The sequence below is a fragment of the Achromobacter mucicolens genome (assembly GCF_902859725.1).
GTDB classification, from domain to species: domain Bacteria; phylum Pseudomonadota; class Gammaproteobacteria; order Burkholderiales; family Burkholderiaceae_B; genus Achromobacter; species Achromobacter mucicolens.
This window is the reverse complement of record NZ_CADIJP010000008.1, coordinates 1-54,796: the sequence shown is the minus strand read 5'-3', so window position 1 is coordinate 54,796 and position 54,796 is coordinate 1. Positions and strand designations below refer to the sequence as shown.

The 54,796-nt window shown below is 64.6% G+C and carries 60 protein-coding genes (1 of these 60 cut by a window edge); 43 read left to right on the top strand and 17 right to left on the bottom strand.

Going from position 1 to position 54,796, the window contains the following annotated elements; translation table 11 throughout:
* The 17 genes from rplX to rplQ form a co-directional block, all read left to right on the top strand.
* Positions 1-162, top strand: the 3' portion of a protein-coding gene (rplX, locus tag HV786_RS11775; protein WP_008168975.1) for a 50S ribosomal protein L24. 159 nt of this gene lie to the left of the window's left edge; the window shows 162 of its 321 coding nt (coding positions 160-321); its start codon lies off the left edge, out of view; its stop codon occupies positions 160-162.
* Between the two features lie 12 nt (positions 163-174).
* Positions 175-714, top strand: a complete 540-nt coding sequence (rplE, locus tag HV786_RS11770) for a 50S ribosomal protein L5 (protein ID WP_006216529.1) — start codon at positions 175-177, stop codon at positions 712-714.
* 12 nt (positions 715-726) lie between these two features.
* Positions 727-1,032, top strand: coding sequence for a 30S ribosomal protein S14 (gene rpsN / locus HV786_RS11765; RefSeq protein ID WP_006216527.1), 306 nt, complete (start codon positions 727-729; stop codon positions 1,030-1,032).
* A gap of 10 nt (positions 1,033-1,042) precedes the next feature.
* Positions 1,043-1,438: a 30S ribosomal protein S8 gene (rpsH, locus tag HV786_RS11760; protein WP_006216525.1), complete on the top strand. Its 396-nt coding sequence runs from the start codon at positions 1,043-1,045 to the stop codon at positions 1,436-1,438.
* Between the two features lie 12 nt (positions 1,439-1,450).
* Positions 1,451-1,984: a 50S ribosomal protein L6 gene (rplF, locus tag HV786_RS11755; RefSeq protein ID WP_063953645.1), complete on the top strand. Its 534-nt coding sequence runs from the start codon at positions 1,451-1,453 to the stop codon at positions 1,982-1,984.
* A gap of 21 nt (positions 1,985-2,005) precedes the next feature.
* Positions 2,006-2,371, top strand: coding sequence for a 50S ribosomal protein L18 (gene rplR, locus HV786_RS11750; protein ID WP_008168985.1), 366 nt, complete (start codon positions 2,006-2,008; stop codon positions 2,369-2,371).
* A 15-nt stretch (positions 2,372-2,386) separates the two neighbouring features.
* Positions 2,387-2,908: a 30S ribosomal protein S5 gene (gene rpsE, locus HV786_RS11745; protein ID WP_008168987.1), complete on the top strand. Its 522-nt coding sequence runs from the start codon at positions 2,387-2,389 to the stop codon at positions 2,906-2,908.
* Positions 2,909-2,911: 3 nt separating this feature from the next.
* Positions 2,912-3,097, top strand: a complete 186-nt coding sequence (gene rpmD, locus HV786_RS11740) for a 50S ribosomal protein L30 (protein WP_006216520.1) — start codon at positions 2,912-2,914, stop codon at positions 3,095-3,097.
* A gap of 9 nt (positions 3,098-3,106) precedes the next feature.
* Positions 3,107-3,547 (top strand): 50S ribosomal protein L15, encoded by a 441-nt coding sequence (rplO, locus tag HV786_RS11735; RefSeq protein WP_056327061.1) that lies wholly within the window; start codon positions 3,107-3,109, stop codon positions 3,545-3,547.
* 13 nt (positions 3,548-3,560) lie between these two features.
* Positions 3,561-4,886 carry a preprotein translocase subunit SecY gene (secY, locus tag HV786_RS11730; RefSeq protein WP_056327063.1) on the top strand — a complete coding sequence of 442 codons (1,326 nt, stop codon included), beginning with the start codon at positions 3,561-3,563 and terminating at the stop codon, positions 4,884-4,886.
* Positions 4,887-4,894: 8 nt separating this feature from the next.
* Positions 4,895-5,113: a translation initiation factor IF-1 gene (infA, locus tag HV786_RS11725; protein WP_003806927.1), complete on the top strand. Its 219-nt coding sequence runs from the start codon at positions 4,895-4,897 to the stop codon at positions 5,111-5,113.
* A gap of 34 nt (positions 5,114-5,147) precedes the next feature.
* Positions 5,148-5,261 (top strand): 50S ribosomal protein L36, encoded by a 114-nt coding sequence (gene rpmJ / locus HV786_RS11720; RefSeq protein WP_003806928.1) that lies wholly within the window; start codon positions 5,148-5,150, stop codon positions 5,259-5,261.
* Between the two features lie 43 nt (positions 5,262-5,304).
* The gene (gene rpsM, locus HV786_RS11715; RefSeq protein WP_008168996.1) at positions 5,305-5,670 is read left to right on the top strand and encodes a 30S ribosomal protein S13; all 366 of its coding nucleotides are present in this window, start codon (positions 5,305-5,307) and stop codon (positions 5,668-5,670) included.
* A gap of 15 nt (positions 5,671-5,685) precedes the next feature.
* Positions 5,686-6,087, top strand: a complete 402-nt coding sequence (rpsK, locus tag HV786_RS11710; RefSeq protein ID WP_006216516.1) for a 30S ribosomal protein S11 — start codon at positions 5,686-5,688, stop codon at positions 6,085-6,087.
* Positions 6,088-6,098: 11 nt separating this feature from the next.
* The gene (gene rpsD, locus HV786_RS11705) at positions 6,099-6,722 is read left to right on the top strand and encodes a 30S ribosomal protein S4 (RefSeq protein WP_056327065.1); all 624 of its coding nucleotides are present in this window, start codon (positions 6,099-6,101) and stop codon (positions 6,720-6,722) included.
* Between the two features lie 229 nt (positions 6,723-6,951).
* Positions 6,952-7,938, top strand: coding sequence for a DNA-directed RNA polymerase subunit alpha (locus tag HV786_RS11700; RefSeq protein WP_008169002.1), 987 nt, complete (start codon positions 6,952-6,954; stop codon positions 7,936-7,938).
* Between the two features lie 187 nt (positions 7,939-8,125).
* Entirely contained in the window at positions 8,126-8,518 is a 393-nt protein-coding gene (gene rplQ / locus HV786_RS11695) for a 50S ribosomal protein L17 (protein WP_006389635.1), read from the top strand.
* A gap of 101 nt (positions 8,519-8,619) precedes the next feature.
* On the opposite strand, the gene HV786_RS11690 is transcribed toward rplQ, so the two are convergent.
* Positions 8,620-9,072 (bottom strand): HIT family protein, encoded by a 453-nt coding sequence (locus tag HV786_RS11690; protein ID WP_056327068.1) that lies wholly within the window; start codon positions 9,070-9,072, stop codon positions 8,620-8,622.
* Positions 9,073-9,194: 122 nt separating this feature from the next.
* Here HV786_RS11690 and cutA point away from each other — a divergent pair, with 122 nt between their 5' ends.
* The 3 genes from cutA (at position 9,195) to HV786_RS11675 (ending at position 12,527) form a co-directional block, all read left to right on the top strand.
* Positions 9,195-9,542: a divalent-cation tolerance protein CutA gene (gene cutA, locus HV786_RS11685; protein ID WP_056327070.1), complete on the top strand. Its 348-nt coding sequence runs from the start codon at positions 9,195-9,197 to the stop codon at positions 9,540-9,542.
* On the top strand, positions 9,542-11,440 hold the full coding sequence (dsbD, locus tag HV786_RS11680; protein ID WP_175210933.1) for a protein-disulfide reductase DsbD: 1,899 nt from the start codon (positions 9,542-9,544) through the stop codon (positions 11,438-11,440). The genes cutA and dsbD overlap by 1 nt, the downstream gene beginning before the upstream one ends.
* A 205-nt stretch (positions 11,441-11,645) precedes the next feature.
* Positions 11,646-12,527 carry a DMT family transporter gene (locus HV786_RS11675; protein ID WP_128829792.1) on the top strand — a complete coding sequence of 294 codons (882 nt, stop codon included), beginning with the start codon at positions 11,646-11,648 and terminating at the stop codon, positions 12,525-12,527.
* A 78-nt stretch (positions 12,528-12,605) separates the two neighbouring features.
* On the opposite strand, the gene hemB is transcribed toward HV786_RS11675, so the two are convergent.
* Together hemB and yihA are read right to left on the bottom strand one after the other, a co-directional pair.
* Positions 12,606-13,622, bottom strand: coding sequence for a porphobilinogen synthase (gene hemB / locus HV786_RS11670; protein WP_062838801.1), 1,017 nt, complete (start codon positions 13,620-13,622; stop codon positions 12,606-12,608).
* Positions 13,619-14,242: a ribosome biogenesis GTP-binding protein YihA/YsxC gene (yihA, locus tag HV786_RS11665; RefSeq protein ID WP_056327074.1), complete on the bottom strand. Its 624-nt coding sequence runs from the start codon at positions 14,240-14,242 to the stop codon at positions 13,619-13,621. The genes hemB and yihA overlap by 4 nt, the downstream gene beginning before the upstream one ends.
* Positions 14,243-14,506: 264 nt before the next feature.
* Here yihA and HV786_RS11660 point away from each other — a divergent pair, with 264 nt between their 5' ends.
* The 3 genes from HV786_RS11660 to ccsB all read left to right on the top strand — a co-directional run bounded on the left by HV786_RS11660 (position 14,507) and on the right by ccsB (position 18,764).
* Positions 14,507-15,208, top strand: a complete 702-nt coding sequence (locus HV786_RS11660) for a c-type cytochrome (RefSeq protein ID WP_108006863.1) — start codon at positions 14,507-14,509, stop codon at positions 15,206-15,208.
* A 119-nt stretch (positions 15,209-15,327) separates the two neighbouring features.
* A complete protein-coding gene (locus tag HV786_RS11655; protein ID WP_175210931.1) occupies positions 15,328-17,409 on the top strand; it encodes a cytochrome c biogenesis protein ResB in 2,082 nt (693 codons plus the stop codon).
* Between the two features lie 8 nt (positions 17,410-17,417).
* A complete protein-coding gene (gene ccsB, locus HV786_RS11650) occupies positions 17,418-18,764 on the top strand; it encodes a c-type cytochrome biogenesis protein CcsB (RefSeq protein ID WP_175210929.1) in 1,347 nt (448 codons plus the stop codon).
* Positions 18,765-18,835: 71 nt separating this feature from the next.
* On the opposite strand, the gene lysA is transcribed toward ccsB, so the two are convergent.
* Positions 18,836-20,128, bottom strand: a complete 1,293-nt coding sequence (lysA, locus tag HV786_RS11645) for a diaminopimelate decarboxylase (RefSeq protein WP_128829638.1) — start codon at positions 20,126-20,128, stop codon at positions 18,836-18,838.
* Positions 20,125-20,289, bottom strand: a complete 165-nt coding sequence (lptM, locus tag HV786_RS27315) for an LPS translocon maturation chaperone LptM (RefSeq protein WP_256387896.1) — start codon at positions 20,287-20,289, stop codon at positions 20,125-20,127. The genes lysA and lptM overlap by 4 nt, the downstream gene beginning before the upstream one ends.
* A gap of 55 nt (positions 20,290-20,344) precedes the next feature.
* On the opposite strand from lptM, the gene cyaY reads away from it, so the two are divergent.
* Entirely contained in the window at positions 20,345-20,674 is a 330-nt protein-coding gene (gene cyaY, locus HV786_RS11640) for an iron donor protein CyaY (RefSeq protein WP_056327082.1), read from the top strand.
* Positions 20,675-20,707: 33 nt separating this feature from the next.
* Here cyaY and HV786_RS11635 read toward each other — a convergent pair whose 3' ends face one another.
* Complete coding sequence (locus HV786_RS11635; protein ID WP_128829636.1) at positions 20,708-23,155, bottom strand: penicillin-binding protein 1A; 2,448 nt, start codon at positions 23,153-23,155, stop codon at positions 20,708-20,710.
* Positions 23,156-23,268: 113 nt separating this feature from the next.
* On the opposite strand from HV786_RS11635, the gene HV786_RS11630 reads away from it, so the two are divergent.
* The 3 genes from HV786_RS11630 to HV786_RS11620 are packed head-to-tail and all read left to right on the top strand — an operon-like array spanning position 23,269 to position 26,135.
* Positions 23,269-23,910, top strand: a complete 642-nt coding sequence (locus HV786_RS11630; protein WP_056327087.1) for a shikimate kinase — start codon at positions 23,269-23,271, stop codon at positions 23,908-23,910.
* Positions 23,907-24,983 (top strand): 3-dehydroquinate synthase, encoded by a 1,077-nt coding sequence (aroB, locus tag HV786_RS11625; RefSeq protein WP_128829635.1) that lies wholly within the window; start codon positions 23,907-23,909, stop codon positions 24,981-24,983. Before HV786_RS11630 ends, aroB begins: the two co-directional genes overlap by 4 nt.
* 24 nt (positions 24,984-25,007) lie before the next feature.
* Positions 25,008-26,135, top strand: coding sequence for a deoxyguanosinetriphosphate triphosphohydrolase (locus tag HV786_RS11620; RefSeq protein WP_128829634.1), 1,128 nt, complete (start codon positions 25,008-25,010; stop codon positions 26,133-26,135).
* Positions 26,136-26,158: 23 nt separating this feature from the next.
* Here HV786_RS11620 and HV786_RS11615 read toward each other — a convergent pair whose 3' ends face one another.
* On the bottom strand, positions 26,159-26,821 hold the full coding sequence (locus HV786_RS11615) for a glutathione S-transferase family protein (RefSeq protein ID WP_128829633.1): 663 nt from the start codon (positions 26,819-26,821) through the stop codon (positions 26,159-26,161).
* Positions 26,822-26,851: 30 nt separating this feature from the next.
* The gene (gene uvrA, locus HV786_RS11610; RefSeq protein WP_128829632.1) at positions 26,852-29,707 is read right to left on the bottom strand and encodes an excinuclease ABC subunit UvrA; all 2,856 of its coding nucleotides are present in this window, start codon (positions 29,705-29,707) and stop codon (positions 26,852-26,854) included.
* 237 nt (positions 29,708-29,944) lie between these two features.
* Here uvrA and HV786_RS11605 point away from each other — a divergent pair, with 237 nt between their 5' ends.
* Complete coding sequence (locus HV786_RS11605) at positions 29,945-31,129, top strand: MFS transporter (protein WP_128829631.1); 1,185 nt, start codon at positions 29,945-29,947, stop codon at positions 31,127-31,129.
* A gap of 295 nt (positions 31,130-31,424) precedes the next feature.
* A complete protein-coding gene (ssb, locus tag HV786_RS11600) occupies positions 31,425-31,943 on the top strand; it encodes a single-stranded DNA-binding protein (protein WP_062838810.1) in 519 nt (172 codons plus the stop codon).
* A gap of 94 nt (positions 31,944-32,037) precedes the next feature.
* Here ssb and HV786_RS11595 read toward each other — a convergent pair whose 3' ends face one another.
* Positions 32,038-32,967 (bottom strand): LysR substrate-binding domain-containing protein, encoded by a 930-nt coding sequence (locus HV786_RS11595; RefSeq protein WP_128829630.1) that lies wholly within the window; start codon positions 32,965-32,967, stop codon positions 32,038-32,040.
* Positions 32,968-33,061: 94 nt separating this feature from the next.
* Between HV786_RS11595 and HV786_RS11590 the strand changes: the two genes are divergently transcribed.
* From HV786_RS11590 to HV786_RS11570, 5 genes are all read left to right on the top strand, one after another.
* Complete coding sequence (locus HV786_RS11590; protein ID WP_128829629.1) at positions 33,062-34,228, top strand: mandelate racemase/muconate lactonizing enzyme family protein; 1,167 nt, start codon at positions 33,062-33,064, stop codon at positions 34,226-34,228.
* A 304-nt stretch (positions 34,229-34,532) separates the two neighbouring features.
* Positions 34,533-34,838, top strand: a complete 306-nt coding sequence (locus HV786_RS11585; protein WP_128829628.1) for a DUF4148 domain-containing protein — start codon at positions 34,533-34,535, stop codon at positions 34,836-34,838.
* Positions 34,839-34,921: 83 nt separating this feature from the next.
* A complete protein-coding gene (locus HV786_RS11580; protein WP_128829627.1) occupies positions 34,922-35,227 on the top strand; it encodes a DUF4148 domain-containing protein in 306 nt (101 codons plus the stop codon).
* An 84-nt stretch (positions 35,228-35,311) separates the two neighbouring features.
* Entirely contained in the window at positions 35,312-35,617 is a 306-nt protein-coding gene (locus HV786_RS11575) for a DUF4148 domain-containing protein (protein ID WP_128829626.1), read from the top strand.
* A gap of 150 nt (positions 35,618-35,767) precedes the next feature.
* A complete protein-coding gene (locus HV786_RS11570) occupies positions 35,768-36,367 on the top strand; it encodes a TetR/AcrR family transcriptional regulator (protein ID WP_128829625.1) in 600 nt (199 codons plus the stop codon).
* Positions 36,368-36,464: 97 nt separating this feature from the next.
* Here the strand turns inward: HV786_RS11570 and HV786_RS11565 are convergent, their stop codons facing one another.
* The 3 genes from HV786_RS11565 to HV786_RS11555 form a co-directional block, all read right to left on the bottom strand.
* Positions 36,465-37,319: a cysteine hydrolase family protein gene (locus HV786_RS11565; protein ID WP_128829624.1), complete on the bottom strand. Its 855-nt coding sequence runs from the start codon at positions 37,317-37,319 to the stop codon at positions 36,465-36,467.
* 242 nt (positions 37,320-37,561) lie between these two features.
* A complete protein-coding gene (locus HV786_RS11560) occupies positions 37,562-38,179 on the bottom strand; it encodes a TetR/AcrR family transcriptional regulator (protein ID WP_056327123.1) in 618 nt (205 codons plus the stop codon).
* Between the two features lie 161 nt (positions 38,180-38,340).
* The gene (locus HV786_RS11555) at positions 38,341-40,515 is read right to left on the bottom strand and encodes a malate synthase G (RefSeq protein ID WP_175210927.1); all 2,175 of its coding nucleotides are present in this window, start codon (positions 40,513-40,515) and stop codon (positions 38,341-38,343) included.
* Positions 40,516-40,752: 237 nt separating this feature from the next.
* Here HV786_RS11555 and glcC point away from each other — a divergent pair, with 237 nt between their 5' ends.
* A complete protein-coding gene (glcC, locus tag HV786_RS11550; protein WP_063953670.1) occupies positions 40,753-41,517 on the top strand; it encodes a transcriptional regulator GlcC in 765 nt (254 codons plus the stop codon).
* 45 nt (positions 41,518-41,562) lie between these two features.
* On the opposite strand, the gene HV786_RS11545 is transcribed toward glcC, so the two are convergent.
* The 5 genes from HV786_RS11545 to HV786_RS11525 form a co-directional block, all read right to left on the bottom strand.
* Positions 41,563-42,681, bottom strand: a complete 1,119-nt coding sequence (locus HV786_RS11545; protein WP_128829623.1) for a saccharopine dehydrogenase family protein — start codon at positions 42,679-42,681, stop codon at positions 41,563-41,565.
* Positions 42,682-42,885: 204 nt separating this feature from the next.
* A complete protein-coding gene (locus HV786_RS11540) occupies positions 42,886-43,281 on the bottom strand; it encodes a DUF4148 domain-containing protein (RefSeq protein WP_082586414.1) in 396 nt (131 codons plus the stop codon).
* Between the two features lie 318 nt (positions 43,282-43,599).
* Positions 43,600-44,004 (bottom strand): DUF1090 domain-containing protein, encoded by a 405-nt coding sequence (locus HV786_RS11535; protein WP_128829622.1) that lies wholly within the window; start codon positions 44,002-44,004, stop codon positions 43,600-43,602.
* Between the two features lie 116 nt (positions 44,005-44,120).
* The gene (ubiA, locus tag HV786_RS11530) at positions 44,121-45,047 is read right to left on the bottom strand and encodes a 4-hydroxybenzoate octaprenyltransferase (protein ID WP_128829621.1); all 927 of its coding nucleotides are present in this window, start codon (positions 45,045-45,047) and stop codon (positions 44,121-44,123) included.
* A 119-nt stretch (positions 45,048-45,166) separates the two neighbouring features.
* Positions 45,167-46,363: an aminotransferase-like domain-containing protein gene (locus HV786_RS11525; protein ID WP_128829620.1), complete on the bottom strand. Its 1,197-nt coding sequence runs from the start codon at positions 46,361-46,363 to the stop codon at positions 45,167-45,169.
* Between the two features lie 143 nt (positions 46,364-46,506).
* Between HV786_RS11525 and HV786_RS11520 the strand changes: the two genes are divergently transcribed.
* From HV786_RS11520 to HV786_RS11485, 8 genes are all read left to right on the top strand, one after another.
* Positions 46,507-46,992 carry a GAF domain-containing protein gene (locus HV786_RS11520; protein ID WP_128829619.1) on the top strand — a complete coding sequence of 162 codons (486 nt, stop codon included), beginning with the start codon at positions 46,507-46,509 and terminating at the stop codon, positions 46,990-46,992.
* A gap of 344 nt (positions 46,993-47,336) precedes the next feature.
* A complete protein-coding gene (gene dapA, locus HV786_RS11515) occupies positions 47,337-48,251 on the top strand; it encodes a 4-hydroxy-tetrahydrodipicolinate synthase (protein ID WP_128829618.1) in 915 nt (304 codons plus the stop codon).
* Between the two features lie 101 nt (positions 48,252-48,352).
* Positions 48,353-49,138, top strand: coding sequence for a sterol desaturase family protein (locus HV786_RS11510; RefSeq protein ID WP_056327145.1), 786 nt, complete (start codon positions 48,353-48,355; stop codon positions 49,136-49,138).
* A gap of 11 nt (positions 49,139-49,149) precedes the next feature.
* On the top strand, positions 49,150-50,046 hold the full coding sequence (locus tag HV786_RS11505) for a fatty acid desaturase (protein ID WP_252870364.1): 897 nt from the start codon (positions 49,150-49,152) through the stop codon (positions 50,044-50,046).
* A gap of 35 nt (positions 50,047-50,081) precedes the next feature.
* The gene (locus HV786_RS11500; RefSeq protein WP_128829616.1) at positions 50,082-52,007 is read left to right on the top strand and encodes an iron-containing redox enzyme family protein; all 1,926 of its coding nucleotides are present in this window, start codon (positions 50,082-50,084) and stop codon (positions 52,005-52,007) included.
* Positions 52,004-52,900 carry a DUF6999 family protein gene (locus HV786_RS11495; protein WP_128829615.1) on the top strand — a complete coding sequence of 299 codons (897 nt, stop codon included), beginning with the start codon at positions 52,004-52,006 and terminating at the stop codon, positions 52,898-52,900. The genes HV786_RS11500 and HV786_RS11495 overlap by 4 nt, the downstream gene beginning before the upstream one ends.
* A gap of 124 nt (positions 52,901-53,024) precedes the next feature.
* The gene (locus HV786_RS11490; RefSeq protein ID WP_128829614.1) at positions 53,025-54,308 is read left to right on the top strand and encodes a putative Na+/H+ antiporter; all 1,284 of its coding nucleotides are present in this window, start codon (positions 53,025-53,027) and stop codon (positions 54,306-54,308) included.
* A 206-nt stretch (positions 54,309-54,514) separates the two neighbouring features.
* A partial coding sequence (locus tag HV786_RS11485) for an FmdB family zinc ribbon protein (RefSeq protein ID WP_175210925.1) occupies positions 54,515-54,796 on the top strand: 282 nt, incomplete at its 3' end.

Genomic DNA, 54,796 nt, shown 5'->3' with positions numbered 1-54,796 from the left:
CCGGGCGGGATTGTCGAAAAGACCATGCCGATCCACATCTCGAATGTGGCGCTCTTCAACCCCGCAACCGGTCGTGGCGACCGCGTGGGCGTTCAAGAAGTCGAAGGTCGCAAGGTCCGCGTGTTCCGTTCCAATGGTGCCGTTGTCGGCGCCAAGGCGTAAGGGGCGATAGACATGTCTCGTTTGCAAGATTTCTACAAGAGCAAGGTCGCTGGCGACCTGCAGGCCAAGTTTGGCTACAAGAGCGTCATGGAAGTGCCGCGCATCACCAAGATCACCCTGAACATGGGTGTCTCGGAAGCGGTCTCCGACAAGAAAGTCATTGAACACGCTGTGTCGGATCTGACCAAGATCGCCGGCCAAAAGCCTGTCGTGACGAAGACCAAGAAGGCTATCGCCGGTTTCAAGATCCGCGAAAACTACCCGATTGGTTGCATGGTCACGCTGCGTGGTCAACGCATGTACGAATTCCTGGATCGCCTGGTGGCGGTTGCGCTGCCTCGCGTGCGCGACTTCCGCGGTATCTCGGGTCGTGCGTTCGACGGCCGTGGCAACTACAACATCGGGGTGAAAGAGCAGATCATTTTCCCCGAAATCGAGTACGACAAGATCGACGCGCTGCGTGGGCTGAACATCAGCATCACCACCTCCGCGAAGACCGACGAAGAAGCCAAGGCGCTGTTGACGGCCTTCAGCTTCCCGTTCCGTAACTAAGGGGCTGATGACGTGGCTAAACTTTCCCTCATCAATCGCGACATCAAGCGCGCCAAGCTGGCTGACAAGTTCGCTGCCAAGCGCGCTGAGTTGAAGGCGATCATCGACGACCAGTCGAAGACCGACGAAGAACGTTACCAAGCTCGGCTCAAGCTGCAACAGCTGCCGCGCAATGCCAACCCGACGCGTCAACGCAACCGTTGCGTGGTCACCGGTCGTCCTCGCGGTGTGTTCCGCAAGTTCGGTCTGACGCGCCACAAACTGCGTGAAATGGCGATGAAGGGTGAAATCCCCGGCATCACCAAGGCCAGCTGGTAGGAGAAACAATATGAGCATGAGCGATCCCATCGCCGATATGCTGACCCGCATTCGCAATGCGCAGCAAGTGGACAAAGTTACGGTGAGCATGCCCTCCTCGAAGCTGAAGGCGGCTATTGCCGCTGTGCTGAAGGACGAAGGCTACATCGACAGCTTTGAAATCAAGGGCACCCAGGCCAAGCCTGAGCTCGAGATCACCCTGAAGTACTACGCTGGCCGTCCGGTCATCGAGCGCATCGAACGCGTCTCGCGTCCTGGTCTGCGTATCTACAAGGGCCGTACCAGCATTCCTCAGGTCATGAACGGCCTGGGCGTGGCTATCGTTTCGACCTCGCGCGGCGTCATGACCGACCGTAAGGCTCGCGCCAACGGCGTCGGCGGCGAAGTGCTGTGCTACGTGGCCTAAGGAGAGATTCGAATGTCACGTATCGCTAAGTATCCGGTCGAACTGCCCAAGGGTGTCGAAGCTGACATCAAGCAGGATCAGATCACCGTCAAGGGCCCGCTGGGCTCCTTGACCCAACCCCTGACTGGCGACGTCACGATTTCGCTGGACGGTGGCAAGCTCACGTTTGTCGCTGCCAACGATTCCCGTCACGCCAATGCCATGTCGGGCACCGTGCGCGCGCTGGTGGCCAACATGGTCAACGGTGTGAGCAAGGGATTCGAGCGCAAGCTGAACCTGGTCGGCGTGGGTTACCGCGCCTCGGTTCAAGGCGACGCCGTTAAGCTGCAGCTCGGTTTCTCGCACGACGTTTTGCATCAGTTGCCGGCCGGCATCAAGGCCGAATGCCCCACCCAGACGGAAATCGTCATCAAGGGCTCCAACAAGCAAGTCGTCGGTCAGGTGGCCGCTGAAATCCGCGCGTACCGCGAACCCGAACCCTACAAGGGCAAGGGCGTGCGTTACTCGGACGAACGCGTCGTCATCAAAGAAACCAAGAAGAAATAACGGCGCACGCAAGGACGAATCATGGACAAAAAAGTTTCCCGTTTGCGTCGTGCGGTTCCGACTCGCCGGAAGATCAACGAGCTGCGCGTTCATCGCCTCTCGATTTTCCGCTCGAACCAGCACATCTACGCCAACATCATTTCGCCGGAAGGCGATCGCGTTCTGGTCAGCGCCTCGACGGTGGAAGCCGAAGTGCGTGCGCAACTGGCCGGCCAAACCGGTCAGGGTGGCAACAAAGCCGCTGCGACGCTGGTTGGCAAGCGCGTGGCTGAAAAGGCCAAGGCTGCCGGTATCGAACTGGTCGCTTTCGATCGCTCGGGCTTTCGTTACCATGGCCGCGTCAAGGCGCTGGCCGATGCCGCGCGTGAAGCCGGCCTGAAGTTCTAAGCGAGGATCTGTCAAATGGCTAAAGTACAAGGCAAGAACGCCGCGGAAAAAGAGAACGATGACGGCCTCCGCGAAAAGATGATCGCGGTCAACCGCGTGAGCAAAGTGGTCAAGGGTGGTCGCACCATGAGCTTTGCCGCGCTGACCGTGGTTGGCGATGGCGATGGCCGCATCGGCATGGGTAAGGGCAAGGCGCGTGAAGTGCCGGTGTCCGTTCAGAAGGCCATGGAACAAGCCCGTCGCGGCATGTTCAAGGTCGCTCTGAAGAACGGCACGCTGCACCACACCGTGGTTGGCAAGCATGGCGCCGCTACCGTGCTGATTTCGCCCGCTGCTGAAGGTACTGGCGTTATCGCCGGCGGCCCGATGCGCGCTATTTTCGAAGTGATGGGTGTGCGTAACGTGGTTGCCAAGAGCCTGGGCTCGAGCAACCCCTACAACATGGTTCGCGCCACGTTGAACGGCCTGCGCGCCTCCCTGACCCCGGCCGATGTTGCTGCCAAGCGCGGCAAGACGGTCGAAGAAATCCTGGGGTAAATCATGGCTCAGAAGCAGATCAAAGTGACCCTCGTGCGCTCGGTGATCGGTACCAAGCAATCGCACCGTGATACGGTTCGCGGTTTGGGCTTGGGTCGCATCAACAGCAGCCGCGTGCTGGTCGATACGCCCGAGGTGCGTGGGATGATCCGTAAGGTGGATTATCTCGTTTCCGTCTCGGAAGCCTAAGGAATCACCATGTCGGATATGCAACTTAATACGCTGAAGCCCGCCGAGGGCAGCAAGCACGCCAAGCGCCGCGTCGGCCGTGGCATCGGTTCGGGTCTGGGTAAGACCGCCGGCCGTGGCCACAAGGGTCAGAAGTCGCGCTCGGGCGGTTTCCACAAGGTTGGCTTCGAAGGCGGTCAAATGCCGCTGCAACGTCGCCTGCCCAAGCGTGGTTTCACCCCGCTGGGTCAACACCTGTATGCACAAGTTCTCTTGTCGGACCTCGAAGCCCTGCCCATCGACGAAATCGATGTGCAAGCGCTGAAGGCGGCCGGCGTGATTGGCCAGGCGGTTCGTTACGCCAAGGTCATCAAGTCTGGTGAACTCTCGCGCAAGGTCGTGCTCAAGGGCATTACCGCGACGGCCGGCGCTCGCGCCGCCATCGAAGCCGCGGGCGGCTCGCTTGCTTGATCAGAGGTGACGAGTGGCTAACGCGCAGGCATTGGGCAAATCCGGAGCACGATACGGCGATTTGAAGCGCCGTCTGGTGTTCCTGGTGCTCGCCCTGGTGGTTTACCGTTTGGGTACACACATCCCGGTTCCGGGTATCAACCCGGACGCGCTGGCGGACTTGTTCCGTCAGAACCAGGGCGGGATCCTGGGCCTGTTCAACATGTTCTCGGGCGGGGCGCTCTCGCGTTTCTCGATTTTTGCCCTGGGGATCATGCCGTACATTTCGGCATCCATCATCATGCAGTTGATGTCGGTGGTGGTGCCGTCGCTGGAAGCGCTCAAGAAAGAGGGCGAATCCGGTCGTCGGAAGATTACCCAATACACCCGCTACGGCACGGTCGTGCTGGCGCTGGTGCAAGCAGTGGGCATTTCGGTGGCGTTGGAGTCCCAACAGGGACTGGTGATCGATCCGGGCATGCTGTTCCGCTTCACGACCGTCGTGACCTTGGTCACCGGCACCATGTTCGTCATGTGGCTGGGTGAGCAGATCACGGAGCGCGGTCTGGGCAACGGGATCTCCATCCTGATCTTCGCAGGTATCGTTGCGGGTCTGCCCGCGGCGCTGGCTGCACTGCTGGACCTGGTCCGCACCAACGCGATGTCTGTGCTTTCGGCGCTGTTCATCGTGGCTCTGGTGGTGCTGGTTACCGCTTTTGTGGTGTTCGTGGAACGCGGACAGCGCAAGATCACGGTGAACTACGCCAAGCGTCAGGTCGGCAACAAGGTCTACGGTGGTCAGAGCTCGCATCTGCCGCTGAAGCTGAACATGGCAGGGGTGATTCCGCCGATCTTCGCGTCGTCGATCATTCTGTTCCCGGCCACGATCACGAGCTGGTTCTCCAGCAGCGAGAACATGCGCTGGCTTAGCGACCTGGCTGCGGCCCTGTCGCCTCGTCAACCGCTCTACATCACGCTGTACTCGGTCGCGATTATTTTCTTCTGCTTTTTCTACACGGCTCTGGTTTTCAACAGCCGCGAAACGGCGGACAACCTGAAGAAGAGTGGTGCGTTTGTTCCGGGCATCCGTCCGGGCGAGCAAACGGCGCGCTACATCGACAAGATCCTGATGCGTTTGACGCTCGCAGGTGCCATCTACATCACGTTGGTGTGCCTGTTGCCGGAATTCTTGGTGATGCGCTGGAACGTTCCCTTCTACTTCGGTGGTACGTCTCTGTTGATCATTGTGGTGGTGACGATGGATTTCATGGCGCAGGTTCAGGCCTACATGATGTCTCACCAGTACGACTCGTTGCTCAAGAAGGCCAACTTCAAGGGCGCGGGTTTGCCGATGCGGTAAGCAAAAGAATGTCCAAGGACGACGTCATTCAGATGCAAGGTGAGGTTCTTGAGAACCTCCCGAACGCGACATTTCGCGTCAAGCTCGAAAACGGCCACGTGGTGTTGGGCCATATTTCCGGCAAGATGCGTATGCATTACATCCGGATCCTGCCGGGTGACAAGGTCACAGTGGAGCTCACGCCCTATGATCTGACGCGAGCCAGGATTGTTTTCCGCTCCAAGTGAGCGAAACCGGATTACGGAAAATTAGGAGTCAACCATGAAAGTAATGGCATCGGTTAAGCGGATCTGCCGCAACTGCAAAGTTATCAAACGTCACGGCGTGGTGCGCGTTATCTGCACCGACCCGCGTCACAAGCAGCGTCAAGGCTAACTCGGGTTAGCGACTACGCAACGGATTTATTCAAGGAACAGTCATGGCCCGTATTGCTGGCATTAACATTCCGCCGCAACAGCACGCCGAGATCGGCCTGACCGCCATTTTTGGCATCGGTCGTACGCGCGCTCGCAAGATTTGCGAAGCGGCAAACGTACCCTTTGACAAAAAGGTCAAGGATCTGAGCGACGCTGAATTGGAACGCGTCCGCGAACATGTTGGTTTGTTCACGGTTGAAGGCGACCTGCGTCGTGAAGTACAGCTCTCGATCAAGCGTTTGATCGACCTGGGAACCTACCGCGGTATGCGTCACAAGCGCGGTTTGCCCGTGCGCGGCCAGCGCACTCGCACCAACGCCCGGACCCGCAAGGGCCCGCGTCGTGCTGCTGCGTCCCTGAAGAAATAATCGAGGAACAGGATTATGGCGAAAGCTTCCACCAGCGGCGCTTCGCGCGTGCGCAAAAAGGTCAAGAAGAACGTCTCGGACGGCATCGCGCACGTTCACGCTTCGTTCAACAACACCATCATCACCATCACCGATCGTCAGGGCAACGCGCTGTCGTGGGCCACGTCGGGCGGTGCTGGCTTCAAGGGTTCGCGTAAGTCGACCCCGTTTGCCGCGCAGGTTGCCGCTGAAACGGCCGGCCGCGTTGCGCTCGAGTACGGCATCAAGACGCTGGAAGTCCGCATCAAGGGCCCCGGTCCTGGCCGCGAGTCGTCGGTTCGCGCGCTGAACGCGCTGGGCATCAAGATCTCGTCCATCGCCGACATCACGCCCGTTCCGCACAACGGCTGCCGTCCGCCGAAGCGTCGTCGTATCTAAAGGGAATCCACATGGCACGTTATATTGGACCCAAATGCAAGCTCTCGCGCCGCGAGGGTACTGACCTGTTCCTGAAGAGCGCCCGTCGCTCGCTGGATTCCAAGTGCAAGCTGGATTCCAAGCCTGGCCAACACGGCCGCACTTCGGGTGCCCGCACTTCCGACTACGGCCTGCAGCTGCGCGAAAAGCAAAAGCTCAAGCGCATGTACGGCGTGCTGGAAAAGCAATTCCGCAAGTACTTCGCTGAAGCCGAGCGTCGCCGTGGCAACACCGGCGAAACGCTGATCCAGCTGCTGGAATCGCGCCTGGACAACGTCGTCTACCGCATGGGCTTCGGCTCGACGCGCGCCGAAGCTCGCCAGCTGGTGAGCCACCGCGCCATCGAACTGAACGGCCACACGGCTGACATCGCTTCGATGCTGGTCAAGGCTGGCGACGTCATCTCGGTTCGCGAAAAGGCCAAGAAGCAAGGCCGTATCAAGGAATCGCTCGACCTGGCCACCAGCATCGGCATCCCCCAGTGGGTGGAAGTCGACGCGGCCAAGCTGACCGGCACGTTCAAGTCGGCCCCCGATCGCGCTGACGTCGCTCGCGACATCAACGAATCGATGGTCGTCGAACTGTACTCGCGTTAATCACGCCTGCCGGCGCCTCCTTCGCAAGGTGCTGGCAAGCTGGTCCCGCGACCCGGTCGACCCGTTTGCACGTCCCGCAGCAGCCCGCTTTCGCCGTTTTGGTGGAGCGGGCTTTGCGGTAAGTATCGGGCGGCTTTTTCGCAGCCCGTGTTTCAAGCTTTACCGTCTCACCCTGTCCATCAGCCTTATCGGTGTAACGAGCCGAGGGTATTGAAAAGGAATTCAGTACATGTCCACTCAAGGTTTCCTGAAGCCGCGCTCCATTGAAGTCGAACCGGTCGGCACGCACCATGCCAAGATCGTGATGGAGCCGTTCGAGCGTGGCTACGGTCACACGCTGGGCAACGCCCTGCGCCGCATCCTCTTGTCTTCGATGACCGGCTACGCGCCGACCGAAGTCCAGATGACCGGTGTGGTGCACGAATACTCGACCATCCCGGGCGTTCGCGAAGATGTCGTCGACATCCTGCTGAACCTGAAGGGCGTGGTCTTCAAGCTGCACAACCGCGACGAAGTGACGCTGGTGCTGCGCAAGTCTGGCGCCGGCACCGTGCTGGCCAGCGACATCGAGCTGCCGCACGACGTCGAAATCATCAACCCCGGCCATGCCATCTGCAACCTGACGGAAGCGGGCAAGCTGGAAATGCAGATCAAGGTCGAGAAGGGCCGCGGCTATGTGCCCGGCAACGTGCGCGCGCTGTCGGAAGACCGCACGCACACCATCGGCCGCATCGTTCTGGACGCCTCGTTCAGCCCGGTTCGCCGCGTGAGCTACGCCGTTGAAAGCGCCCGCGTGGAACAACGCACCGACCTGGACAAGCTGGTTCTGGACATCGAAACCAACGGCGTGATCTCGCCCGAGGAAGCGGTGCGCCAATCGGCCCGCATCCTGATGGACCAGATCTCGGTGTTCGCCGCCCTGGAAGGCGCCGGCGATTCGTACGAAGCCCCGGTCCGCGGCACGCCGCAGATCGATCCGGTGCTGCTGCGCCCGGTCGACGACCTGGAACTGACGGTGCGTTCGGCCAACTGCCTGAAGGCCGAAAACATCTACTACATCGGCGACCTGATCCAGCGTACCGAAAACGAGCTGCTCAAGACCCCGAACCTGGGTCGCAAGTCGCTCAACGAGATCAAGGAAGTGCTGGCTGCACGTGGCCTGACCCTCGGCATGAAGCTCGAGAACTGGCCGCCCCTGGGCCTGGAGCGTCCCTAAGTCTTGAAAGGGTGCCGCCTCTGCGAAGGGGCGTCTCCCGCAACGCCCGGCCTTTGTTGCCGGGCGATTTGCGAAATCGTCGTAAAATGCCCCGTTTTCTACCGGACCGCAGCCTGATTGCAGGCTGATAGAAGAGCCGGCAACCCGATGGCGGAAACGCCGTCTTTAGATTCAAAGGAAACTTATCATGCGTCACGGTAATGGCTTGCGTAAGCTCAACCGCACCAGCAGTCACCGTCTTGCCATGTTCCGCAACATGGCTGTTTCGCTGATCACTCACGAAGCAATCAAGACCACGCTGCCGAAGGCGAAAGAATTGCGCCGCGTCATCGAACCCCTGATCACGCTGGGCAAGGAGCCCACCCTCGCGAACAAGCGTCTGGCCTTTGCCCGTCTGCGCGATCGCGATGCGGTTGTGAAGCTGTTTGCCGAAATCGGCCCGCGCTACGCGGCCCGTAACGGCGGCTACACCCGCGTGCTGAAGATGGGCTTCCGTCAAGGCGACAACGCTCCCATGGCTTTCATGGAACTGGTTGACCGTCCGGAAGTCGATGAAGCCGCTGAGGACAGCGCCGAGTAATTTCGGCAGCTAGATAAGCGACAAGGGCGGGTCTTCGGACCTGCCCTTGTTTTTTTTCGCCTACATTCGCCGCCTTCGCTTACTGCGCGCATTCGCCGCGCTCATTCTCCACGTTCGGGGCCGCCGCGCAGTTGCCCGCGCAATTGCGCCGCCGTGGCCGCGAGCGCTTCCGGCGGCGATTGGGGCGGCATCTTGAAAGTCAGATCCTGCTGCTCGATGTACTGCGTCGATGTCACGTCCTGCGGGTGGTGCATCGGGATGACGTGCGCATGCGCGTGCGCGACGTGGATCCCCGTGAAGGCAAAACCCACGCGCTCAACGCCGTACAGGCGCTTCATCTGGCGCCCCAGCCGCTGACCCAGGTTGACGATGCTGGCCGCCAGGTCGGCCGGCATGTCCTCGTAGTAGGGATAGTGCTGCTTGGGGATGATGAGCGTGTGGCCGGCGCGCACGGGGTGGATATCCAGGAAGGCCAGGAGGCGGTCGTCCTCGTGGACGACGTGCGCGGGGATCTCGTGACGGGCGATGCGGCAGAACAGGCAGTTGTCGGACATGCTTGCCTCGGCGTGAAAAGGGATGGCGCGGCGGCCGCGCGACCGGCAGCGCCGGGGAGTTGGCCGCAATATCGATAAAATACCTCGAGTTACATCCCACGCGGGTATCCCAAGGAGGTTCCATGTTGCGCGATGACGACGTCGTGCTGGTCATCAGCAATGCGCCGGATCTGCTTCTGGCCAAGCGTATCGCGCACGTGCTCGTCGAGGACGGGCTGGCAGCCTGCGTGAACCTTGGCGCGCCGGGGTTGTCCATCTACCTGTGGAACGGAGAGGTCGAAGGGACGGAGGAAATTCCCATCCACATCAAGACGACCTACGCGCGGCATGCCGCCGTCGTGCAGGCCCTGTCGCAGATGCACCCCTACGATGTTCCCGAGATCATCGTGCTGCCAGTCATCGGCGGCGCGGCGCCATACCTGGACTGGGTGCGCGAGCAGACGGCCATTACGCAGAACAAGAGAAACTGATGTTGCAACTTGCCGGTACGGTTGGCGCGCGCGGGCGCGCCCTCAGCGTGACCCCTTCGATCCTGAGGCACTGCCTCGCGTTGTTGGCAGTGATGCTTGTGCTGCTCGGATGGCAGTCCGCCGCGCGGGCGCAAGCCGAATTCCTCGAACCGGAAAAGGCCTTTGTGTTCAGCGCGCAGATGGCGTCGCCGGATACGCTTGAATTGCACTATCGCGTGGCGCCCGGCTATTACATGTACCGCGAGCGCTTCGGGATTGCGATCACCCCAGCAGACGCCACCACGCTCGGGCAAGCCGTTTATCCCAAGGGCGAAGTCAAATACGACCCGACCTTCGAAAAAGACATGGAGGTCTTTCACAAGGACGTGACGATCCGCGTTCCCGTCGGCGCGGGAGGACAGCCCTTCACGCTGACGTTGACGGGCCAAGGCTGCGCGGATGCCGGGCTGTGCTATCCGCCGATGGACAGCACCGTCAAACTTACGCCCGTGGCCGGCGGTTATGCGGTGGCGGGCACGGGAATTGGCGGGGCCGCGTCCGCGGCGCCGGCAACTTCCGGCGGATTGTCCGCGTTGGTGAACGCGGGCGACACGGGCCTGGCCGATGCCTTGGGCGGTCTGGGCTGGATCAAGACGGCGGGCGTCTTTTTGGTGCTGGGTCTGCTGCTGGCTTTCACGCCATGTGTGCTGCCCATGATTCCCATCCTGTCGTCGATCGTGCTGGGCGGGGCGCAGCACCAGCGGCCCAGCCGCAGTCGCGGTCTGGCGCTGGCCGCGACGTACGTGCTGGGCATGTCGGTCGTGTACACCGCGCTGGGCGTGGCGGCCGGGCTGAGTGGCGCGGGGCTCGCCGCCTGGCTGCAGACGCCGTGGATCCTGTCGCTCTTCGCCATCCTGCTGGCCGTGCTGGCGCTGGCCATGTTCGACGTGTTCACGTTCCAGATGCCTTCCGGCATCCAGGCCATGCTGTCGGACCGGTCCTCGCGCATGCCGGGCGGGCGATATACCGGGGCCCTGGTGATGGGCGCGCTGTCGGCCCTGATCGTGGGTCCCTGCGTTGCGGCTCCGCTTGCTGGCGCCTTGCTTTACATCTCGCAGACGGGCGACGTGGTCTTGGGCGGATCGGCGCTCTTTGCAATGGCGTGGGGCATGGGCGTGCCGCTGCTGATCGTCGGCGCGTCGTCTTCGGCGTTGCTGCCCAAGGCCGGTCCCTGGATGGACGGCGTCAAGCGGCTGTTCGGCATGCTGTTGCTGGCGACGGCGTGGTGGATGCTCATCCCCGTCGTGCCGACGTGGGTGCAGATGACGGGCTGGGCATTCCTGGCTGTCGTGTCGGCCGTGATGCTGCGCGCCTTTGATGCCCTGCCGCCGGGCGCAGGCGCCGGTCGCATGTTTGGCAAGGGGCTGGGCCTGCTGCTCGCCCTGGCGGCCGCGGCGTGGCTGGTGGGGGCCGCCAGCGGGGGCCGCGATGTCCTGCAGCCGCTCTCGCACCTGGCCGCGCGCGGTGAAGCAGCGGCAGCCGGCGGGGCCGCGGCGGGCGAGGTCCAGTTCACCCGGGTTCGCAGCAACGCCGAACTGGACGCGGTGCTGGCGCAGAGCACCCGGCCGGTGATGCTGGACTTCTATGCGGACTGGTGCGTGTCATGCCGCGAGATGGAGCGATTCACCTTTACCGATGCGGGGGTCGCGCAGCGCATGGCTGGAATGGTGCTGGTGCAGGCCGACGTCACGGCGAACAATGCCGACGACCGCGCGCTGCTCAAGCGATTCCGACTGTTCGGCCCGCCGGGCATCATGTTCTTCGAGCCCGGCGGCAAGGAGATCGCGGAAGCTCGCGTCGTGGGATTCCAGGACGCCAAGCGCTTCACCGAGTCGCTGGACCGCGTCCTGGTCCGCTGACGGCACGGCGGACGGGCAGAGCAGCGCGCGCCATCGTCTGATGCGCGCAACGCGGCCCGCCGCGCATTGAATCGAGGGAAGGGGCGATATACCATGATCGCTTCGCCGCCCGCGCGGCGCATCCATCTCCCTCCAGGCTGACGCCGTGACGTCCCCCACCGTTGATGCAAGTCAGGACCGGCATGGTCTGATCTATCTTCAATTGATGTTCGTCATGGCCACCTGGGGCCTGAACATCGTCTCCATCAAGTATCTGACGCAGCACATGGACATCCAGGCGCTGGCCGCCGTTCGGATCGTCATTGCGTTTGTCACCGTCACACTCATCATCAAGGCGCGCCGCGGCCGCATCCCGAAGCTGGGTGGCGCGCAGTTGGGCTGGGTGGCGCTGGCAGGGTTCCTGGTGGTGTACGCGCACCAGGTGGCACTGGTGTCGGGACTGCGCTTTTCATCGGCAGCCAACGGCACGCTGATCATGGCCACCAGCCCGTTGCTGTCCGCCTTCCTGGCCGCCATCTTCTATCGCGAAAAGCTCACGACCACCCGCATCGCCGGCGCGCTGCTGGGCCTCATGGGTGTGGGCATGGTGGTGGTGGGCAGCGGCGCGCAACTCGGACTGACGGGCTGGGGCGACGCGGTGGTGTTCGTGGCCGTGCTCGTCTTTGTGTTTGGCGGCCTGGTGATTCAGCGGATGTCGCGGATGATGGATCCGCTGGGCATGCTTTGGTACATGTATCTGGCCGGCGGATTGATGCTGGTCGGGCATGCCGCGCTGACGCCGTCTTCGTACGAGGCGGGCACGTGGCAGATGGCATGGTGGCCCTGGGCCGTGCTGATGTTTTCGGCGGTGATCGCCTCGGGTGTCAGCAACATCGTCTGGAACGCGGGCATCGCGCGGCTGGGGATCAGCCGCGCCGCGCTGTTCGTGAATTGGTTGCCGATTTTCGGGCTGCTGTTCGCGGCCCTGTTCCTTGATGAGCACGTCACCCTGACCCATGTCGTCGGCCTGGGTTGTGTGCTTGTCGGAACGTGGCTGGGCCTGCGCCGCGGCGCGCAGCCGGCACGCGCTGCCGCTGCAAAGGCCTGATTCAATGGAGGTTGCCGGCGCGCAGGCCGGCAAAGCAGGGGGAAGGGCGCAGACGGCAGTACGCCGCGCCCGCCGGCTTTAGCGCTGGCTTTTCAGCAGCTTTGCCGCTTCGATGGCGAAGTACGTCAGGATGCCGTCGGCGCCGGCGCGCTTGAAGGCCAGCAGCGCCTCCATCATGACTTTGTCGTGGTCGAGCCAGCCATTGGCGGCGGCGGCCTTGATCATGGCGTATTCGCCGCTCACCTGATAGGCGAAGGTCGGCACGCGGAACGTGTCCTTGACCCGGCGCAGCACGTCCAGGTACGGCATGCCCGGCTTGACCATGACCATGTCGGCGCCTTCCTGCAGGTCGCCGGCCACTTCGCGCAGCGCCTCGTCGATGTTGCCCGGATCCATCTGGTAGGCCATCTTGTTGGACTTGCCCAGGTTGGTGGCCGAGCCCACGGCGTCGCGGAACGGACCGTAGAACGCGCTGGCGTACTTGGCCGAATAGGCCATGATGCGCGTGTGGATGTGACCATTGGCTTCGAGCGCGCGGCGCACCGCGCCGATGCGGCCGTCCATCATGTCGCTGGGCGCGACCATGTCCACGCCGGCTTCGGCCTGCGTGAGCGCCTGCTTGACCAGGATCTCGACGGTGGGCTCGTTGACGACGTAGCCGTCCGCGTCGATGACGCCGTCCTGGCCGTGGCTGGTGTACGGGTCCAGCGCCACATCGCACAGCACGCCCAGTTCCGGGAAACGCGACTTCAGTTCGCGGACCACGCGCGGGATGAGGCCGTCGGGATTGGTGGCTTCGATGCCGTCCGGGGTCTTGAGCGCCGGGTCGATGGCGGGAAACAGCGACAGCACCGGAATGCCCAGCGCCACGCATTCCTCGGCCACGGGCAGCAGGGTGTCCAGCGAATAGCGGACCACGCCGGGCAGGGACGCCACCGGCTGGCGCAGGCCGGAGCCTTCGGCCACGAAGACCGGGTAGATCAGGTCATTGACCGTCAGGGCGTTCTCGCGCACCAGACGGCGGGTGAAGTCGTCGCGACGCAGGCGGCGGGGGCGGGAAACCGGAAACTCAGGGGTGATGATCTGCGGGTTCATGGTACGACCTTCGGGGAAATCCAATTTTCGATGTGAGCGCCGGCCTCTTCGAGCCCGATGCGCTCGGGCGCCGAGAAGGGGACCGTATGCAGCGCGCCGATGTCGGCGAGGTCCTTGCGGACCGAGAAGACGGTGCGCATGCGCTGGCCGTACGGCAGCTTGTCGGCCTTGGTCAGCAGGGCCAGCACCGGGCGGCCGGTGGGCGCGATGAAGTTGGCCAGGCGCCGGTCCAGTTCGGTCACGCCGCGGCGGATGTCGATGAGCAGGACGATGCCGACCAGCGATTCACGGTCGCGCAGATAGCCGCCCAGGATGTCTGCCCACTTTTCCTTTTCGTTGCGGGCCACGGACGCATAGCCGTAGCCGGGCAGGTCGACCAGATAGCCGATGTGGGCTTCCGGGTCCAGCGGGTCGGGCAGGCTGAACATGTTGATCAGGCGCGTGCGGCCCGGCGTCTTGCTGGAGAACGCAAGACGGCGCTGATTGCACAGCACGTTGATGGCCGTGGATTTGCCGGCGTTGGAGCGGCCAACGAAGCAGACCTCGGGAGCGCCGGCGGGCGGCAACTGGTCGAGGCGAGCCGCGGAGGTGAGGAAGGAGGCGCGATGTAGGAGGGACACGGATGGCTTTCGATACGGTTGGTTTCGAGCCCTATTGTATAATCCGGCGTTTGCTACAGTGGTCCGCGTGTGCGGAGCCGTCTTTTTTGCTTACTGTTTAGCTGCCATCCAGACGTTTTGTAGCCCTTCTTGTGCCGATGGATGCAGCACCGCAGCAAGATCGCAAAGCAGGACAAGCAAAACAGGTTCGATACGGTTTACTGCAAGTGCGGGCAGGCGTGGGCGCCTTTTTGCGCCTTGATCGATGTGATCGTCGAGGTCTTCATGAAGCGTGTGCTGTCCCGGATGTTGGTTGCGAGCGGGCTGTTGCTCGGCGCCTCCGCCTTCTCTGCTACGAGTTTCGCCGCCAATGGCGCTGCGGGCCCGGCCAAACCAGACGCCGCCAAGGGCGGTCAGCTGTTTGACCAAGGCGACGCGTCCCGCGGCATCATTGCCTGTGCTTCCTGTCACGGCGCGGCGGGTAACAGCACCATTCCGGTGAACCCGAACCTTGCCGCGCAGCCGCACGAGTACCTGGCCAAGCAGCTCGCCGACTTCAAAGTGAAGGAAGGCGCCAAGACCCCCGTGCGCAATGGCCCCGACGGCAATCCCAGCCCCATGACCGCCATGGTGCAGAACCTGACGCCGGCAGACATGCAGAACATTGCTCTGTATCTGGCGCAGCAGCCCCTGAAGGAACCCGCCACCGCCGGCCATGAGAACTTGGTTGAGCTAGGTCAAAAGATCTGGCGCGGCGGTTTGCCGGACCGCAACGTCCCGGCTTGCGCGGCGTGCCATTCTGCCAATGGCGCGGGCATCCCTGGCCAGTACCCCCGTTTGTCGGGGCAGTTCCCCGTGTATATCGAAGAGCAGCTGAAGCTTTTCCGCAGCGGCGACCGCAAGAACGACGTCATGCACGCCATCGCGGACCGCATGTCGGATGCTGACATCAAGGCGGTGTCGGATTACGCGGCTGGCCTTCGGTAAGCGATTGGCCGCAACGTGCGCGGCCGGTCCGCGTTGATGCAACTTGCGCGCGCCGGAACCTCGTTCCGACTCGCACTGTCTATGAGGGGGGTAGCCGATAGCGCGGCCCCCCTTTTTTCATGAATTCGACCCGAACCCACTCCCGCCCCTCTCTGCGCAGCCTGCCAGGCGATCTCTTTGAACTTCTGGGTTCGATGCGTTTTGCCGTCAGCCTGCTGATGTTCATCTGCGTGGCCAGCCTGGTGGGTACGGTGCTGCAGCAGAACCGATCGTCCAACAATTACATCGACCAGTTCGGTCCGTTCTGGTTCGAGGTCTTCGACAAATTCTCCATCTGGCACGTCTACAACAGCTGGTGGTTCCTGCTGATCATGGGCTTTCTGGTCGTATCGACCTCGGTGTGCCTGATCCGCAATGCCCCCAAGATGCTGCGCGACGCGCGATCGTTTCGCGAGCACGTGCGCGAAGGCAGCCTGCGCGCCTTTCCGCATCGCGTCGAGACCACCGAGCCCACCGGCGTGCCGCAGACGGTGACCGGCCTGAAGGCGCTGCTGGGCCGCATGGGTTACGCGGTGCGCGTGCGCGAGGCCCAGGATGGCGTTCTGCTGGCCGCCAAGAAGGGCAGCGCCAACCGGCTGGGCTATGTGTTCGCCCACGCCGCCATGGTCATCATCTGCATCGGCGGCCTGCTCGACAGCGAACTGCCGGTGCGCCTGCAGGTCATGTTCGGCGGCAAGCAGCCCATCGTCGAAAACATGCTGATTTCAGAGGTGCCTGAAAGCGGGCGCCTGTCGGTCAACAACCCGAGCTTTCGCGCAAGCGTCCTGGTGCCCGAGGGCGGCCAGGCCAGCACGGCGGTCGTGATGGTGGGCGATGGCGCGCTGGTGCAGCCCATGCCTTTCACGCTCAAGCTCAAGAAATTCATCGTCGACTACTACTCCACCGGCATGCCCAGCCGCTTTGCCAGCGAAGTCGAAGTCACGGATCCGGACACGGGCAAGACCTTCGATTCGACCATCGAAGTGAACGAGCCGCTGCGCTTCAAGGGCATGACGGTTTATCAGTCGAGCTTTGACGACGGCGGCAGCACAGTCGTGCTCAAGGGGTATCCGCTGGTGGGCGCCAACGACGCGACCTTCTCGGTCGACGGTACGGTGGGCAAGACCAGCGAACTGACGGCGCAAACGGCCAAGGGCCCGCGCAGCATGGGCATCGAGGTCACGGCCATGCGTCCGATCAACGTCGAAGACTTGACCCGCGGCGACCCCAAGGGCGCCGACCAGAGCTTTGCAGAGCACGTGGCCTCGGTCGCGGGCAGCGCGGCCGGCAAGAAGAACGAAAACCTGCGCAACGTGGGGCCCAGCGTCGAATACAAGCTGATCGACGATGCGGGTCAGGCGCATGAGTTCCAGAACTACATGCTGCCCGTCGAACTGGACGGCGCGGCCGTCTTCCTGGCCGGCGTGCGCAATAACGCCGGCGAGCCCTTCCGCTATCTGCGCATCCCGGCCGACGACGACAGCTCCATCGCCGAATTCATGCGTCTTCGCGCCACGCTGGCCGATCCGGCCGCGCGCAAGGAAGCGGCCCGCCGGTTCGCCGAGCGCAACAGCCCGTCGGGCGCCGATCGCCAGCCGTTGGAAACCGCGGCCGAACGTGCGCTGGACACCTTTGCCGCCGGCGGCCTGCAGGCCGTCGCGGCGTTCCTGCAAGCCAATACCCCCGCCGCCGATCTGGAGCGCGCCGCCGATGTCGTGATTCGCCTGATCGGCGCCAGCATGAACGAATTGCGCGCCATCGCGCGCGAACGCGCCGGTCAGCAACCGGTGGCCGTCGATGGCCCGGAAGGCGAGCGCGCGGCAGTGTGGTCGCGTCTGGCCGTGGCCGCGCTGTCCGACCTGACCGTCTATCCCGCACCCGTGTTCCTGTCGCTGGCCGACTTCAATCACGTGCAGGCCAGCGTCTTCCAGGTCAGCCGCACGCCGGGCAAGAACACCGTCTACCTGGGCAGCCTGTTGCTGGTCCTGGGCGTGTTTTCGATGTTCTACATCCGCGACCGTCGCGTCTGGATCTGGGTCAAACCGCAAGACGGCGGCAGCAGCGTCCTGGCGGCCATGACGTCACAGAAGCGTACACTTGACTTCAATCAAGAGTTCGAACGCTTCAAGCAGGCGCTGCTGCGCCAGAAAAAAGGGTCTTAAGGTTATTTATGTCCACCACGACCACCACGCCACCCCCGTCGCCTGAAACGCTTTGGCAGGACGCCTTGTCCGAAACCGGCGATAGCCGCGCGCAACGCGGAAAGCCCGACTGGACTGACATCGTCTTTTTCCTGCTGCTGGCGGTTGGGGCAGGTTTCGCGCTGACCCGCTACGGGCACGCGATGGACTATTACGAGAAGATCATCCTGTGCGGCACGGTGCCGGCGGTGGCCTGGCTGGGCTGGTTGTGGCGTCCGCTGCGTCGTTTGATGATCGCCTGTGCGATCTCCGCAGGCTTCGCACTGATGCTGTACGGCAACGATCTGGCTCGCGCCGAGCAGGTGTTCTTCCTGAAGTACCTGTTTTCCTCGCAGTCCGCCATCTTGTGGATGAGCGCGCTGTTTGCGCTGTCGATGGTGTGCTACTGGATCGGCCTGTTCAGCCCGACCGCCGCCTGGCTGGGCACGGCGCTGAGCTGGGGCGCGGTGTTCGCGGGTGTCACGGGCCTGCTCGTGCGCTGGCGCGAGGGCCATCTGATGGGTCCGGACCTGGGCCATATCCCGGTCAGCAACCTGTACGAAGTCTTCGTCCTGTTTTCGCTCATCACTGCGCTCTTCTACCTGTACTACGAACGTAAGTACGCCACGCGCGCGCTCGGCGGCTTCGTGATGCTGGTGGTGACCTCGGCCGTCGTGTTCCTGCTGTGGTATTCGTTCACGCGCGACGCCGGACAGATCCAGCCGCTGGTGCCTGCGCTCAAGAGCTGGTGGATGAAACTGCACGTGCCGGCCAACTTCATCGGCTACGGCACGTTCTCGCTGGCGGCGATGGTGGGCTTCGCATATCTGGTCAAGCAGCATGGCCACACGACCTCGTGGGCCAAGCTTGCGCCGCTGTTCATTCTGGGTGTGCTGCTGTGCGCCGAGCCCATGGTGTTTCGCACCGATGGCCTTTCCGCGACCTGGATGCTGTACTTCGGCGTGGGGGCCGTGATCGTGGGCGCCATCCTGCTGGGCCGCCGCCGTATTGCGGACGCGCTGCCGTCGCTGGAAGTGCTGGACGACATCATGTATCGCGCCATCGCGATCGGGTTTGCCTTCTTTACCGTCGCAACCATCCTGGGGGCGCTGTGGGCGGCCGATGCGTGGGGTGCGTATTGGCAGTGGGACCCCAAGGAAACCTGGGCGCTGATTGTCTGGCTGAACTACGCGGCATGGCTGCACATGCGCCTCATCAAGGGCCTGCGTGGCGCCATGGCGGCCTACTGGGCGCTGTTGGGCCTGCTGATCACGGGCTTTGCCTTCCTGGGCGTGAACATGTTCCTGTCGGGCCTGCACTCGTACGGCCAGCTCTAAGCCCGCGCCAGCGCGGTGTACAGAAAAGGCCCCTGCATGCAGGGGCCTTTGTGTTTTGCGGCGCGGGCGATTCAGGGAAGCAGCGATTCGCCGCGAAGCTGATCGGCCAGCGTTTCGCGCTGGCGCACGACATAGTATTTGTCGCCGTCGACCATGACCTCGGCCGGGCGGCCGCGCGAGTTGTAGTTGCTGGCCATGGTCATGCCGTAGGCGCCGGCCGATTCCACCGCAAGCACGTCGCCTTGGCGGATGGCCAGCAGGCGCTGCTTTGCCAGCCAGTCGGCGCTTTCGCAGACGGGGCCGACGATGTCGTATTCGGCGGTGTCGCCGGCACGCGGGTGCAGCGGCTGCACGCCGTGAAAGGCCTCGTAGAGCGCGGGGCGCAGCAAGTCGTTCATGGCCGCGTCGACGATGGCGAAATTGCGGGCTTCGGCGTGCTTGATGTATTGGACGGTGGTGAGCAGCATGCCGGCATTGCCGACGAGCGAGCGTCCCGGTTCCAGGACCAGATGCAGATGTCCCTGGCCGCGCGCGTTCAGCCGCTCGAAGACGCGGTCCAGCAGGGCGCGCGGCGATGGGGGCGTTTCGTCCTGGTAGCGGATGCCCAGTCCGCCGCCCAAGTCCAGGTGTTCGATGCGGATGCCCGCCTGTTCCAGGCTTTCGATCAGGTCCAGCAGCTTTTCCAGCGCATCGAAGTAGGGACTGATATCTGTCAGCTGCGAGCCGATATGGCAGTCGACGCCGACGATACGTAGGCCGGGCAGCGACTGCGCGGTGCGGTAGGCAGCCAGTGCCTGCCCGATGGCGATGCCGAATTTGTTTTCTTTCAGGCCGGTCGAGATATAAGGGTGTGTGCGGGCGTCCACGTCCGGATTCACGCGCAGCGACACCGGGGCGCGCAAGCCCATGTTTGCCGCGACGTCCGACAGGCGATGCAGTTCGTCCACCGATTCGACGTTGAAGCACTTCACGCCGGCGAGGAGGGCGTCGCGCATTTCCCAGGCCTGCTTGCCCACGCCCGAGAACACGATACGCGACGCGTCCGCGCCCGCGGCGAGCGCGCGATGCAGTTCGCCGCCCGACACGATGTCAAAGCCGGCGCCCAACCGGGCGAATTCGCCCAGCACCGCCAGGTTGGAATTGGCCTTCATGCCATAGCAGACAAGTACCGGACGTTGGCCGATGGCGCTGCAATAGGATTGCCACGCGGCTTTCAGCGCCGCGCGGGAGTAGACGTAAAGGGGCGTTCCCAACCGTTCGGCCAGATGGTCAAGCGGCACATCCTCGGCGTACAACACATTATTGCGGTACTGGAAGTAAGGATGGCCGGCCAATTCTGGCGGGGTGGGGAACGGGGGCGTCATGGGAGGGACGGGGCCGGAGGGATCTGCGCAGGCGGCGGCGTTTGTTGCGTGCGGGCCGGCGCCTTGCCGTCAGGGGGCGGCGGCATGAAGAGCGGCCCCTTGTACCCGCAGGCCGCCACCATGCCGGTCGCCAGGAGCGTGGCTACAATGCGAAGAGCCATGCGGCTGTATGCCAATTGGAACACTGGGAACTCCGTAATTCTTGCAGGCTCGATTATGACCGAAACCGAATTTCTTGCGTTGATCGACCAGGTGCTGGACAGCATCGAAAGCCAGGCCGATGACTGGGCGGCTTCGCTCGACGTCGATGTGGAAACCAGCCGCAGCGGCAATGTGCTGACGATGGTTTTCGAGGACAACACCCACGTCGTGGTGAACAGCCAGGCTGCCATGCAGGAGCTGTGGGTCGCCGCGCGCAGCGGCGGCTTTCACTACCGCTACGATGGCCAGCACTGGAACGATACCCGAGGCGGACCGCAGTTGCCGGACGCCCTGTCCCAGATCTGCTCGGCTGCCGCCGGCGTCCCCGTGACGATCCGGCTGTAAAAAAGGCCGGCCCGATGGGCCGGCCTTTCTGCATCAGAAGGGAATCTTCTGCGACCAGGGCGTGGCGGTCTGCGTGCCCACGCCCGGCGCGACCTTGATCCGGGTGTCTTCGCCAGAGCCGCTGGTGAGGCCGTTCAGGAATTCACCCAGCGTGTCGGCTTCCGGCAGTCCCAGACGGGCCACTGCCTGTCCGGGCGGGAACTCGGAGAAGTAGAACTCGCCGTTTTCCACGAGCAGGCCATCCGGACGCGGGCGCTGCTTTTCTTCGGGCACGCCCTTGAGCACGGTCTGCATGTAATCCACCCAGATCGGCATGGCCACGCCGCCGCCGGTTTCGCGCGAACCCAGCGACTTGGGCTGGTCAAAGCCCAGCCAGGCGGTCGCGGCCAGCGTGGGCGTATAGCCCGAGAACCAGGCGTCCACGGATTCGTTGGTCGTGCCCGTCTTGCCGGCGATGTCGCCGCGCTTGAGCAATGCACGCGCACGCGCCGCGGTGCCGTACGTGGTGACCCCGCGCAGGATGTCGTCCATGACCCAGGCAGTGCGCGGGTCGATGGCGCGGGCTGCGGCGTCGCCAGCGACAACCGGCTTGGACTGCATGATGACCTTGCCGCTGCTGTCGGTGACGCGGTCGATCAGGTAGGGCGTGACGCGGTAGCCGCCATTGGCGAACACCGAGAAGGCGCCTGCCAGCTGCAGCGGCGTGACCGAGCCGGCGCCCAGCGCCAGCGGCAGCACGGCCGGCTGGCGCGCCTTGTCAAAGCCGAAGCGCGTGAGATAGTCCTGCGCGTACTGCGGACCGATGGCCTGCAGGATGCGGATCGACACCATGTTCTTGGACTTGTACAGGCCCTGACGCAGCGTCAGCATGGGTTCGTACTGGTTGCCGTAGTTCTTGGGATTCCAGGCCTTGGAGCCGGTTTGCGCGGCGGTCAGCTCGAACGGCTGGTCCGAGATCTGCGTGCCCGGCGTCAAGCCGCGTTCCAGCGAGGCGGCGTAGATGAAGGGCTTGATGTTCGAGCCCGGCTGGCGCCATGCCTGCGTCACACGGTTGAAGTTGCCGCGGTAGAAATCAAAGCCGCCGACCATGGCGCGGATGGCGCCGTCCTGCGGCGACAACGCCACGAAGGCCGCCTGCACCGAAGGCATGTTGATGATTTCCCAGTTGTCGCCGAACTTGCGGATGTAGACCACGGAACCGCGCTTGATGCGCTGTTCCGGCTTGGCCTTGTCGTTCAGCGCGCGGGCCACCACGCCCAGCACCTTCTTGTCCGTGACGGTGATGATTTCACGCGAGCTGCGCGCCAGCTTCACTTCGGTGGGGCTGGCCGACAACACCACCGCGGTCAGCAGGTCGCCGCTGTCGGAGAACTTGTCGAACACACCATCCAGGAATTCGTCCAGCGCGGCGGGGTTGTTCTCGGTGCCCGGGGGCAGGTCGAGCTGCTCTTCCGGACCGGGATAGGGCGCGCGGCGCGTGTATTCCAGCACGCCTTCGCGCACGGCGCGGTAGGCGGCTTCCTGGTCCTTGGACTGCACGGTCGTGTAGATGTTGATGCCGCGCGAATAGACGTTGTCCTGGTACACGTTGTAGAGCAGCTGGCGCGCCAGCTCGGCCACGTACTCGCCATGGATGGAATAGCCGCCGGCCGGCGTGCCTTCCGCGGACTTCATGACGATCGGCTGCGCCATCGCCTGCTTGTATTCCGGTTCGGTCAGGTAGCCCAGCGAATGCATGCGGCCCAGCACGTAACGCTGGCGCAGTTCGGCGCGGGGGCGGTTGGCGATGGGGTTGAAGCGCGAGGGCGCCTTCGGAATGCCGGCCAGCATGGCGGCTTCGGCCGGCGTGACTTCCGACAGCGGCTTGCCGAAGTACGTGCGCGATGCGGCCGCAAAGCCATAGGCCCGGTGGCCCAGGTAGATCTGGTTCATGTAGAGCTCGAGGATCTGGTCCTTGGTGAGCTCGGATTCAATCTTGAATGTCAGCAGCAGTTCGTAGAACTTGCGCGAATAGGTCTTTTCGGACGACAGGTAGAAGTTACGCGCGACCTGCATCGTGATCGTGCTGGCCCCCTGCGTCTTGGACATGCTGATCAGGTTGGTCAGGCCGGCGCGCACCACCCCCATCCAGTCGATGCCGCCGTGCTGGTAGAAGCGGTCGTCCTCGGCCGCCAGCACCGCGGACTTCATGACGTCCGGGATTTCGTTAAAGCGCAGCACGTTGCGGCGTTCTTCGCCGAACTCGCCGATCAGGACGCGGTCTGCGGTGTACACGCGCAGCGGCACCCGCGGCCGGTAGTCCGTCATGGCGTTCAGGTCGGGCAGGTTGGGCCACGCGAGCGCCAGCGCCATTCCCGCGAGCAACACACCGCACAGGAACAGGCCGGCGAAAAGAATGCCGGTTTTTACGAAGAACCGCAGTATCGGGGAGCCGCTGCTGGCGGGCTTGTCTTTCTTGGAGGAATTCTGGGGCTTGCTCATCGCGGCGATTTTACGGGTATCTCCGGTCCCGCCTTATCGCGGGGGATCGGTTTCTGTAACAAAATAGGTCAGTGTGGTGCGCGGGCAACTGCGGCAAATGTGATAATGCCGGCATGAACTTTGCCGCTAACTCATGTCCGGAGGCTGCCCCGGACCCGGCGCGCGCCGACGCAGCGCCTGAAAGCCAGCCCTGCGCCGTCGAGTGCACGGGCAAGACCGTGTCGTTGCCGCACGACCTGCCGGTATTCTTGGTCGGAATGATGGGCGCGGGCAAGACAACCATAGGCCGTAGCCTGGCGCGTGCGCTGGGGCGCGACTTTATGGATCTGGATCATGAGCTCGAGGCGCGTTGCGGCGTACGGGTGCCGGTAATCTTCGAAATCGAGGGCGAAGCCGGTTTTCGTCGCCGAGAGTCCGCCGCCTTGGAAGAGTGTACCCAACGGCGCAACATAATTCTTGCCACCGGCGGCGGCGCCATTCTGGCCCCGGAAAACCGGCAGCTCTTGCGTCAGCGCGGGATTGTCGTCTATCTGAGGGCCAGCGTGGATGAATTGTTCCGCCGGACCTGCCGCGACCGCAACCGGCCCCTGTTGGCCACCGCCGATCCGCGCGGCACGCTGCGCGACCTGATGACCCGGCGCGAGCCGCTATACAAGGAAGTGGCCGACCTGGTGGTGGAAACGGGGTCCATGCCCATCCACACCCTGGTCAAGGCGCTGCTGCCGCAATTACAAGCTTTCGAGAAGCGCATATGAACGTTGTTGACGTCGACACCCCGGGTGGAAGCTATCCGATCCACATCGGACCTGGCCGCCTGGATTCCCTGGATCAATGCATTCCCGCGGACGCGACCGCGATTGCCGTGGTCACCAACCCCACGGTGGCGGCCCTGTACGGCGAGCGCGCTGAAGCGGCGCTGGCGCGCACGGGCAAGCGCGTGCTGCGCATCGAACTGCCTGACGGCGAAGCCTACAAGGACTGGCAGTCTCTTAACCTGATCTTCGACGCGCTGCTCGGCAACCGCCTGGACCGCCGGTGCGTGCTGGTTGCGCTGGGCGGCGGCGTCATCGGCGACATGACCGGCTTTGCCGCGGCCGTGTACATGCGCGGCGTGCGTTTCCTGCAGGTGCCCACGACGCTGCTGGCGCAGGTGGACTCGTCGGTGGGCGGCAAGACCGCCGTGAATCACCCGCTGGGCAAGAACATGATCGGCGCGTTCTATCAGCCTATCGCGGTGGAAATCGACACCGATGTGCTGAACACCTTGCCCGCGCGCGAGGTCTCGGCCGGCCTGGCCGAAGTCATCAAGTACGGCCTCATTCTGGATCCGGCGTTCTGGAACTGGTGCGAGGACAACGCGCAGAAGCTACGCGCCCTGGACGGCGACGCCGTTGCCTACGCGATCCGCCGCTCGTGCGAACTGAAGGCGCAGGTGGTGGGCAAGGACGAGCGCGAATCCGGGTTGCGCGCGATCCTGAACCTGGGCCACACATTTGGCCACGCCATCGAGTCGGGTCTGGGCTACGGCGCCTGGCTGCACGGCGAGGCAGTGGGTTGCGGCATGGTGCAGGCAGCCGAGCTGTCGGCCGATGTGGCGGGCTTCGATCGCGCCGACGTGGCGCGTGTGCGTGCGCTGGTGCAGGCTATCGGGTGCCCGGTCGTCGCGCCCGACCTGGGTGCGGACCGCTGGCTGGACCTGATGCAGGTGGACAAGAAAACGGAAGGGGGCTCGATCCGCTACGTGCTCATGCCGCGCATCGGCGAGGCCGTGATGCGGCCGGCGCCAGACGATGCGGTGCGCGCCGTGCTGGCCCGGACCACCCAGTAAACGCAGTGATGGACGGTGTTGCAGATGAATGAACTGGCTTCCTATGCTTCTCACCCGTCCCGATCGCGCGGCCGGACCCACACCGAGCCGCCGCCGGAAAACCGCACGGAGTTCCAGCGCGACCGCGATCGCATCGTGCATTCCAGCGCCTTCCGGCGGCTGGAATACAAGACGCAGGTCTTCGTCAACCATGAAGGCGACCTCTTTCGCACGCGCCTGACGCACAGCCTGGAAGTGGCCCAGATCGCGCGCACGCTGGCGCGCAGCATGGGGCTGTCCGAAGACCTGACCGAAGCCATCTCGCTGGCGCATGACCTGGGCCACACGCCGTTCGGCCACGCCGGGCAGGACGAGCTCAACGCCTGCATGCGCGAACTGGCGCCGCAGGCGGGCGGCTTCGAACACAACCTGCAAAGCCTGCGTGTGGTGGACGAGCTTGAAGAACGCTATGCCGACTTCAACGGCCTGAACCTGTGCTTCGAGACGCGCGAGGGCATCCTCAAGCATTGCTCGGTCGCCCATGCACGGATGCTGGGGGAGGTCGGCGAGCGGTTCCTGAACCGCACGCAGCCGTCGCTGGAAGCTCAGCTTGCCAATCTGGCCGACGAGATCGCGTACAACAACCACGACGTCGACGACGGTTTGCGCTCGGGGTTGATCACGCTGGACCAGTTGAAGGACGTGTCGATTTTCGAGCGCCACCATGCGTATGTGCTGGACCGCTATCCCGGCCTGGCGCCGCGGCGCGCGGTGGCCGAAACCATACGCCGCATGATCAACACGCTGATCGTCGATCTGACCCGCACGACGCTGGCGCGCATCCGGGACGCGGCGCCTGCCAGCGCGGACGATGTGCGGCGCTCTCCGCCGCTGGCGGGGTTCTCCGACGAGATCCGCCGCGAAGCCGACACGTTGAAGAAATTCCTGTTCGACAACCTGTACCGGCACTACCGCGTGCTGCGCATGACGAGCAAGGCGCGCCGCATCGTGCGCGAGCTGTTTGCGGCCTTTCTGGACGATCCGCGCCTCTTGCCGCCCGATTACCGCCGCGAGCAGTTCAACGAACAGGCCCGCGCCATCGCGGACTACATCGCCGGCATGACCGACCGCTACGCCATCCGCGAACACAAGCGGCTGTTCGACATGGCGTAGCCGCGCTGCGGGCAAGCCCGTCTTCAGCGGTGCTTGCGGTAGGGCTCGTCCGCTTCGACGAAGGTGGCTTCGGCCAGCGCGTCGCGCGTCCACTCCTGCATGGCGGGCAGCGCCAGCACGGCATCCATGTACTCGCGCACGGGGCCTGTGGCCGCAATGCCGTAGGTCGTGAAGCGCGAGACCACCGGCGCGAAGAACGCGTCGGCAATCGAAAACGTGCCAAACAGGAAGGGGCCGCCCTGGCCGAACTGCGCACGCGTTTCCTGCCAGATGGCCTGCACGCGCGCCACGTCCGCGCGCGCCGCTTCCGGAAATTCGATGCCCGGCAAGTGGGCTTCGACGTTCATCGGCATGGCCTGGCGCAGCGCGTTGAAACCGCTGTGCATCTGCGCGGCCAGCGAACGCGCCCGCGCGCGTGCCTTGGGGTCATGGGGCCACAAGGCGGCCTCGGGGTGGCGCTCGGCGGCGTACTCGCAGATGGCCAGCGAATCCCACACGGCAAAGTCGCCGTCCAGCAGCACAGGCACGAGGCCCGCGGGCGACACCTGCGCCACCCGCTCTGAAAACGCCTCGGTGAACAGGCCGACCTTCTGCTCCGTGAATGCGATGCCGGCGGCGCGCAGGGCGATCCACGGACGCATGGACCAGGAAGAGTAGTTCTTGTTGCCGATGATGAGGGTGTACATGCTGGCGTTTCCTATGCAGATAGGGAAGGTTCAGTCGGCCGGCTTGCGGCGCAGTAGCTTGCCCAGGTACTGGCCGGTGTGGCTGGCCTCGGCCGCCGCAACCGTCTCCGGCGTGCCTTGCGCCACGACACGGCCGCCGCCGTCACCGCCCTCGGGGCCCATGTCGACCAGCCAATCCGCGGTCTTGATGACGTCCAGGTTGTGCTCGATGATGAGCACGGTATTGCCGGCGTCCACCAGTTGATTGAGCACCTGAAGCAGCAGCTCGATGTCGCGAAAGTGCAGGCCCGTGGTCGGTTCGTCCAGGATGTACAGCGTGCGGCCGGTGCTGCGGCGCGACAGCTCTTGCGACAGCTTCACGCGCTGCGCTTCACCGCCGGACAGCGTGGTCGCGCTCTGGCCCAGGCGGATATACGACAGGCCCACGTCGATGAGCGTGTGCAGCTTGCGCGAGATGGCGGGCACCGATTCGAAGTACTCGAGCGCCTGCTCCACGGTCAGGTCCAGCACTTCGCTGATGTTGCGGCCGCGGTAGCGGATCTCGAGCGTCTCGCGGTTGTAGCGCTTGCCGTGGCAGACGTCGCAAGGCACGTACATGTCCGGCAGGAAATGCATCTCGACCTTGACCACGCCGTCGCCCTGGCAGGCTTCGCACCGGCCGCCCTTCACATTGAAGCTGAAACGGCCCGGATCGTAGCCGCGCGTGCGCGCTTCCGGCACGCCCGCGAAAAGCTCGCGGATGGGCGTGAACAGGCCCGTATAGGTGGCCGGGTTGCTGCGCGGCGTGCGCCCGATGGGGCTTTGATCGACGCTGATGATCTTGTCGAAGTTCTCCAGCCCCTGCATCGACACGTAGGGGGCGGGCTCGCTCTGCGCGTGGTGCAACTGGCGCGATACGGCCACGGCCAGCGTGTCGTTGATGAGCGTGGATTTGCCCGAACCGGACACGCCCGTCACGCACACGAGACGGCCAGCCGGCACACGCAGTTCGACGTTCTTGAGGTTGTTGCCGGTGGCGCCGGTCAGCGTCAACCACGGCAGTTCGTCGTCGACGGGACGGCGCTTCGGGATGGCGATGGCGCGCGCGCCGCTCAGGTACTGGCCCGTCAGCGAATTGGGATCGCGCTGCACGGTCTCGGGGTCGCCCTGGGCGACGACCTCGCCGCCGTGTTCGCCGGCGCCGGGGCCCATGTCCACCACCCAGTCGGCCATGCGGATCATGTCTTCGTCGTGCTCGACGACGATAACGCTGTTGCCCAGATCGCGCAGATGTTGCAGCGTGCCGATCAGGCGGTCGTTGTCGCGCTGGTGCAGGCCGATGGAGGGCTCGTCCAGCACGTACATCACGCCCGTCAGGCCCGAACCGATCTGGCTGGCCAGACGAATGCGCTGCGCTTCGCCGCCGGAGATCGTGTCCGCGCTGCGGTCCAGTGACAGATAGTTCAGGCCCACGTTGTTCAGGAAGCTGAGCCGCGCCTCGATCTCGCGCACGATGCGCTGCGCGATCTCCTGCTTGGCGCCGGTCAGGTTCAGGTTGCGGAACCAGTCCAGGCAGCTGGACAGCGGCATGGACTCGACTTCATAGATGGCCTGGCCGTGGCGCTCGCCGCCGCGCGGGTCGTGCCCGATGAGCACATTGCGCGCTTCGGGGCGCAGCCGCGAGCCGGCGCAGTCGGGGCAGGTCTTGATGTTGCGGTACTTGCCCAGTTCCTCGCGCACCGTCGCCGAGTCCGTTTCGCGCCACCGGCGCTCCAGGTTCGGGATGACGCCTTCGAACGTATGGCGCTTGACGGTACTGCGGCCTTTTTCGTTCAGGTACAGGAACGAGATCTCTTCTTCGCCGGACCCGTACAGGACCTTGTCGCGCAGCGCTTCGGGCAGCTCCTCGAAGGGCGCCTCGATGTCGAATTCGTAATGGGCGGCCAGGCTGGTCAGCAGCGAGTGCGTGAACGCATTGCGGCGGTCCCAGCCGCGGATCGCGCCGGCGGCTAGGCTCAGTTCCGGAAAGGCGACGACCCGCTTCGGATCGAAGAAGCCCACCTGGCCGATGCCGTCGCAGCTGGGGCAGGCGCCCATCGGATTGTTGAAACTGAACAGGCGTGGCTCCAGCTCGGGCAGGCTGTGGCTGCACACCGGGCAGGCGTAGCGGCTGGAGAAGACCTGCTCGCGCTCGTCGTCCATGTCCAGCGCCAGGGCGCGGCCTTCGGCAAGCTGCAGGGCGGTTTCGAAGCTTTCGGCCAGGCGCTGCTTGCTCTCGGGCCGGATGCGCAGGCGGTCGATGACGACGTCGATGTCGTGCTTCTCAGTCTTTTTCAGCGGCGCCATGCCGTCGATTTCCATCATCTGGCCGTCGACGCGCAGGCGCACATAGCCCTGCGCCTGCAGGCTGGCGCATTCGTCCTCGAAGCTGCCCTTCTTGCCGCGCGCGATGGGGGCCAGCACGGCCAGCCGCGTCTCGGGCGTCCAGCCCAGCACCGCGTCGACCATCTGGCTGACGCTCTGGGCCTGCAGCGGCAGGCCATGATCGGGGCAGTAGGGCGTGCCCACCCGCGCGTAGAGCAGGCGCAGGTAGTCGTGGATCTCGGTGATGGTGCCGACCGTGGAGCGGGGATTGTGTCCCGCAGCTTTCTGCTCGATCGAGATGGCCGGCGACAGCCCCTCGATGAGATCCACGTCTGGCTTGTCCATCAGTTGCAGGAACTGGCGGGCGTAGGCGGAAAGACTTTCCACATAGCGCCGTTGGCCTTCCGCGTACAGCGTGTCGAACGCCAGCGAGGATTTGCCGGACCCGGACAGGCCTGTGACCACCACCAGCTTGTGGCGCGGCAGGTCCAGCGAGACGTTCTTGAGATTGTGGGTGCGGGCACCCCGGATGCGTATGCTCACGTCTGTATGGGTAACGTCCAGTTGCGTCGAAGACGCCTTTGATCCCGCGCACCCTTTGGGCGCATTTAAGCGGTTTCAAAGGCCAACTTGGTACTATAGCGCGCCGAATCCCCTCGCGTTCAAGGTCCTCCATCTGGTGGGACGGAGCCGGGGCCGGCGCCGCACCGCCAGAATCAGACCGTGAGCGTATGACGTCAGATGCATGCGCGCCGCCCTAGTCATCGTTGAAATTTCCGCATGCCGGCAGACACCAAACTGAAATTGACCCCTTTCGAGCGCCGCGCCAGCGTGGCCTTGGCCGGCCTGTTTGCCGCGCGGATGCTGGGACTGTTCCTGTTGCTGCCGGTCTTTGCAGTGGCCGCAAGCGGCATGCCGGGCGGCGACGATCCCGCCCGCGTCGGCCTCGCCCTAGGCATGTACGGGCTGACCCAGGCTTTCATGCAGATTCCCTTTGGCCTCGCGTCCGACCGGTGGGGGCGTCGTCCCGTGGTGCTTTTCGGGCTGCTGCTGTTCGTCATCGGCAGCGTCGTCTGTGCGCAGGCGACCGATGTGTTCTGGATCACGATCGGCCGCGCCATTCAGGGGGCGGGGGCCATTTCCGCGGCGGTCACCGCCTGGCTGGCTGACGCCACCCGCGACGAGGTGCGCACGCGCGCCATGGCGATGGTGGGCGGATCGATCGGTCTGTCGTTCGCCGTATCGCTGGTGCTCTCGCCCGTGCTGGTGGGCTGGTGGGGGCTGTCGGGACTGTTCTGGACGATCGCCTGCCTGGGCGTCGTCTGCCTGGCCGTCGCGCGCTGGGTGGTGCCGGTGGTGCCTCGTACGCAGGCCCGCACCATGCAGGCGGCCAAGCCGCGCGAGGTCCTGACCCATCGCGACCTGCTCCGGCTGAATTTCGGCGTGTTCGTGCTGCATCTGATCCAGGTGTCGCTCTTTGTCGTGGTGCCGGCGCTGCTGGCCAAGGTCGGCGGGCTGGACGCGCGCGACCTCTGGAAGGTCTACCTGCCGGTCATTCTGGTGTCTTTCGTTTTGATGGTGCCGGTGGTGTTCGTGGCGGAAAAGCGGCGGGCGCACCGCGGCGCGCTGCGGGCGTCGGTGGCTGGGCTGGTGCTGGTGTGCGCGCTGCTGCCGGCCGCCAGTCACGGCTTCTACACGCTGGCCATCGCCCTGACCGGCTTTTTCGTCGCCTTCAACGTGCTGGAGGCGTTGCAGCCCTCGCTTGTGTCGCGCGTGGCGCCGGCGGCCTACAAGGGGCTGGCGCTGGGCTTTTACAACACGGCGCAGGCGGCGGGGCTGTTTGCGGGCGGAGCCCTGGGCGGATGGCTGGCCGCGCATTCGGGCGCCAGCGCGGTGTTCGTGGCCGCGGCGGTGCTGTCGGCGATCTGGCTGGCGGTCACCTGGGCGCTGCGGCCTCTGGCATGATCGCTGGGACTTTCCCGCAGCGTGAGGAAAGTCGCCGATCTGGTCGCAAACGGCGTTCAACAGCGCCGAAATGGTTTGCCAACCGTGATCGATTTGTCACCGAACCCGTTTGGCGCGACGAGCGCTTTCGTCGATAATACGCATCAACACAGGCTTCACCTGAGCAATCGCCGGTCATCGCTTCGCTGACCGGCGACTTTCATGAAGCCGGTCTTCAACATCGCTTTTTTATGTTGTTGCCGGCGCGCTCGCGGCAACGCGAATCGCAGGCTGTCAACAACAGAGGGACATCGGCATGGCATCGGTTAACAAAGTCATACTCGTGGGCAATCTGGGTCGCGACCCGGAAGTCCGCTACAGCCCCGACGGGGCCGCAATCTGCAACATGTCGATCGCCACGACCTCGTCCTGGAAGGACAAGGCCAGCGGCGAAAAGCGCGAAGAAACCGAATGGCACCGCGTCGTCATGTACAACCGCCTGGCTGAAATCGCCGGCGAATACCTGAAGAAGGGCCGCTCGGTCTACATCGAAGGCCGCCTCAAGACGCGCAAGTGGCAAGACAAGGACACCGGCGCCGACCGCTACAGCACCGAAATCGTCGCTGACCAGATGCAAATGCTGGGCGGCCGCGAAGACGGCGGCGGCGGTGGCGGCAGCTACGGCGGCGGTGGCGGCTACGACGACGCCCCGCGCCAGCAACGCGCCGCCCCGGCGCAGCGCCCCGCGCCCCAGCAACGCCCGGCGGCTCCCGCAGCGGCCCCGGCTAGCAGCGGCGCCAACCTGGCGGACATGGACGACGATATTCCGTTCTAGGCGGAATTCGGTGCGGTTCGGAAAACGGGTGGCCCTTTGGGTCCGCTTTTTTTGACGTCGGACTGCCTTCGATGGACGCTGCCGGTGGCGGCGGCTACTTTTTCCCGGGGGCCGGCGTCGGTTGGTCGCCTGCCGGGAGAAAGGCCTGCACCAGAAAATCAATGAAGGCGCGCGCGCGGGCCGTCTGATTGCGGCGCTGCGGATAGTAGACGAACAGGTCGGCTGACGGCAGCGCGAAATCGGGCAACACCACCCGCAGCCGGCCGCTTTCCAGGTATTTGGCCAGATCCCATTCCGACCGGATCAGGATGCCGTGGCCATCCAGCGCCCAGCCCAGGACGATGTCGCCGTCGTTGCTGGAAAGCCCGCCTTCGACCTTCACCACTTCCACGCTGCCTTGATGCGTGAAGCGCCAGACGCCGTGCGCTTCGTCGTTTTGACGATGAAGAATGCATTGGTGATGGGCGAGGTCGGCAAGGGTGGCCGGCGTGCCGTGCGCCTTCAGGTAGTGAGGCGAGGCGCAAAGAAAGCGACGATTGGTCATGATGCGCCGCGCGGCAAGACGCTTGTCGGGGAGTTCGCCGAAGCGGATGGCCAGGTCGAAGCCGCCTTCCACCAGGTCGATGGGACGGTCGGTCACCTCCAGTTCGACCTGGACCTGCGGATAGCGCCTTGCAAAGTCCGAGACCAGCGGCGCGATGGTCGTGCGGCCGAAACCCAGCGTGGCATTGACCCGGATAAGGCCGCGCGGTTGCGCGCTGCTGCTCGACACCACGTCCTCCATTTCCCGCAGGTCAGCAAGGATCCGAGCCGCGTAGGTCAGATAGGTTTCGCCTTCATTGGTCAGACTGATGCTGCGTGTCGTGCGGTTGACCAGCCGCACTCCGAGGCGCTTTTCCATCAGCGCGAGCCGCTTGGTGGCCGCGGGAGGCGTCAGGTCCAGCTGCCGCGCCGCCGCGGACAGGCTGCCCAGCCGCGCGATCAGCACAAAGAATTGCAACTCTGAGGCAAGGTCGGCTTTCACTGGAAGTTAATAATCAAATGAACTTGGGTGAATTCTAGGGCAGGAATGCGCCACTAATCTATCGATTCACGATGCGCCCCAACTGGAGACAAGCATGAGAATCGTCGATATCCGAGAGCAGACCCTGCCCATCAGTTCACCTATCCGCAACGCCTACATCGATTTCAGCAAGATGACGCTAAGCCTGGTCGCGGTGATCACCGACGTGATCCGCGACGGCAAGCCGGTGGTCGGCTACGGGTTCAACTCCAACGGCCGCTATGGTCAGGGCAAGCTGATGCGCGAGCGCTTCATCCCGCGCGTGCTGGAGGCGGACCCGGATTCACTCACGGATGCCACGGGGCGCAACCTGGACCCGCACAAGATCTGGGATGCGATGTTCAGGAACGAGAAGCCCGGCGGCCACGGCGAGCGATCGGTGGCGATCGGCACGATCGACATGGCCGTGTGGGATGCGGTGGCGAAGATCGAAGGCAAGCCGCTTTTCCAATTGCTGGCCGAACGCTACGGCAATGGTCAGCCCGACCCGCGCGTGTTCGTCTACGCTGCGGGCGGGTACTACCATCCGGGACAGGACCACGCCAAGCTCAAGGACGAGATGCGCAGCTATCTGGACCGCGGCTATACGGTCGTGAAAAAGAAGATCGGCGGTGCATCGCTGGACGAAGATCTGCGCCGGATCGACTCGGTGCTGAGCGTGCTGCAGGACGGCCAGAAGCTGGCTGTCGACGCCAACGGGCGGTTCGATCTGGACACGGCGATTGCGTACGCCAAGGCGCTGTCCCAGTACGATCTCTTCTGGTACGAGGAGGCCGGCGACCCGCTGGACTTCGAGCTCCAGGCGACGCTGCGCAATTACTACGACAAGCCCATGGCGACGGGCGAAAACCTCTTTTCGATGCAGGATGCCCGCAACCTGATCCGCTACGGCGGCATGCGCGCGGACCGCGACTATCTGCAGTTCGATTGCGCGCTCAGTTACGGGCTGGTGGAATATCTGCGCACATTGGCGATGCTTCGTCAGCACGGCTGGTCTGCCAGCCGGTGCGTGCCGCATGGCGGGCACCAGATGTCGTTGAACATCGCGGCGGGCCTGGGGCTTGGCGGCAATGAAAGTTATCCGGATCTGTTCCAGCCGTTCGGCGGGTTTCCGGATGGCGTGAAGGTGGAAGCTGGCCATGTGACGATGCCCGATCTGCCTGGCATCGGCTTCGAGGGCAAGTCGGATTTGTATGCCGTCATGCGCGCGCTGTCGGCGTGACGCAGGGTGGGGCGGCTCCGTCGGCTGAGTCGCCGGACCGCCCGGCGCCAGCGGTCCGCGTGCCGCCGGGTCCGTACAAGCCATGTTGCCAATCCGCCTCACGAAATAAATCGTTTCACTTAAACTGCTTGCGCTGTCTATCTAGTAGTAGGTAAGATTCATCCATCGACGCAGCGCACCCAACAAAACCGCCCGGCGCCGAACTCAGAAATACAGTAGGACCGCTTTTTTATTTCGCTCGACATCTACCTACAAGTAGATAGCTAACTGAAACGCACACTTCAACTTATCTCGGAGATTGACCATGAAGACCCTCGTATCCGCCCTGATTCTTTCCGCTTCGTTTATCGGCGCCGCCCAAGCCGGCGAACTGGACTACCCGCCTGCCCTGGACACGCACAGCACGGTGACCCGCGCTCAAGTCCAGCAAGAATTGGCCGCTGCCCGTGCCAACGACGAGCTGGCGTTTGGTGAAGAAGGCTACGCCGCCGCCCCGATCGCTTTCGCCAGTGACAAGACCCGCGCCCAAGTGAAGCAAGAACTGGCTGCCGCCCGCGCCCAAGGCCTGACCGACAGCGGCGAACTGGACTACCCGCCCGTTCAAGGCTGATTTTTTCGACCGCTTATCTATCTATAGCTAGATAGCTGTAACCCAACTTCGACGCAGCAACTCACATTGACTGGAGCATTCTCATGAAGACCCTCGTATCCGCCCTGATCCTGTCCGCTTCCTTCATCGGCGCCGCCCAAGCCGGCGAACTGGACTATCCGCCCGAACTGAATACCCAAAGCCCCGTGACCCGTGCTCAAGTGCAGCAAGAACTGGCCGCCGCCCGTGCCAACGGTGAACTGGTGTTCGGCGAAGAAGGCTACGCCGCCGCCCCGATCGCTTTCGCCAGCGACAAGACCCGCGCCCAAGTGAAGCAGGAACTGGCTGCCGCCCGCGCCCAAGGCCTGACTGATGGTGGCGAACTGGACTACCCGCCCGTTCAAGGCTGATTTTTTTCGACCGCTTATCTATCTATAACTAGATAGCTGTAACCCAACTTCGATTTAGCAACCCACACTGACTGGAGCATTCTCATGAAGACCCTCGTATCCGCCCTGATCCTGTCCGCCTCTTTCATCGGCGCCGCCCAAGCTGGCGAACTGGACTACCCGCCCGCCTTGAACACGCAAAGTACGGTGACCCGCGTTCAGGTGCAGCAAGAACTGGCCGCCGCACGCGCCAACGGTGAACTGGTGTCGGGCGAAGAAGGCTACGCCGCCACCGCGTATGCCCACGCCGGCGACAAGACCCGTGCCCAAGTCAAGCAGGAACTGGCCGCCGCCCGCGCCCAAGGCCTGACCGACGGCGGCGAACTGGACTACCCGCCCGTGCAAGGCTGAAGCAGATGGCAATCGAAGCGGACCCCGGGAACGGGATCATTCCCGGCCGGGGTTCGCTGGCACTGTCGGCGGCTTGAGCGGCCCTCTCGGCAATACCGATCAGGGACCGTCCCAATGACGAGCCGACCTATTAGTAGGTAATATGCAGCCATGGATACCCCGACTTCCAACACCACTCGCGAATTGCTTCTGGCGCATGCCGAGAAGCTGATCCGCATGCGCGGATGCAACGGCTTCAGCTACCGCGACCTGGCTGAGCATGTGGGCGTGAAGACGTCCAGCATCCACTACTACTTTCCGGGCAAGGACGACCTGCTTTACGAAGCCGTCGAAGCCTACAGCTCGCGCGCACTCGGCGCGGTGCGTGGAATCGATACCAAGCTGCCGGCGCAGGCGCAGCTTGAGAAATACCTCTCGATGATGGAATCGGCCGCTTGCGGTTCCGGTGAGCTCTGTCTGGGCGGCATGCTGGCCGCTGACGTGATGAGCCTGTCCGAGCGGGTCCGCGGCGCGTTGCAGGGATTCTTCCGTGCGCACGAAGCGTGGTTGGCCCGCGTGCTGGCCGAAGGCGCGGCGCAGGGCACGTTGAAGTTTTCCGGAACGCCCGAAGCCGCGGGGCGCGCCGTGTTCGCGACGATCCAGGGCTGCCTGCTGGTGTCGCGACTGTTTCAGCAGCCGCCGGCGCTGTGCGAAGCGATCAGCGCGCTTTACGTCGAATGCGAAGGCAAGACGGCGGGACACGCAGCCTGAACGTTGTGCTCCGGCACCCGCCTTTCACTGATTCACGGCCGCCTTGCGCTTGCAGGCGGCCGTTGTCATTGGGCCCGCGGGTCTCGTAGCAGCGGTTCTACGCCAACGCGCGGGCCATGTCGGTGCTGGTGCGTTGCTGCACGCCAAGATCCCGCATGCGATGCAGAAAACCGGCCTGCGCGTGGGCAAAACCCGCGACCGGACTCATGCAGTCGGTCAGCAGCACGATGCGCGACAGATTGCCGCCGGGCAGATGTTCGGCCAGGTGCTCGACGGTGGCCTTCACGCAGTGGCTGCCCGCTTCGCCCGCCACAAGAATCAGATCCGCGCGGTCCAGCGAGTCCAGCAAGCCGCGGTTGAGCTGGCTGCGCGGGTCGTCGGCGTCCGGCACTTCGGCCATCAGTGCGCTGTAGTGTTCCGTCCAGGGGTTGGCGCCCTTGGGCACCTTGCGCACGATGAACTGGCGGTCTTCCTCCCAGCGGCCGTAGGCGGCGCGCACGTCGGCATGCACGTTGTGGCCCCAGGTGCCGATTTCGCAATGCACCGGCCAGGCCATCAGGGTGTAACGGCCGCGCGCTTCAAGTTCGTCCAGGTAGTTCAGGGTGCGCGGCACGTCGTCATCATGCCGTGGCACGAATTCGCCCGCGCGCAACTGCGCGGCCGTGATCGGCGTGAAGGGCGGCACCGGGTCGCCGTTGCCCATGCGCCAGAAGGTGGGGTGCGCGATATCCAGCCGGTGGTGCGAATCGAGCGTGACCGTGATCGACGAGAGCGCGTGAGCGGTGGCGTCAATGAAGCGCGCCAGCCGCTGCATGTCCGCATGCGCGCCTGCGATGGGCAGCGCGGGCTCGACCGCCGATCCGGTCAGGGGATCGGTGGGCCGATAAGAGTCGGGTAGGTCGCAAAAATCGTTTTGCGGGTCGACGATCAGCAGATGAATGGAGCGCGTCATGGTGTGTGGGGCGGGGTGGAAACCGGACGGTAATCCCGGTCGCCCGGACTCAGAACAGCACAAGATGGTCGGCGCGGTCGGGCAACTGGCGCAGCAGCGCGCGCCACTGGCGCCAAAGGACGGAGGATACGCCTAATGCGCCTATCGGAATGAGAATCCACATGGCCTGCTCCTGTCAAGATTCGCACGGTCGTGCGAAATTTAGCGAAAGTAAATGCCGGGACGGAGCCGGCGAGTTGGGACTACTCGATGTACTTGAAGCTGCGGTACGTGGAGATGAGGCGTTCGTAACCTGCCTTCACGCGCTCGTGCGCCTTGGGATCGCGAAGGAACCGAGCGTCGTGCATCAAGCCGATCATCAGGCTGTAGACCTCGAACACCAGCTGCTGCGGATCGGTGTCGGGACGCAGATGCCCGGCCTCCAGCGCCTGGTTCACCGTGCGCACCATGGCGGCGCGCCAGCGTTTCAGGTTGTGTTCCAGCACCGAGCGAAGCGGGGAGTCGACGTCGTCGTATTCAAATGCGCCGGCTACGTAGATGCAGCCGGTAAGCGTCTCGACATTGCTGGCGCGGTCGATCCACAGCGAAACCAGGGCATTCAGGCGCGGCAGACCGCGCGGATACGCCATGGCCGGCGTGAAGACGGCTTCGACGAAGCGCCGGTCGTATTCGTCCAGCACCGCCTGCTGCAGGGCTTCCAGCGAGCCGACGCGCGAGAACACGCCGCTCTTGCTGATGCCGAGCCGTTTGGCGACCTGGCCCAGCGAAAGGCTTTCCATGCCTTGCGCGGCGGCCATGTCGAGCGCCGTGTTCACGATCGCCGCGAAGGTGAGTTCGCTTTTCTCGGTTTTTGCTGTCATGGCGCGAATTTAGCACGATCGTGCGAAAAGGTCGTTGCCTTTAATTCGGGGCGGATGCCAGCGTGAGATCCGGCTTGCGCGAACGCCTTGGCGGGCAGTGTCAGCCGAAAAAAAGCCGGACGACAATGCCGTCCGGCGTGGTCACGCTTGCAGAGCCTGGATCAGGCGCGCGCGGCCTTGTACTCCAGGCGGTACTTGTGCAGCAGCGGCTCGGTGTAGCCGTTGGGCTGCGTCAGCCCTTCGAACACCAGCGCGCACGCGGCCTTGAACGCCAGCGAGGTGTCAAAGTTGCCTGCCATCGGCTGGTAGAGCGGATCGCCCGCATTCTGCCCGTCGACGATCTTGGCCATGCGCTTGAAGGTCTCCATGACCTGATCGCGGTTCGTGATGCCGTGGCGCAGCCAGTTGGCGATGTGCTGGCTGGAGATGCGCAACGTGGCGCGGTCTTCCATCAGCCCCACGTTGTGGATGTCGGGCACCTTCGAGCAGCCCACGCCCTGGTCGATCCAGCGCACCACGTAGCCGAGAATGCCCTGCACGTTGTTGTCCAGTTCTTGCTGGATGTCGGCGGCGGACCATTTGGAAGGATCGCCCACCGGAACCGTGAGCAGGCCATTCAGAAGCTCGTCGCGCACGCTGTCCAGCCGGGTGCGCTCGAGTTCCTGCTGGACCGCCTGCACGTCGATCTGGTGGTAATGCAGCGCGTGCAGCGTGGCGGCCGTGGGCGAGGGCACCCAGGCGGTATTGGCGCCCGCCTTGGGATGCGCGATCTTCTGTTCGAGCATGGCGGCCATCAGGTCGGGCATGGCCCACATGCCCTTGCCGATCTGGGCGCGGCCGCGCAGGCCGGCGTCCAGCCCGACCAGCACGTTGTTGCGCTCGTAGGCGGTGATCCATGCGCTGGACTTCATGTCGCCCTTGCGCAGCATGGGGCCGGCTTCCATGCCCGAGTGCATTTCGTCGCCGGTGCGGTCCAGAAAACCCGTGTTGATGAAGGCGACGCGCGAGGCAGCGGCTTCGATGCAGGCCTTCAGGTTGACGCTGGTGCGGCGCTCTTCGTCCATGATGCCCATTTTCAGGGTGTTGCGCGGCACGCGGATCAGGTCTTCGACGCGGTCGAAGAGCTCGCTGGCGAACGCGGCTTCGGCGGGGCCGTGCATCTTGGGTTTGACGATGTAGACCGAGCCCGTGCGCGAATTGAGCTTCTTCTGGCGGTCCTGCAGCGCGGCCAGGCTGGTGACGACGGCGTCCAGGATGCCTTCGGGAATCTCCTGGCCGTCGCGGTCCAGCACGGCCGGGTTGGTCATCAGATGGCCCACGTTGCGCACGAACATGAGCGAGCGGCCATGCAGCGTCAAGGCCGAACCGTCCGGCCGCGTGTAGTTGCGGTCCGCGTTGAGCTTGCGGGTGAAGGTCTTGCCGCCCTTGGTGACTTCCTCGGTCAGGTCGCCCTTCATCAGGCCGAGCCAGTTGCGATAGATCTGGACCTTGTCGTCGGCGTCGACAGCCGCGACCGAGTCTTCGCAGTCCATGATGGTGGTCAGCGCCGCTTCGACCACCACGTCCTTGACGCCCGCCGCGTCGGTGCCGCCGATCGTGCTGGCGCGGTCGATCTGGATCTCGAAATGCAGGCCGTTGTTCTTGAGCAGGATGGCCGTGGGGGCGGACGCATCGCCCTGGTAGCCGACGAATTGCGCGCCGGACTTGAGGCCGGTTGCGCCGGTGGCAAGCGCCACGCGCAGCTCACCGCCTTCGACCGTGTAGCCTTTGGCATCGGCGTGCGAGCCCTGCGCCAGCGGCGCGGCGGTGTCCAGGAAGCTGCGTGCGCGCGCGATGACGGCGGCGCCGCGTTCCGGGTTGTAGCCGCGGCCCGTGTCGCCGGGCGTGGCGGGTATGGCGTCGGTGCCGTACAGGGCGTCGTACAGGCTGCCCCAGCGCGCGTTGGCGGCGTTCAGCGCATAACGGGGGTTGGACATCGGCACGACGAGCTGCGGGCCGGCCTGCTGCGAGATTTCGGTGTCCACGTTGTCGGTGGTGGCGCGCACGGTGGCCGGTTGCGGCAGCAGATAGCCGATGCCTTCAAGGAACTTGCGGTAGGCGGCCGGATCCGTGATGGGACCAGGATGGGCGCGGTGCCAGGCGTCAAGCTCGGCCTGCAGGCGGTCGCGCTCGGCGAGCAAGGCCCGGTTCTTCGGCGCCAGATCGTGCACCAGGGCTGCAAAGCCTTGCCAGAAGGCATCGACATCCAGGCCGGAGCCGGGCAGCGCTTCCTGTTCAATGAATTGACTGAGATTGGCCGCCACTTGCAGGCCGTGGTGCTGGATGCGTTGAGTCATGCGGATCTCTGGCGATAAGTAAGGCAGACCGGCGCGCCGCGCCGGGTGAGGGGTGCTGACATCATCGTCCGCGCCCGCGCCGATGTCCATACGCAAACCAGCTGGTCATACCAGTTTGTGACGCCAGCGTCGGGCGAAGCGACGATTTTTGTGGTTTGATATCAGCCACTTACCTAGGCAAGGCCGAGCCGCGCAAGCGTCGACCGCGCATGGTCATACCACTGGTGCGGAGATTGCATGCACGCGGAAATCGAAGAAAAGCCCCGTCAGGTGGCCGATGAAGTCGCTGAACGGATCGAGCGCCTGATTCTGGATGGCGTGCTCAAGGCGGGTCAGGCCCTGCCGTCCGAGCGGCGCCTGACCGAAAAGCTGGGCGTGTCGCGCACGGCGCTGCGCGAGGGCCTGAAGCTGCTGCGCGCGCGCGAGATCATCCACACCGCGCAGGGCAAGGGCTCGTTCGTGGCGCATATCTCGAAGGTGGACGCCGGCCCGCTGATGCATCTGTTCAATTCGCAGCCGCGCACGCTGTATGACCTGCTGGAAGTGCGGTCGTTGCTGGAGGCCGAATCGGCGCGGCTGGCGGCCATTCGCGGAACCGAGGCGGATTTCATCATGATCCGGCGCCGGTATGACGAGATGGTGTCCGCGCAGGGCGCCGCCACCGATACCGCCACCCACGCGCATCTGGATCATGCATTTCATCTGGCGATCTGCGAGGCCTCGCACAATCCCGTGCTGGTGCATACGCTGCAATCGCTGACGGATCTGCTGCTGGGGTCGGTGTTCGCCTGCGTGAACAACCTGTATCACCGAGAACCGGAAAAGCGGCAGATCGACCGGCAGCACACGCGGCTCTTCAATGCCGTGATCGGGCGCCAGCCCGAGCAGGCCCGCAAGGCGGCGGCCGACCATGTGGATAGCGTGCGCCAGAGCCTGGCGGACATCGAGCAGGAAGAACAGCGCCTGGTGCGCGCGACGCTGCGCCTGGAAGGCTGGACGTAACGCCGCACGCGCGACGTGCTGGTCGCGCGTGCGGCCCCGGGACCGCTAGCGGTCGGCTACCGCGCAGCCGGCCAGCGCCAGGGGCTTGCCCGCATAGATGCGGCCGAAGCGGTTGGTGAGGAGCGCGTCCAGACCGATGGCCTCTTGTCCCACAAAACCCTGCTGCGCCAGCACGCCGTGCGCCACCAGATCGAGCGCGGCGCAGATGCCGGCAGCGGTGGACAGCTGGATCGCGCTGAGCCGATGGCCGTCCACCTCGGCGCCGAACACGCGGATCGGATACGACTCTTCTTCCAGGCGGCCATGCCGATAGCCGGAGGCCGATGCCTGGATGACGATCACATCCTGCTCGGTGGTGGGGATGGCCGACTCGAAGATGTCCTTGAGCAGATCGCGGCGATCGCGCAGGCGCAGGTCATTGAGCAGCAGCTTCATGATGCTGCAATGACCGGGGTAGCGCACCGACTTGTAGTCGACGTTGCGGGCGCGCCCCAGCAGCGTGGCGGGCAGGGTACCCAGGCCGCCGGAGGTGTTGAAGGCCTCGTATTCGACGCCGTCCAGCGCAAAGGTTTCGTAGCCTTCCAATGCGGGCACGCTGGTCAGTTGCCCGTCGACGATGGCCTCGCACGGATTGCAGTATTCGTTGATGAGCCCCTCGGTGCTCCACGTCAGGTTGTAGCGCAGGCTGTTGGAGGGATAGCGCGGCAGTGCGCCGACCCGCATCCGCAGGTCCAGCAGGGTGTCAAAGCGGCGGGCGAGCGCGTTGCCGACGATGCCGATGAAGCCGGGGGCCAGGCCGCATTGCGGCATGAGGACGCCGCGCGCCTCGCTGGCGAGCGCCTGGATCGCATGCGTGCTGGCGACGTCTTCGGTGAGGTCGAAGTAATGCACGCCGGCCTTCGCACATAGGCCCGCCACCGCGACTGCGCGATGAAAGGGCAGCGCATTGACCACCGCGTAAGCGCCTTCGATGCAGCGGGCCACGCCGGCGTCGTCGCTTACCTGGCGCGTTTCGCAGCCCAGTTCAGCCAGCACGGCAAGGCGTCCGGCGTCCTGGTCCGCGACCAGAACCGAGTAATCGCCGCTGCGTTCCAGCATCAGCGCGATCGCGAAACCGATTTTTCCGGCGCCCAGCAGAACGATGGGCTTGGTGTGCGTGGACATGATGCTGCTCCTGCAATGAGAGGGAAGGGAAGTGGCCTCAATCCTATGCGGGAGTGCTGTCGATTTGTAGCAGCAAAAATGTCGAATCGGCTTTAAGTAACGTCGTTATGACTTATTTATCTGTCGAAGCGTCAAACAAAAAGCCCTCTGGCTTGTGGCCAGAGGGCTGCCTGGTTGTGATTCACGGCCGGCGCGGCCCGTGGATCAGCTGCCCAGGTGGGGGGGATAGTCCATGTTGCCGAAGGTCACCAGGCCTTCGGTCTTGGCTTGCGCCAGTTGCGATTCAACTTGGGCGCGGGTCAGCGTCGAGGCGGAAGCCGAAGCCGCGACGGGCGGGTAGTCCATGTTGCCGAAGGTGACCTGACCGGCGTTCTTGGCCTGGGCCAGTTCAGCTTGCACTTGCTGCGAGGTCAGGCTGCTGCGTTGGGCGATGGGGGCGGGGTAGCCTTCTTCGCCGAAGGTGTATTGGCCCGAAACCTTGGCTTGTTGCAGCTCGGCTTGAACCTGAGCGCGGGTGGTGGCTTGGTCGGCTTCGGCAGCTTGGGCGCCGGCGGCCAGAACGGACATGGACAACATCAATGCGGTAGCAAGGGTTTTCATGGCAGACCTCCGAGTCTTGTGAGCTTGGGATTCGAGCCTCAGACCTGATTGCCTGGGGCTCGCTTGCTGTGTCCCGATGAGAGGCATTCTGTGCCTAAATAACCCTGGGATAAACCCTTATTCCTTGAAAACATCTTTCCATAATCATGGCTAATCAACATGGATTGTCCATGTTGGCGCCATGGGTGGCGATATTTCCATTGGATGACGTGTCAGATTTCCGGCAGCGCGCCGGGGGGGGGCGTCTGCAGGGAAGACAGGAGGAGGGGGGGCGGTCAGCGCGTGCGGAAGACGCGCTGGCCAGCAGACTGCGGCGGATCAGCGGTTCAGATCGGCCAGTGCGTCGTTGTATTCGGCCTGCGCTTCTTCGAGCTTGCGTTGGGCCTTGTCGATCTTGTCCTGCTTGCCCTTGGCCTGAGCCTCTTTCAGCTCCTGCTGGCGTTCGGCGACCTTGGATTGCTTCTCGCGCACGTCGGACTCGCGCTGCGATTGCAGGCGGCTGTCGGTGCAGCTTGCCTTGGCCTCGGACAGCGCCTTGCGCAGACCCGCCTCGCGGCGTGTGTTGTTCTGCGCCTGCGCGGCGGCGATGTCGTTTTCGATGTGGCAGAACTTGGCCGCGCAACCGCGCAGCGGTGCGCAGTCGGTGGCGGCCTGTGCCGGCAATGCGGCAAAGAGGGCGCACGCGGCGGCGGCGACAGTCAGGGATTTGAACGATGCGGGCATGCGGTGACTCCGTGACGTGGGCGGAAAGGCCATCATCGCCCGCGCGCGGCAATCCCGCAAACAGGCGGGCCAAGGCGGCAAACGCCACGGCCGGGCGCCGTGGCGTTTGCCGGGGATCAGCTGATCAGCGCACCGGCCAGCGCGGCCGCGACAAGCAGCGCGCCCAGCCACAGGTTGGCGCGAAAGAGCATGAAGTTACGGTCGGGGCGCTGAATGTCGAAGACTTTCAATTGCCACGCGAGGTGCGCCGCCACGGCAATCATGCCCACCTGATAGGCCCACGACAGGCCCATCGCATGCCCGCCCCAGGCCCACAACAGCACCGTGCCCACGTAGAAACCGCCGATCCAGAGCTTGCCCTGGTCGCCAAAGCGCATGGCGGTCGAGTGCAGGCCCAGGCTGCGATCGTCGCGCACGTCCACGTAGGCGTAGATGCTGTCGTAGCCTACCTGCCACAGCACGGCGCCCAGCCACATGGCGATGGCGGCAAGCGGCACATGGTTCTGCGTGTCCGACCAGGCCATGAGCATGCCCCAGTTGAAGCAGATGCCCAGCACGACCTGCGGCCAGTACGTGACGCGCTTGCACAGCGGATAGATGAAGACGAAGGGCAGGACCGCCACGGCCAGCCAGCGGCTCATGTCGTTCAGGAAAAAGAGCAGCGAGCCGCAGACCAGCAACTGGCCGAGCAGGAACCAGGTGGCGTTCTTCATCGACAGCTGGCCGCTGGTCAGCGGACGGAAGCGCGTGCGTTCGACGTGCTTGTCGAAGTTGCGGTCGCACATGTCGTTGACGGTGCAGCCGATGCCGCGCATGAGCAACGCGCCCAGCGAAAACACGATGAGGCGTTTCAAGTCGGGCAGTCCGCCCGCGGCCTGGACCAGCGCGGCGATCGCCGGCAGCAAGGTCAGCCAGGTGCCGATGGGACGGTCCAGGCGGCACAGGCGGGCATAGGGACGCCATGACTTCGGAAGCCAGCGTTCGACCCAGTCGGTGAAGACGATGTCACTGAGGTCGGCGGGGGAAGGTTGCGAAGCGCTCACTGTCTCGGTCAAAAGAGGTCGGGAAAGCCGACAGCATAAAACAACGGCCGGGCGCTGCGCCCGGCCGATCGGTGATCAACGCATCCGCGCCGTCCCTGCGGGGACGGCCGCGGACGTTGTCATTCCGCCTTCAGCAGCTTGCCCAGGATGGCGATGCCGGTGCGGATCTTGTCTTCCGGCACGGTCGCGAAACTGAGGCGCAGCGTGTTGCGCTTGCCTTCGCCGCTGTAGAACGGCGCGCCGGGCACGAAGGCCACGTTCTGCGCGATGGCTTTTTCGAGCAGCTTGGTGCTGTCGATGTGCTCGGGCAGCGTCAGCCAGATGAACATGCCGCCTTCCGGCTTGGTCCAGGTGACGGTGGACGGGAATTCCTTTTGGATGGCGTCCAGCATGCAGCTGCCCTGGGCGCGGTAGATCTCGCGCACGTTCGGCAGGTGTTCGGCCAGGAAGCCGTCCTTGACGATCTCGTACACGGCCATCTGGGTCAGCGTGGGCGTGTGCAGGTCGGTGGCCTGCTTGGCCTGCACCAGCTTGTTGATGAGGGCGCGGCCGCCAACGATGTAACCCAGGCGCAGACCCGGCGCCAGCACCTTGGAGAACGTGCCCAGGCGGACGACGTTCGCGCCGTATTCCTTGGCAAGCGCGATCAGGCCGGGCTGCGGCTCGCCGGCGTAGCGCAGTTCTCCGTAGGGATCGTCCTCGACGATGGTCAGGCCCAGTTCGGCGGCGCGCTTGACCAGCGCGATGCGGCGTTCCAGGTTGAGCGTGCGGCCCGTCGGGTTCTGGAAGTTGGGCAGGGCGTACAGGAAGCGGGCGCCGTCAGCCAGTTCGGGCGTGATCGCTTCGGGGATCAGGCCGCCTTCGTCGGTGGGCACCGGCACGAATTTCGGCTGGTACAGGCTGAACGATTGCAGCGCGCCCAGATAGCTGGGGTCTTCGACCAGCACCTTGCTGTCCTTGTCGATGAGCACCTTGCCCAGCAGATCCAGCGCCTGCTGCGAGCCGGAGACGATGAGGACCTGGTCGGGGGCGACGTCGGCGCCGGACGCGGTCAGTTCATCGGCGACCCACTTGCGCAGGGGCGCATAACCTTCGGTGGGGCCGTATTGCAGGGCCGCGCGGCCGTTGGTGGACAGGACCTTGTCGAATGCCGCACGCACCACTTCTACCGGAAAGCCGCCGGGCGCGGGCAGACCGCCTGCGAACGAAATGACTTCGGGGCGCTCGGTGACCTTGAGAATCTCGCGGATGGCGGAGCTGGTGAGTTGCAGGGCGCGTTCCGAAAAGGAAAACGCAGGTTCGATAGGCTTGTCCATGGAGTGCTTCTTGATCAAGAAGGGTGGGTCGGGTGATACGGTTGACAACAAAGTATTGTCCCATACGGTAACAGCCCGGCCCCTTTATCGGGGGGAACCCCTAAAATCACCTGCATCGATAACCGCCTGTACAGTTACATTCCATGTTCGAAGCCGCTCCCATCGTCGCCGAGTCCAAAGCCGCCCTGTATGCCGAACTTGTCGTCCAGGCGCGTGCGCTGCTGCAAGGCGAGCCCGACCGCATCGCCAACGCCGCGAACCTGAGCGCGCTTGCGTTCCAGGCCCTGCCCGAACTGAACTGGGTGGGGTTTTATTTCTTCGACGGCACGGAATTGGTGCTGGGCCCCTTCCAGGGCAAGCCCGCCTGCGTGCGCATTGCGCTTGATCGCGGCGTGTGCGGCGCGGCGGCCAGCCAGCGCCAGACGCAGCTCGTGCCGGACGTGCATGCCTTTCCCGGCCACATCGCCTGCGACGCGGCTTCGCGTTCGGAAATCGTGGTGCCGCTGGTGCACCGGGGCGAACTGATTGGCGTGTGGGACGTGGACAGCCCCGTGCCGGACCGCTTCGACGAAGACGACCGCAAGGGCATGGAAGCGCTGTGCCAGGTGTTCCTCGCGACGCTCGGCTGATTGCCCTCCCGCGGCCACCGGATTCGGCCGGAAATGCCTGTCGTTGACACCGCCGCGCCCGCCCGGTAGATTGCTGCATCCGCCGCCTATCGCGTCCCCGCTCATTCATGATTCATCAGGCCCACCAGACTGCTAGCCACCTCCGCGCCCTTGGCGTGGTGCTGGCTGCCGCCGGCCTGAAATCCAAAAAACAGCCGCTCATCTGACCGGAGCATGCTGTTCCGTCAGATGGGCGACGGAACAGCGGCCTGCCGGCAGCGCTTTGGCGCACCCGCGCGCACCCCCACTGATATCCCGAGCACTTCTGTACGGTCCCCCAACGGTCCATACGAAGGAGTGTTCTCATGCAATCGAATCAATCTCTGTTCCAGGGTGTCTGGGTGCCCCTGGTCACGCCGTTTTCGGGCGGCCATGTCGACGGCGGAGCCCTGCGCCGCCTAGTGCGTCACTATCTGGCGGCGGGCGTGGACGGACTGGTCGTGTGCGGCAGCACCGGCGAGGCAGCGGCCCTGGACGATGCCGAGCAGCTCGCCGTGCTGGACGCGGTGCTGGCCGAAGCCGGCCCGCTGCCCATCGTGATGGGACTGGCCGGCAATCATCAGGGCCATGTGCTGCAGCGGCTGTCGGCCTTCGGCACGCGGCCGCTGGCCGGCATCCTGGCGCCCGCGCCGTATTACGTGCGCGCGGGCCAGGAAGGGGCTGCCGCCTACTTCCGCTGCCTGGCCGATGCCTCGCGGTTTCCGCTGGTGCTCTACGACATTCCGTACCGGACCGGCACCACGTTGGACACGTCCACGCTGCTGGCGCTGGCGGCGCACCCGAATATCGCCGCCATCAAGGACTGCGGCGGATCCCTGGAAAAGACCGTAGCGCTGATTGCCGATGGTCAGATGAACGTGCTGGCGGGCGAAGACCTGCAGTCGCTGTCCGCAATGTGCCTGGGGGCCACGGGCATGATCGCTGCCGCCGCGCATGTTCGTCCCGATCTTTTCGTGGCCATGCACCGCGCGGTGCGGGCGCAGCGGCTGGACGAGGCCAGGACCCTGTTTCATGCGTTGGCGCCGGTGATCCGGTTGACGTTCGGCGAGCCGAATCCGGGGCCGTTGAAGGCGCAACTTGCCCGCCAGGGGCTGCTATCGAACGAATTGCGCCTGCCCATGTTGCCGGCCAGCACGGCGCTCGCGGCGCAGCTGGATGCCGCGGTGGATGCGCTGGATCGGCAGTTTCCGGCGGGTGGGCCGGCGCTGCGCGCGGCATGAGCGCTTTGTGGCGTCCGGATTCAATTGGTAATACTTGCCCTACCGGGAAGCTGACGGATTGCTTATGATGCGGCCATTCTTCGGGGTGAAACAAAACCTTCATGGGCCAAGCTTTTGAAGCCTTGTCCGCCTGGCAGGTCATGCTGGCGGGGCTGCTCTTTTTCGGCGGCATCTACCTGGTCTTTGGCGCGGCCACTTGGCTGCTGACGCGGCACATCCTGCCGGCCCTTGGCCTGGGCCGGCCGCTGGATCCGCGGCCCCTGGCGCCGGGACAGCTGCGGCGCGAACTGGCTCAGTCGGGTCTGTCGATCCTGCTGTTCGGCACCGGCATGATCTTTCCGTGGGGCCTCTTGCAACTGGGTTGGGCGCGCCTGGACCCGGACGCGAGCTGGCAGCAGATCGTGCTGGAAATCCTGGCGCTCGTGGCCTGGAACGACGTGCATTTCTGGATCAACCACCGGCTGCTGCATACGCGGCTGCTGCGCCGTTTTCACCTGCCGCACCACCGTTCGGTCGTGACCACGCCGTTCTCGACCTACAGCTTTCATCCCATCGAGGCGCTGATGCTGGGCAACGTGATCCTCTTGCCGATGGTGGTGCATGATTTCAGCTTCTGGTCGCTGCTGTCGGTGCCGCTGTTCAGCCTGTTCTTCAATTGCATCGGCCACGCCAACTACGATTTCTTTCCCAAGGTGTCGTACGCGCACTGGTTTGCCGCCAGCCGCCGGCACCATCTGCACCATGCCTGCTACAACGGCAACTACGGCTTCCAGTTCACCTTCATGGATCGCCTGTTCCGCACGCGGCTGGGGGCGGACGCCGCCGAGCGCCAGTTGCAGGCCCACCGCCAGCGCGAGTCCGGCGCGGGCCTGCGAGGCTCCGCATAGTGGCGCCAAGCTTGGGCCCGCGGCGCACGCTGCCCGCGCTGCGCAATCGGCGCGATTGGCAGAGCCTGGCCTACCTGGCCGCGCTGCCCCTGCTTGCCGGCTGGCAGTGGTTCCACGGGTTCTGGTGGCCGGCCTACGCGCTGATGCTGTTCCTGACGCTGGGCATCGGCGTCATCCATCACAATCACACGCACCTGAGGATGTGGCGCGGCCGCCGCGCCAACCGCATCACCGATTTCTGGATCACGTTGCTGCAGGGCCATCCGACGTTCGTGTTCTACCCGGCCCACGTCGCCAATCACCACCGCTTCAAGCACGGCGCGCGCGATGTGGCGCGCACCTATCGGTTTGGCGGCGATACCAACCATCTGTGGGGCTACCTCATCCATCCGGTGCAGGCGGCCTGGGTGCTGTATCCGGTGTTCTTTGCGTGGCTGGGCCGGTTGCGCCGGCACTGGCCAGGCGCCTGGCGCTATTGCATGGCGCAGTACGGCGCGTGGCTGGGCCTGTGGGCCGGCCTCATCGCCGTGAATCCTGCCAAGGCGCTGGTGTTCGTGATCGTGCCGCAGCTTCACGGCCTGCATTGGCTGCTGGCCACCAACTATCTGCAGCACGCGCATGCGGACGGCGGGCCGCGGCAGGTGGCGGGCCTGAACTACGCGCGCAACTTCGAGGGGCTGGTCAATCCGCTGCTCTTTAACATCGGCCTGCACACTGCGCACCACGAGCACCCGCGCGCGCACTGGTCCGAGCTGACCCGCCTGCATCGCGACCACTACCGCGGCCGCGTGCGCGCCGAATTGAATGAGCGCGGCCTCGCGCCCTACATGTTCCGCGTGTTCGTGCTGGGCGCCTTCGTCCCCAGGTTTCGCAGCCGTTCCTGCATGGCGCCCGAGCACGTCCGCTAGCGCCGCACTCCCCCTTTTTTAACCAGAGATCCGTCATGCCCATTGCGTTTCATCGTGTCTACCTGGAGAGCGCCGGTTATTTCATGCCGGGCGAGCCCGTGTCCAACGAGGCCATGGATGACTACATCGCCCCGCTGAACCGCATGTCCAGCCGGATCAAGACCCGCATCCTGGCCGAGAACGGCATCAAGCAGCGCTACTACGCCATCGACCCCGAGGGCGCGACCGTGTTTTCCAATGCGCAGCTGGCGGCCAACGCCATCCGCGATTGCCTGCGGCGCCACGACACCGACCTGTCGGCCATATCGATGCTGGCCAGCGGTTCGTCCGGGGGCGATGCGCTGATGCCGGGGTTTTCCAACATGATCCAGGGCGAGCTGGCCGCGCCGCCCATGGAAACGCTGTCGGTGCATGGCATCTGCGCCGCGGGTGTGTCGGCGATCCAGGCGGCCGCGCAAGGCGTGGAACTGGGCGCGCATGCCAGCGCGCTGGCGGTCGCCAGCGAATTGCCGTCGCGCCTGTTCAAGCGCTCGCGCTTTGCCGCGCGCGGCTACGACGCCGACTTCGACGCGCACTTTCTGCGCTGGATGCTTTCGGACGGGGCCGGCGCGGTATTGCTGGGCAACAGCGGACGGCCGCTGCCCGGCGCCTCGCAGGGCGTGCGGCTGCGCCTGAAGTGGGTGCATCAGCGCTCGTTCTCGGGCGACTATCCGGTGTGCATGCAGCTCGGGCTGTCCGCCGACCGGAGCAAAGGACACCTGGACTACCCCTCGTGGAACGAGGCTGAAACCGACGGTGCGCTGTCGCTGCGCCAGGACATCCGCCTTTTGCCGCATCTGTTCGACATCGGCATCCACGAGTACGCCAAGCTGGTGCGCGACGGATGGGTGGATCCGGACCAGGTCGATCATTTCCTGTGCCATTACTCGTCCGAGAAATTCATTCCCGTTGTGGAAGACCTGATGGAGAAGGCCGGGCTGGTGATCCCGCGCGAGCGCTGGTTCAGCAACCTGGCGTGGCGCGGCAACACCGGCGCGGCATCCATCATGATCATGCTGGCCGAGTTCCTGGAAACGCGCGAGGTCAAGCCCGGCGAGCAGATCTTCTGCTACATCCCCGAATCCGGGCGCTTCATGGCGGCCTACATGCTGCTGGAAGCCGAAGCGGTGCACGCAACGCCCGCAGTGGCTGCCGGTGCGCCCGCCGCGGCCGCGCGCGAGGATGCCGGGTCCGCCGATGCCGACGCGATCGCGCCGCCGCATGATCCCGACATGGCGCCGCAGGGCCTGGGACAACTGTTGACCGAGCTGGCGGCGATCTGGCACGACTACCGCTCGCGCGTGTGGCGCACGCCGGTGATCCGGCGTCTGCGCAACCGGCAGTTCCAGACCGCGGACTACCTGGCGTGGATGGAGAACTGGATTCCGCAGGTGCGCGAAGGCAGCAAGTGGATGCGCGAGGGCGCCGCGTCGCTGACCGAGCAATACGCGCCGCTGGCCGCGCTGATCGACATGCACGCGGGCGAAGAACAGAACGACTTCCAGATCCTGTTCCAGGACTATCGCAACGCCGGCGGCGCGGTGGACAGCATCGATGCCTTGCGCCGCAACCCCGGCGGCGAAGCGCTGAACGCCTATTTGCACAGCCTGGCCGCCACGCGCGACCCCATCGGGCTCTTGGGCGCGATCTACATCATCGAAGGCACGGGGCAACGCATCGTGCCTGCGCTCTTGCCGCTGCTCAAGGCCAGCCTGAAACTGCCGCCCGACGCCTTCCGCTTCCTGGAATACCACGGCCACAACGATGAACACCATCTGGCGCGGTGGCTGTCGGCGGTGGAACTGGCGCTCGATTGCGACGAGGATGGGCGCGCCGAACAGCGCATCGTCGACACCGCGCGCCGCACGGCGGCGCTTTACCTGATGCAGTTTCATCATGTGATGGAGGCGGACGCGGCATGAAGAAGGAACCCGAATTCCTCGCCCGGGAACACGATCCGGCGGACCCCAGCCCCTGGCTGGCCCTTTACCTGGATCGCAGCACGCCGCTGCCGGACAAGGTCAAGAAAGCGTGGCTGACGGATTCCAGCTGCGCGTCGCGGCAATACCTGCTGCCGTTCCTGCGGCCGATCGCGCGCGCCTTCATCATCCTGATCCAGATCGTCAAGACGTTCCTGCCGCGCCGTTGGTCACATTCGCGGCTGCTGCACCGCATCCTGGCCTGGGGCTTGAAGCGGTTCGTGTCGCCCGAGGCCAACTGGCTGATTTTGCGGCACTTCCATCTGGGGGCGCAGGCGCTGTCATTCATCGCCGCGAACTCGCCGGTGCCCATCAGCACGACGCCGCTTGAGCCGACGACGATCGACGATTTGAAGGACGATCTGTTCGTCAAGCACGACCTGAACCTCTTTAACTTCGTTATCCGGCTGAACCAGGCGCTGCGGGACGCGGGCGTGGAGATGCATGCCCCGCAGACGGTGGACTATTCGATGCTGCGCGATCCGCCGATCCGGCTGGAGGACATGCCGCAGGGCAAGCTGAACTTCCTGGACCTGCAAAGCGCCATCGAACTGTTCACGCCGCTTTATCAGCTTTTGCTGACCGACAACGATTTCTGGCGCGCGGCCAATTCGCTTCAGCTTGACGAGACCGTGGGCATCTATGCGGCCAAGCTGCTGGGGGCCCCGCAGCACCTCATCCTGGTCAACAACAACCATCCGCTCGTGCCGATGTCCACGCTGCGCGCGGGCTACCGGCTGGTGCTGCACGGGCTGTCCACGGAAATGCTGCACAGCCTGCTGATGGAGATGAAGGCGGCGCAGGCGGGCGCCGAGCCGCCGGCCCCGATCGCGTAGAAAAGGCGGCAGGGATCAGTGTTGACCCGGCGTTACACCGGCCGGGCGCTGGGCTATATTGCGACGCTTGTCTTACAAGCCCGGCGGCTCCCGTAGCCGCCGGGCACCCTAGGAAATGCCGCAAATGCCTCAGACGCTAGAGGTCATCGCCACCATCCTGTTCGCCGTGGCGGTCCTCCATACTTTCTCGGTTCCCTTCTTCGCGCGGCTCGCGCATCGAGGGGGGCCGCACGCGGGCTTCTGGCATCTATTTTCCGAGGTCGAGGCCGTCTTCGGCGTGTGGGCGTTCGCGCTGATCGTGACCATGGCCGCGCTGGCCGGACCGGCGACCGCCATCGACTACATGGACACGCGCAACTTCACGGAGCCGCTGTTCGTTTTCGCGATCATGGTCGTGGCGGCCAGCCGGCCGATTCTTGAGCTGGTGGGGCTGCTGGTGCGCATCGTTGCGCGAGTCCTGCCGATGCCGCGCGAGCTGTCCACCTTCTTCGTCGTGATGGCCATGGTGCCGCTGGGCGGCTCGTTCATCACCGAACCGGCCGCGATGACGCTGGCCGCGATCCTGCTGCGCGACGCTTACTTTCGCAGCAGCGGCCGGGCCGGTTTCAAGTACCTGACGCTTGGCGTGCTGTTCGTGAACGTGTCCATCGGCGGCGTGCTGACGTCCTACGCGGCGCCGCCCGTCCTGATGGTGGCGAGCACGTTCGGCTGGGATTCGGCCTACATGCTCCAGCACTTCGGCTGGCGCGCGGCGCTGGCGGTCTGCCTCAATGCGGGGCTGCTGACGTTCATCTGCCGCAAGGCGCTGCTGGAAGGCGCGGTGGGCACGCGCGGCGGCGTCGACGCTCCGGATGGCGCGGGCAAGCGCGCGCCGGTGCCGGCCATCGTGATCGCGGTGCACCTGGTGTTCCTCATCGCCATCGTGCTGACTGCGCATCATCCGGCCATTTTCCTGGGCTTGTTGATGATGTTCATCGGGTTTTCCGAGGCCTACAAGCGCCACCAGGACCGCCTGATGATCAAGGAGGGCCTGATGGTGGGCTTCTTCCTGGCCGGGCTGGTGGTGCTGGGCGGACTGCAGAAATGGTGGCTGCAGGACCTCTTGGGAGGGCTGGAGCCTTTCGTCCTGTTCTGGGGCGCAACCGCGCTCACGGCCATTACCGACAACGCGGCGCTCACCTACCTGGGTTCGCTCGTGGAGGGCACCAGCGAGGCCTGGCGTTACATGCTGGTGGCCGGCGCGGTCACGGGCGGAGGGCTGACGGTGATCGCCAATGCGCCGAACCCGGCCGGTTTCGCGATCCTGAAGAACCATTTCCCGGACGGCAGCATCTCGTCCGGGCGCCTGTTCCTGTGCGCCTTGGGACCGACCCTGGTGGCGGCCTTGATGTTCCTGCTGCCGGTGTAGGGGGCCGCCCGCCTGCCCGGGCGGTCTGCCCCCCGGGCGCGGCCCGGGGCCTGCACACTGGGCCGGACTCCGACGCTTTATGAAAAACCGCTAAAATTCAAGACTTTCCCGTATTTTTTCTGGCCTGGCCCAGCGGCCGCGCCCCGCGCCCGCGCGCGGCGGCAGGCCGATTTTGATATGCCCGGCTTTTCGCCTGGGAGTCCTCGATGCCCATCTATGCCTACAAGTGCAGCGCCTGCGGCCATGCCAAAGACGTCTTGCAGAAGATCTCTGACGCGCCGCTTTCGGAATGCCCCGAATGCGGTCAAAGCACGTTTTCCAAGCAGGTGACCGCGGCTGGATTCCAGCTCAAGGGCTCCGGCTGGTACGTCACGGACTTCCGTGGCAACGGCAGCGGCGGCAGCCAGGGCGCAGCGCCCGCGGGCGCGTCAGCCCCGGCTGAAAGCGCCGCACCCGCCGCCGCGCCTGCCGCGGCGCCGGCAGCCACG

Bases quoted from the DNA above. Each gene is read 5' to 3' on its own strand.
- glcC (WP_063953670.1), top strand. From the start codon at position 40,753: ATGCACGCGGAAATCGAAGAAAAGCCCCGTCAGGTGGCCGATGAAGTC.
- cyaY (WP_056327082.1), top strand. From the start codon at position 20,345: ATGACCGAAACCGAATTTCTTGCGTTGATCGACCAGGTGCTGGACAGC.
- HV786_RS11500 (WP_128829616.1), top strand. From the start codon at position 50,082: ATGCCCATTGCGTTTCATCGTGTCTACCTGGAGAGCGCCGGTTATTTC.
- HV786_RS11605 (WP_128829631.1), top strand. From the start codon at position 29,945: ATGCCGGCAGACACCAAACTGAAATTGACCCCTTTCGAGCGCCGCGCC.
- HV786_RS11690 (WP_056327068.1), bottom strand. From the start codon at position 9,072: ATGTCCGACAACTGCCTGTTCTGCCGCATCGCCCGTCACGAGATCCCC.
- ssb (WP_062838810.1), top strand. From the start codon at position 31,425: ATGGCATCGGTTAACAAAGTCATACTCGTGGGCAATCTGGGTCGCGAC.
- HV786_RS11655 (WP_175210931.1), top strand. From the start codon at position 15,328: ATGAATTCGACCCGAACCCACTCCCGCCCCTCTCTGCGCAGCCTGCCA.
- HV786_RS11545 (WP_128829623.1), bottom strand. From the start codon at position 42,681: ATGTCCACGCACACCAAGCCCATCGTTCTGCTGGGCGCCGGAAAAATC.
- HV786_RS11520 (WP_128829619.1), top strand. From the start codon at position 46,507: ATGTTCGAAGCCGCTCCCATCGTCGCCGAGTCCAAAGCCGCCCTGTAT.
- HV786_RS11510 (WP_056327145.1), top strand. From the start codon at position 48,353: ATGGGCCAAGCTTTTGAAGCCTTGTCCGCCTGGCAGGTCATGCTGGCG.
- dsbD (WP_175210933.1), top strand. From the start codon at position 9,542: ATGTTGCAACTTGCCGGTACGGTTGGCGCGCGCGGGCGCGCCCTCAGC.
- aroB (WP_128829635.1), top strand. From the start codon at position 23,907: ATGAACGTTGTTGACGTCGACACCCCGGGTGGAAGCTATCCGATCCAC.
- HV786_RS11525 (WP_128829620.1), bottom strand. From the start codon at position 46,363: ATGGACAAGCCTATCGAACCTGCGTTTTCCTTTTCGGAACGCGCCCTG.
- rplO (WP_056327061.1), top strand. From the start codon at position 3,107: ATGTCGGATATGCAACTTAATACGCTGAAGCCCGCCGAGGGCAGCAAG.
- rplE (WP_006216529.1), top strand. From the start codon at position 175: ATGTCTCGTTTGCAAGATTTCTACAAGAGCAAGGTCGCTGGCGACCTG.
- HV786_RS11635 (WP_128829636.1), bottom strand. From the start codon at position 23,155: ATGAGCAAGCCCCAGAATTCCTCCAAGAAAGACAAGCCCGCCAGCAGC.
- HV786_RS11540 (WP_082586414.1), bottom strand. From the start codon at position 43,281: ATGAAAACCCTTGCTACCGCATTGATGTTGTCCATGTCCGTTCTGGCC.
- HV786_RS11615 (WP_128829633.1), bottom strand. From the start codon at position 26,821: ATGTACACCCTCATCATCGGCAACAAGAACTACTCTTCCTGGTCCATG.
- ccsB (WP_175210929.1), top strand. From the start codon at position 17,418: ATGTCCACCACGACCACCACGCCACCCCCGTCGCCTGAAACGCTTTGG.
- dapA (WP_128829618.1), top strand. From the start codon at position 47,337: ATGCAATCGAATCAATCTCTGTTCCAGGGTGTCTGGGTGCCCCTGGTC.
- HV786_RS11575 (WP_128829626.1), top strand. From the start codon at position 35,312: ATGAAGACCCTCGTATCCGCCCTGATCCTGTCCGCCTCTTTCATCGGC.
- rpsM (WP_008168996.1), top strand. From the start codon at position 5,305: ATGGCCCGTATTGCTGGCATTAACATTCCGCCGCAACAGCACGCCGAG.
- HV786_RS11660 (WP_108006863.1), top strand. From the start codon at position 14,507: ATGAAGCGTGTGCTGTCCCGGATGTTGGTTGCGAGCGGGCTGTTGCTC.
- HV786_RS11585 (WP_128829628.1), top strand. From the start codon at position 34,533: ATGAAGACCCTCGTATCCGCCCTGATTCTTTCCGCTTCGTTTATCGGC.
- HV786_RS11490 (WP_128829614.1), top strand. From the start codon at position 53,025: ATGCCTCAGACGCTAGAGGTCATCGCCACCATCCTGTTCGCCGTGGCG.
- rpmJ (WP_003806928.1), top strand. From the start codon at position 5,148: ATGAAAGTAATGGCATCGGTTAAGCGGATCTGCCGCAACTGCAAAGTT.
- lptM (WP_256387896.1), bottom strand. From the start codon at position 20,289: ATGGCTCTTCGCATTGTAGCCACGCTCCTGGCGACCGGCATGGTGGCG.
- rpsH (WP_006216525.1), top strand. From the start codon at position 1,043: ATGAGCATGAGCGATCCCATCGCCGATATGCTGACCCGCATTCGCAAT.
- HV786_RS11560 (WP_056327123.1), bottom strand. From the start codon at position 38,179: ATGACAGCAAAAACCGAGAAAAGCGAACTCACCTTCGCGGCGATCGTG.
- HV786_RS11580 (WP_128829627.1), top strand. From the start codon at position 34,922: ATGAAGACCCTCGTATCCGCCCTGATCCTGTCCGCTTCCTTCATCGGC.
- rplF (WP_063953645.1), top strand. From the start codon at position 1,451: ATGTCACGTATCGCTAAGTATCCGGTCGAACTGCCCAAGGGTGTCGAA.
- HV786_RS11700 (WP_008169002.1), top strand. From the start codon at position 6,952: ATGTCCACTCAAGGTTTCCTGAAGCCGCGCTCCATTGAAGTCGAACCG.
- HV786_RS11555 (WP_175210927.1), bottom strand. From the start codon at position 40,515: ATGACTCAACGCATCCAGCACCACGGCCTGCAAGTGGCGGCCAATCTC.
- HV786_RS11590 (WP_128829629.1), top strand. From the start codon at position 33,062: ATGAGAATCGTCGATATCCGAGAGCAGACCCTGCCCATCAGTTCACCT.
- cutA (WP_056327070.1), top strand. From the start codon at position 9,195: ATGTTGCGCGATGACGACGTCGTGCTGGTCATCAGCAATGCGCCGGAT.
- HV786_RS11565 (WP_128829624.1), bottom strand. From the start codon at position 37,319: ATGACGCGCTCCATTCATCTGCTGATCGTCGACCCGCAAAACGATTTT.
- rpsD (WP_056327065.1), top strand. From the start codon at position 6,099: ATGGCACGTTATATTGGACCCAAATGCAAGCTCTCGCGCCGCGAGGGT.
- hemB (WP_062838801.1), bottom strand. From the start codon at position 13,622: ATGAACCCGCAGATCATCACCCCTGAGTTTCCGGTTTCCCGCCCCCGC.
- HV786_RS11620 (WP_128829634.1), top strand. From the start codon at position 25,008: ATGAATGAACTGGCTTCCTATGCTTCTCACCCGTCCCGATCGCGCGGC.
- infA (WP_003806927.1), top strand. From the start codon at position 4,895: ATGTCCAAGGACGACGTCATTCAGATGCAAGGTGAGGTTCTTGAGAAC.
- rplQ (WP_006389635.1), top strand. From the start codon at position 8,126: ATGCGTCACGGTAATGGCTTGCGTAAGCTCAACCGCACCAGCAGTCAC.
- HV786_RS11570 (WP_128829625.1), top strand. From the start codon at position 35,768: ATGGATACCCCGACTTCCAACACCACTCGCGAATTGCTTCTGGCGCAT.
- HV786_RS11495 (WP_128829615.1), top strand. From the start codon at position 52,004: ATGAAGAAGGAACCCGAATTCCTCGCCCGGGAACACGATCCGGCGGAC.
- HV786_RS11535 (WP_128829622.1), bottom strand. From the start codon at position 44,004: ATGCCCGCATCGTTCAAATCCCTGACTGTCGCCGCCGCCGCGTGCGCC.
- rpsE (WP_008168987.1), top strand. From the start codon at position 2,387: ATGGCTAAAGTACAAGGCAAGAACGCCGCGGAAAAAGAGAACGATGAC.
- rpmD (WP_006216520.1), top strand. From the start codon at position 2,912: ATGGCTCAGAAGCAGATCAAAGTGACCCTCGTGCGCTCGGTGATCGGT.
- rplR (WP_008168985.1), top strand. From the start codon at position 2,006: ATGGACAAAAAAGTTTCCCGTTTGCGTCGTGCGGTTCCGACTCGCCGG.
- lysA (WP_128829638.1), bottom strand. From the start codon at position 20,128: ATGACGCCCCCGTTCCCCACCCCGCCAGAATTGGCCGGCCATCCTTAC.
- rpsK (WP_006216516.1), top strand. From the start codon at position 5,686: ATGGCGAAAGCTTCCACCAGCGGCGCTTCGCGCGTGCGCAAAAAGGTC.
- HV786_RS11630 (WP_056327087.1), top strand. From the start codon at position 23,269: ATGAACTTTGCCGCTAACTCATGTCCGGAGGCTGCCCCGGACCCGGCG.
- HV786_RS11675 (WP_128829792.1), top strand. From the start codon at position 11,646: ATGTTCGTCATGGCCACCTGGGGCCTGAACATCGTCTCCATCAAGTAT.